Annotated in this window: 60 protein-coding genes, 2 tRNA genes, 1 other RNA gene and 1 pseudogene; 29 read left to right on the top strand and 35 right to left on the bottom strand. The window is 54.0% G+C overall.

Going from position 1 to position 55,411, the window contains the following annotated elements:
* The first annotated feature begins 218 nt into the window (after positions 1–218).
* Positions 219–1,220 (top strand): sensor histidine kinase, encoded by a 1,002-nt coding sequence (locus ACLL9E_RS09545; RefSeq protein ID WP_411291498.1) that lies wholly within the window; start codon positions 219–221, stop codon positions 1,218–1,220.
* 242 nt (positions 1,221–1,462) lie between these two features.
* Positions 1,463–1,966: a DUF892 family protein gene (locus tag ACLL9E_RS09540; RefSeq protein ID WP_411291497.1), complete on the top strand. Its 504-nt coding sequence runs from the start codon at positions 1,463–1,465 to the stop codon at positions 1,964–1,966.
* An 89-nt stretch (positions 1,967–2,055) separates the two neighbouring features.
* Here ACLL9E_RS09540 and ACLL9E_RS09535 read toward each other — a convergent pair whose 3' ends face one another.
* A complete protein-coding gene (locus ACLL9E_RS09535; RefSeq protein ID WP_411291496.1) occupies positions 2,056–2,838 on the bottom strand; it encodes a MauE/DoxX family redox-associated membrane protein in 783 nt (260 codons plus the stop codon).
* Between the two features lie 69 nt (positions 2,839–2,907).
* On the opposite strand from ACLL9E_RS09535, the gene ACLL9E_RS09530 reads away from it, so the two are divergent.
* Positions 2,908–3,300, top strand: a complete 393-nt coding sequence (locus ACLL9E_RS09530) for a MerR family transcriptional regulator (protein ID WP_411291495.1) — start codon at positions 2,908–2,910, stop codon at positions 3,298–3,300.
* A 13-nt stretch (positions 3,301–3,313) separates the two neighbouring features.
* On the opposite strand, the gene ACLL9E_RS09525 is transcribed toward ACLL9E_RS09530, so the two are convergent.
* From ACLL9E_RS09525 to ACLL9E_RS09505, 5 genes are all read right to left on the bottom strand, one after another.
* The gene (locus ACLL9E_RS09525; RefSeq protein ID WP_411291494.1) at positions 3,314–3,967 is read right to left on the bottom strand and encodes a DsbA family protein; all 654 of its coding nucleotides are present in this window, start codon (positions 3,965–3,967) and stop codon (positions 3,314–3,316) included.
* 306 nt (positions 3,968–4,273) lie between these two features.
* Positions 4,274–5,659, bottom strand: coding sequence for an efflux transporter outer membrane subunit (locus ACLL9E_RS09520; protein WP_411291493.1), 1,386 nt, complete (start codon positions 5,657–5,659; stop codon positions 4,274–4,276).
* Positions 5,656–6,618, bottom strand: a complete 963-nt coding sequence (locus ACLL9E_RS09515; protein ID WP_411291492.1) for an HlyD family secretion protein — start codon at positions 6,616–6,618, stop codon at positions 5,656–5,658. Before ACLL9E_RS09515 ends, ACLL9E_RS09520 begins: the two co-directional genes overlap by 4 nt.
* Positions 6,615–7,334 (bottom strand): ABC transporter ATP-binding protein, encoded by a 720-nt coding sequence (locus tag ACLL9E_RS09510; RefSeq protein WP_411291491.1) that lies wholly within the window; start codon positions 7,332–7,334, stop codon positions 6,615–6,617. The genes ACLL9E_RS09515 and ACLL9E_RS09510 overlap by 4 nt, the downstream gene beginning before the upstream one ends.
* On the bottom strand, positions 7,331–8,470 hold the full coding sequence (locus ACLL9E_RS09505) for an ABC transporter permease (protein ID WP_411291490.1): 1,140 nt from the start codon (positions 8,468–8,470) through the stop codon (positions 7,331–7,333). The genes ACLL9E_RS09510 and ACLL9E_RS09505 overlap by 4 nt, the downstream gene beginning before the upstream one ends.
* Positions 8,471–8,589: 119 nt before the next feature.
* On the opposite strand from ACLL9E_RS09505, the gene ACLL9E_RS09500 reads away from it, so the two are divergent.
* Positions 8,590–9,216 carry a TetR/AcrR family transcriptional regulator gene (locus ACLL9E_RS09500; RefSeq protein WP_411291489.1) on the top strand — a complete coding sequence of 209 codons (627 nt, stop codon included), beginning with the start codon at positions 8,590–8,592 and terminating at the stop codon, positions 9,214–9,216.
* Positions 9,217–9,295: 79 nt separating this feature from the next.
* Here the strand turns inward: ACLL9E_RS09500 and ACLL9E_RS09495 are convergent, their stop codons facing one another.
* On the bottom strand, positions 9,296–9,490 hold the full coding sequence (locus ACLL9E_RS09495) for a hypothetical protein (protein WP_411291488.1): 195 nt from the start codon (positions 9,488–9,490) through the stop codon (positions 9,296–9,298).
* Positions 9,491–9,760: 270 nt separating this feature from the next.
* Positions 9,761–9,823 (bottom strand) — tRNA-Ser (locus ACLL9E_RS09490).
* Positions 9,824–9,915: 92 nt separating this feature from the next.
* Between ACLL9E_RS09490 and ACLL9E_RS09485 the strand changes: the two genes are divergently transcribed.
* The gene (locus ACLL9E_RS09485; RefSeq protein WP_411291487.1) at positions 9,916–10,197 is read left to right on the top strand and encodes a hypothetical protein; all 282 of its coding nucleotides are present in this window, start codon (positions 9,916–9,918) and stop codon (positions 10,195–10,197) included.
* A gap of 333 nt (positions 10,198–10,530) precedes the next feature.
* On the opposite strand, the gene ACLL9E_RS09480 is transcribed toward ACLL9E_RS09485, so the two are convergent.
* Positions 10,531–10,821: a hypothetical protein gene (locus tag ACLL9E_RS09480; RefSeq protein WP_411291535.1), complete on the bottom strand. Its 291-nt coding sequence runs from the start codon at positions 10,819–10,821 to the stop codon at positions 10,531–10,533.
* A 5-nt stretch (positions 10,822–10,826) separates the two neighbouring features.
* On the opposite strand from ACLL9E_RS09480, the gene ACLL9E_RS09475 reads away from it, so the two are divergent.
* The gene (locus tag ACLL9E_RS09475) at positions 10,827–11,279 is read left to right on the top strand and encodes a hypothetical protein (protein ID WP_411291538.1); all 453 of its coding nucleotides are present in this window, start codon (positions 10,827–10,829) and stop codon (positions 11,277–11,279) included.
* 1,500 nt (positions 11,280–12,779) lie between these two features.
* Here the strand turns inward: ACLL9E_RS09475 and ACLL9E_RS09470 are convergent.
* From ACLL9E_RS09470 to ACLL9E_RS09455, 4 genes are all read right to left on the bottom strand, one after another.
* The gene (locus ACLL9E_RS09470; RefSeq protein WP_411291486.1) at positions 12,780–15,821 is read right to left on the bottom strand and encodes an efflux RND transporter permease subunit; all 3,042 of its coding nucleotides are present in this window, start codon (positions 15,819–15,821) and stop codon (positions 12,780–12,782) included.
* Positions 15,818–16,843 (bottom strand): efflux RND transporter periplasmic adaptor subunit, encoded by a 1,026-nt coding sequence (locus ACLL9E_RS09465; RefSeq protein WP_411291485.1) that lies wholly within the window; start codon positions 16,841–16,843, stop codon positions 15,818–15,820. Before ACLL9E_RS09465 ends, ACLL9E_RS09470 begins: the two co-directional genes overlap by 4 nt.
* Positions 16,840–18,225: a TolC family protein gene (locus ACLL9E_RS09460; RefSeq protein ID WP_411291484.1), complete on the bottom strand. Its 1,386-nt coding sequence runs from the start codon at positions 18,223–18,225 to the stop codon at positions 16,840–16,842. The genes ACLL9E_RS09465 and ACLL9E_RS09460 overlap by 4 nt, the downstream gene beginning before the upstream one ends.
* 89 nt (positions 18,226–18,314) lie before the next feature.
* Positions 18,315–19,328, bottom strand: coding sequence for an endonuclease/exonuclease/phosphatase family protein (locus ACLL9E_RS09455; RefSeq protein ID WP_411291483.1), 1,014 nt, complete (start codon positions 19,326–19,328; stop codon positions 18,315–18,317).
* A 149-nt stretch (positions 19,329–19,477) separates the two neighbouring features.
* Between ACLL9E_RS09455 and ACLL9E_RS09450 the strand changes: the two genes are divergently transcribed.
* The 10 genes from ACLL9E_RS09450 to ACLL9E_RS09405 all read left to right on the top strand — a co-directional run bounded on the left by ACLL9E_RS09450 (position 19,478) and on the right by ACLL9E_RS09405 (position 30,887).
* Positions 19,478–20,245 carry a hypothetical protein gene (locus ACLL9E_RS09450; RefSeq protein ID WP_411291482.1) on the top strand — a complete coding sequence of 256 codons (768 nt, stop codon included), beginning with the start codon at positions 19,478–19,480 and terminating at the stop codon, positions 20,243–20,245.
* A gap of 60 nt (positions 20,246–20,305) precedes the next feature.
* Positions 20,306–21,406 carry a glycosyltransferase gene (locus tag ACLL9E_RS09445; protein WP_411291534.1) on the top strand — a complete coding sequence of 367 codons (1,101 nt, stop codon included), beginning with the start codon at positions 20,306–20,308 and terminating at the stop codon, positions 21,404–21,406.
* A gap of 44 nt (positions 21,407–21,450) precedes the next feature.
* Positions 21,451–22,050, top strand: coding sequence for an RNA polymerase sigma factor (locus ACLL9E_RS09440; protein WP_411291533.1), 600 nt, complete (start codon positions 21,451–21,453; stop codon positions 22,048–22,050).
* A gap of 25 nt (positions 22,051–22,075) precedes the next feature.
* Positions 22,076–23,017: a FecR family protein gene (locus ACLL9E_RS09435; protein ID WP_411291481.1), complete on the top strand. Its 942-nt coding sequence runs from the start codon at positions 22,076–22,078 to the stop codon at positions 23,015–23,017.
* Positions 23,018–23,021: 4 nt separating this feature from the next.
* On the top strand, positions 23,022–25,394 hold the full coding sequence (locus ACLL9E_RS09430) for a TonB-dependent receptor (RefSeq protein WP_411291480.1): 2,373 nt from the start codon (positions 23,022–23,024) through the stop codon (positions 25,392–25,394).
* A 105-nt stretch (positions 25,395–25,499) separates the two neighbouring features.
* The gene (locus ACLL9E_RS09425) at positions 25,500–26,201 is read left to right on the top strand and encodes a hypothetical protein (RefSeq protein ID WP_411291479.1); all 702 of its coding nucleotides are present in this window, start codon (positions 25,500–25,502) and stop codon (positions 26,199–26,201) included.
* 2 nt (positions 26,202–26,203) lie between these two features.
* A complete protein-coding gene (locus ACLL9E_RS09420) occupies positions 26,204–27,793 on the top strand; it encodes an HAD-IB family phosphatase (protein ID WP_411291478.1) in 1,590 nt (529 codons plus the stop codon).
* Positions 27,790–28,992 carry a hypothetical protein gene (locus ACLL9E_RS09415; protein WP_411291477.1) on the top strand — a complete coding sequence of 401 codons (1,203 nt, stop codon included), beginning with the start codon at positions 27,790–27,792 and terminating at the stop codon, positions 28,990–28,992. Before ACLL9E_RS09420 ends, ACLL9E_RS09415 begins: the two co-directional genes overlap by 4 nt.
* Positions 28,934–30,313, top strand: a complete 1,380-nt coding sequence (locus ACLL9E_RS09410; protein ID WP_411291476.1) for a lipopolysaccharide biosynthesis protein — start codon at positions 28,934–28,936, stop codon at positions 30,311–30,313. Before ACLL9E_RS09415 ends, ACLL9E_RS09410 begins: the two co-directional genes overlap by 59 nt.
* Before the next feature lie 70 nt (positions 30,314–30,383).
* Positions 30,384–30,887 carry a DUF2141 domain-containing protein gene (locus ACLL9E_RS09405; RefSeq protein WP_411291475.1) on the top strand — a complete coding sequence of 168 codons (504 nt, stop codon included), beginning with the start codon at positions 30,384–30,386 and terminating at the stop codon, positions 30,885–30,887.
* 245 nt (positions 30,888–31,132) lie between these two features.
* On the opposite strand, the pseudogene ACLL9E_RS09400 reads toward ACLL9E_RS09405, so the two are convergent.
* A pseudogene (locus ACLL9E_RS09400) lies at positions 31,133–31,396 on the bottom strand (IS5/IS1182 family transposase); the annotation flags it as partial.
* Positions 31,397–31,852: 456 nt separating this feature from the next.
* Here ACLL9E_RS09400 and ACLL9E_RS09395 point away from each other — a divergent pair.
* From ACLL9E_RS09395 to ACLL9E_RS09375, 5 genes are all read left to right on the top strand, one after another.
* A complete protein-coding gene (locus ACLL9E_RS09395) occupies positions 31,853–32,005 on the top strand; it encodes a hypothetical protein (RefSeq protein WP_411291474.1) in 153 nt (50 codons plus the stop codon).
* 150 nt (positions 32,006–32,155) lie between these two features.
* The gene (locus ACLL9E_RS09390) at positions 32,156–32,458 is read left to right on the top strand and encodes a DUF2282 domain-containing protein (RefSeq protein WP_411291473.1); all 303 of its coding nucleotides are present in this window, start codon (positions 32,156–32,158) and stop codon (positions 32,456–32,458) included.
* A 211-nt stretch (positions 32,459–32,669) separates the two neighbouring features.
* A complete protein-coding gene (locus tag ACLL9E_RS09385; RefSeq protein ID WP_411291472.1) occupies positions 32,670–33,122 on the top strand; it encodes a DoxX family protein in 453 nt (150 codons plus the stop codon).
* A complete protein-coding gene (locus ACLL9E_RS09380; protein ID WP_411291471.1) occupies positions 33,119–33,643 on the top strand; it encodes a sigma-70 family RNA polymerase sigma factor in 525 nt (174 codons plus the stop codon). The genes ACLL9E_RS09385 and ACLL9E_RS09380 overlap by 4 nt, the downstream gene beginning before the upstream one ends.
* Position 33,644: 1 nt before the next feature.
* Positions 33,645–34,280 (top strand): NrsF family protein, encoded by a 636-nt coding sequence (locus tag ACLL9E_RS09375; protein ID WP_411291470.1) that lies wholly within the window; start codon positions 33,645–33,647, stop codon positions 34,278–34,280.
* 57 nt (positions 34,281–34,337) lie between these two features.
* Here ACLL9E_RS09375 and ACLL9E_RS09370 read toward each other — a convergent pair whose 3' ends face one another.
* From ACLL9E_RS09370 to ACLL9E_RS09360, 3 genes are all read right to left on the bottom strand, one after another.
* Positions 34,338–35,108: a putative DNA-binding domain-containing protein gene (locus ACLL9E_RS09370; RefSeq protein ID WP_411291469.1), complete on the bottom strand. Its 771-nt coding sequence runs from the start codon at positions 35,106–35,108 to the stop codon at positions 34,338–34,340.
* Positions 35,105–35,944 carry a DUF692 domain-containing protein gene (locus ACLL9E_RS09365; RefSeq protein ID WP_411291468.1) on the bottom strand — a complete coding sequence of 280 codons (840 nt, stop codon included), beginning with the start codon at positions 35,942–35,944 and terminating at the stop codon, positions 35,105–35,107. Before ACLL9E_RS09365 ends, ACLL9E_RS09370 begins: the two co-directional genes overlap by 4 nt.
* A gap of 78 nt (positions 35,945–36,022) precedes the next feature.
* On the bottom strand, positions 36,023–36,307 hold the full coding sequence (locus ACLL9E_RS09360) for a hypothetical protein (RefSeq protein ID WP_411291467.1): 285 nt from the start codon (positions 36,305–36,307) through the stop codon (positions 36,023–36,025).
* 349 nt (positions 36,308–36,656) lie between these two features.
* On the opposite strand from ACLL9E_RS09360, the gene msrA reads away from it, so the two are divergent.
* Entirely contained in the window at positions 36,657–37,274 is a 618-nt protein-coding gene (msrA, locus tag ACLL9E_RS09355) for a peptide-methionine (S)-S-oxide reductase MsrA (RefSeq protein ID WP_411291466.1), read from the top strand.
* 132 nt (positions 37,275–37,406) lie between these two features.
* Positions 37,407–38,048, top strand: coding sequence for a DUF1223 domain-containing protein (locus tag ACLL9E_RS09350; protein WP_411291465.1), 642 nt, complete (start codon positions 37,407–37,409; stop codon positions 38,046–38,048).
* Between the two features lie 148 nt (positions 38,049–38,196).
* Here ACLL9E_RS09350 and ACLL9E_RS09345 read toward each other — a convergent pair whose 3' ends face one another.
* The 11 genes from ACLL9E_RS09345 to rpsD all read right to left on the bottom strand — a co-directional run bounded on the left by ACLL9E_RS09345 (position 38,197) and on the right by rpsD (position 47,161).
* Positions 38,197–38,358: a hypothetical protein gene (locus ACLL9E_RS09345; protein WP_411291464.1), complete on the bottom strand. Its 162-nt coding sequence runs from the start codon at positions 38,356–38,358 to the stop codon at positions 38,197–38,199.
* A 464-nt stretch (positions 38,359–38,822) separates the two neighbouring features.
* Complete coding sequence (locus ACLL9E_RS09340) at positions 38,823–39,518, bottom strand: PEPxxWA-CTERM sorting domain-containing protein (protein ID WP_411291463.1); 696 nt, start codon at positions 39,516–39,518, stop codon at positions 38,823–38,825.
* A 390-nt stretch (positions 39,519–39,908) separates the two neighbouring features.
* Positions 39,909–40,802 (bottom strand): DUF6538 domain-containing protein, encoded by an 894-nt coding sequence (locus ACLL9E_RS09335; protein ID WP_411291462.1) that lies wholly within the window; start codon positions 40,800–40,802, stop codon positions 39,909–39,911.
* Positions 40,803–40,981: 179 nt separating this feature from the next.
* Positions 40,982–41,057 (bottom strand) — tRNA-Lys (locus ACLL9E_RS09330).
* A 40-nt stretch (positions 41,058–41,097) separates the two neighbouring features.
* Entirely contained in the window at positions 41,098–41,604 is a 507-nt protein-coding gene (gene folK / locus ACLL9E_RS09325; RefSeq protein WP_411291461.1) for a 2-amino-4-hydroxy-6-hydroxymethyldihydropteridine diphosphokinase, read from the bottom strand.
* A gap of 10 nt (positions 41,605–41,614) precedes the next feature.
* Positions 41,615–42,481, bottom strand: coding sequence for an N-carbamoylputrescine amidase (gene aguB / locus ACLL9E_RS09320; RefSeq protein ID WP_411291460.1), 867 nt, complete (start codon positions 42,479–42,481; stop codon positions 41,615–41,617).
* Between the two features lie 7 nt (positions 42,482–42,488).
* Positions 42,489–42,839, bottom strand: coding sequence for a DUF3147 family protein (locus tag ACLL9E_RS09315; protein WP_411291459.1), 351 nt, complete (start codon positions 42,837–42,839; stop codon positions 42,489–42,491).
* Positions 42,840–42,846: 7 nt separating this feature from the next.
* Positions 42,847–43,707 (bottom strand): class I SAM-dependent methyltransferase, encoded by an 861-nt coding sequence (locus tag ACLL9E_RS09310; RefSeq protein ID WP_411291458.1) that lies wholly within the window; start codon positions 43,705–43,707, stop codon positions 42,847–42,849.
* 62 nt (positions 43,708–43,769) lie between these two features.
* Complete coding sequence (locus ACLL9E_RS09305) at positions 43,770–44,750, bottom strand: agmatine deiminase family protein (protein WP_411291457.1); 981 nt, start codon at positions 44,748–44,750, stop codon at positions 43,770–43,772.
* Positions 44,751–44,752: 2 nt separating this feature from the next.
* Positions 44,753–46,432 carry a M28 family metallopeptidase gene (locus ACLL9E_RS09300; protein WP_411291456.1) on the bottom strand — a complete coding sequence of 560 codons (1,680 nt, stop codon included), beginning with the start codon at positions 46,430–46,432 and terminating at the stop codon, positions 44,753–44,755.
* 114 nt (positions 46,433–46,546) lie between these two features.
* A complete protein-coding gene (rpsD, locus tag ACLL9E_RS09295; protein ID WP_411291455.1) occupies positions 46,547–47,161 on the bottom strand; it encodes a 30S ribosomal protein S4 in 615 nt (204 codons plus the stop codon).
* Positions 47,162–47,340: 179 nt separating this feature from the next.
* Between rpsD and ACLL9E_RS09290 the strand changes: the two genes are divergently transcribed.
* Positions 47,341–47,658, top strand: coding sequence for a chorismate mutase (locus tag ACLL9E_RS09290; protein WP_411291454.1), 318 nt, complete (start codon positions 47,341–47,343; stop codon positions 47,656–47,658).
* Positions 47,659–47,660: 2 nt separating this feature from the next.
* Here the strand turns inward: ACLL9E_RS09290 and ACLL9E_RS09285 are convergent, their stop codons facing one another.
* From ACLL9E_RS09285 to rpiB, 6 genes are read right to left on the bottom strand one after another with little or no spacing between them, the layout of a single operon-like run.
* Positions 47,661–47,927, bottom strand: coding sequence for a hypothetical protein (locus ACLL9E_RS09285; protein WP_411291453.1), 267 nt, complete (start codon positions 47,925–47,927; stop codon positions 47,661–47,663).
* Between the two features lie 56 nt (positions 47,928–47,983).
* Positions 47,984–48,709 carry an RNA methyltransferase gene (locus ACLL9E_RS09280; RefSeq protein ID WP_411291452.1) on the bottom strand — a complete coding sequence of 242 codons (726 nt, stop codon included), beginning with the start codon at positions 48,707–48,709 and terminating at the stop codon, positions 47,984–47,986.
* Positions 48,706–49,167, bottom strand: a complete 462-nt coding sequence (gene nrdR / locus ACLL9E_RS09275; RefSeq protein ID WP_411291451.1) for a transcriptional regulator NrdR — start codon at positions 49,165–49,167, stop codon at positions 48,706–48,708. The genes ACLL9E_RS09280 and nrdR overlap by 4 nt, the downstream gene beginning before the upstream one ends.
* Positions 49,168–49,512 carry a zinc-ribbon domain-containing protein gene (locus ACLL9E_RS09270; protein ID WP_409645076.1) on the bottom strand — a complete coding sequence of 115 codons (345 nt, stop codon included), beginning with the start codon at positions 49,510–49,512 and terminating at the stop codon, positions 49,168–49,170. It lies immediately after the preceding gene.
* Between the two features lie 46 nt (positions 49,513–49,558).
* Entirely contained in the window at positions 49,559–50,872 is a 1,314-nt protein-coding gene (gene glyA / locus ACLL9E_RS09265; RefSeq protein ID WP_411291450.1) for a serine hydroxymethyltransferase, read from the bottom strand.
* Positions 50,869–51,333, bottom strand: a complete 465-nt coding sequence (gene rpiB / locus ACLL9E_RS09260) for a ribose 5-phosphate isomerase B (RefSeq protein WP_411291449.1) — start codon at positions 51,331–51,333, stop codon at positions 50,869–50,871. The genes glyA and rpiB overlap by 4 nt, the downstream gene beginning before the upstream one ends.
* Before the next feature lie 18 nt (positions 51,334–51,351).
* On the opposite strand from rpiB, the gene ACLL9E_RS09255 reads away from it, so the two are divergent.
* Entirely contained in the window at positions 51,352–51,657 is a 306-nt protein-coding gene (locus tag ACLL9E_RS09255) for a hypothetical protein (RefSeq protein WP_411291448.1), read from the top strand.
* A 165-nt stretch (positions 51,658–51,822) separates the two neighbouring features.
* Here ACLL9E_RS09255 and ACLL9E_RS09250 read toward each other — a convergent pair whose 3' ends face one another.
* A complete protein-coding gene (locus tag ACLL9E_RS09250) occupies positions 51,823–52,479 on the bottom strand; it encodes an alpha/beta hydrolase (RefSeq protein WP_409645081.1) in 657 nt (218 codons plus the stop codon).
* Positions 52,480–52,593: 114 nt separating this feature from the next.
* Between ACLL9E_RS09250 and ACLL9E_RS09245 the strand changes: the two genes are divergently transcribed.
* The 4 genes from ACLL9E_RS09245 to ssrA all read left to right on the top strand — a co-directional run.
* Positions 52,594–53,634, top strand: coding sequence for a cysteine desulfurase family protein (locus ACLL9E_RS09245; RefSeq protein WP_411291532.1), 1,041 nt, complete (start codon positions 52,594–52,596; stop codon positions 53,632–53,634).
* The gene (locus tag ACLL9E_RS09240; RefSeq protein ID WP_411291447.1) at positions 53,631–54,785 is read left to right on the top strand and encodes a cysteine desulfurase family protein; all 1,155 of its coding nucleotides are present in this window, start codon (positions 53,631–53,633) and stop codon (positions 54,783–54,785) included. The genes ACLL9E_RS09245 and ACLL9E_RS09240 overlap by 4 nt, the downstream gene beginning before the upstream one ends.
* The gene (locus tag ACLL9E_RS09235; RefSeq protein ID WP_411291446.1) at positions 54,782–55,114 is read left to right on the top strand and encodes a 2Fe-2S iron-sulfur cluster-binding protein; all 333 of its coding nucleotides are present in this window, start codon (positions 54,782–54,784) and stop codon (positions 55,112–55,114) included. Before ACLL9E_RS09240 ends, ACLL9E_RS09235 begins: the two co-directional genes overlap by 4 nt.
* Before the next feature lie 5 nt (positions 55,115–55,119).
* Positions 55,120–55,411, top strand: a transfer-messenger RNA (tmRNA) gene (gene ssrA, locus ACLL9E_RS09230); the annotation flags it as partial.

The following is a 55,411-nucleotide window of genomic DNA, read 5'->3' as shown; positions in this document are numbered from 1 at the left end:
GCAGTAGCGGTGGGTGACACCGCATTTTGCTTGGAATCCGGTTCCCTCAAACGCCGCAAAGATTGTTAAGTTTAGTACTTTGGATGGCCATCCTTGCGATCGGTTGGGCGCGGAACATTATATTTAAGCATGGGTTTGCAAAGCGACGAAGGCGAAAATCATTGGGGGTGAAGTCTCTCGAATGTTTGCCGCAAAATGGCTAGAAGGAGGGCCAGTGCTTGAGTGAAACTGTAACTTTGCAAGATATTTGGACGCAGCAGGAAATAAGCACGGCAATTGACGCAGCATCGGTAGCATTGTGGCGCTGGAATGTTGACAGTAACAACTTTAAAATGGACGCCCAAGGCTTTAGTCTTTGGGGTCTTCCATGGTCTAACAACCTTCAATTTGAACATCTTTCCGCGCAAATACACCCCGCTGACAGGGACAGGGTTAGGGCCGCATTTATAGCGACACGGTCGGTTTCCGGGGCCTATGAGCAGGACTTTCGCATTATCGTTAAAGATGACGTGAAATGGGTGTCTTCGCGTGGTCGGGGTGCGGACGAAGGTATCGTTGGCCGGGCAATGTATGGCATTTTCCTTGATGTGACGGGGCGCAAGCAAGCCGAGGAGGGCCATGAACTATTGGCTGGCGAAATGAGCCATCGCGTTCAAAATCTTTTGGCCATTGCCAGTGGCCTGACGGCGTTGACATCGCGATCAGCCGAGACCGTTGCAGAAATGACGCGAGATCTTACGCGTCGGCTGACGGCTTTGGGACGGGCGCACAATTTGGTCCGACCTCTCCCGGCATCGCAGGGGACCGCGGCATTGCTTGGCGATGTCATAACGGTACTGCTTGCACCCTATGATGACCTTGGCGCTTTTAGTGGTCGTATCCGGGTGGCGGTTCCGCGCATGGGTGTCGGCGAACATGGCGCGACCATCTTGGCGATGGTTATTCATGAGCTTGCGACAAATTCTGTAAAACATGGCGCTCTTTCCAGCGACTACGGAATGTTGGATATCACGGGCGTAATCAGACAGGACAAGCTTGAATTAACTTGGGCGGAGACGGGCGGCCCCGTTGTCTGCGAACCACCTGTGTTGAACGGTTTTGGCAGCAAAATGCTGGTCAACATTATCAAATCGGACCTTAGAGGCTCAATCACTTACAGTTGGTACCCCAGTGGCCTCGTGGCCCAAATAAATGCTGATCTTAACGCTCTTGCGACCTGATCTGATTTCGCGGGTTGAAACCTTAAAACCGGGCGGCGAACACAGCCGTGCAGACTCTAAGCAAACGCAAAGCTTTTAGATCGTGCCACGCAGCCGATTGATGATGGCCGCTGAAATGTTGGGCTGGACCAACAATCGACCGAATTTTCGCCCGCCTAATGTCGTTTGTCTGGAACAGGACCGCCGACGTTCCGTTCAATTCATGTGCAGCAACCATGCACCATTTTATCAGGAGAATAATTGTGTCTGCCCCCGAAAACCTTACTGATCTCTATACCGGCGAACTGCAGGACCTTTGGTCTGCCAATGACCAAATGGCAAAAGTTCTCAAGAAAATGTCGTCAAAAGTAAGCGACGAGAAATTGAAGGATATGCTGACAAAGTCACAGGCCGGGATCGCCGAACACACCGATGTTCTGAAAACCCTCCTCGAAAAGTCGGATGAGAACGTGAAAAAAGAACATTGCAAGGGCATGGAAGGTCTTGTTGCTGAAGCAATCAAGCATACGACGGAAGAAGCACCCGAAAAGGGCCCTGTCCTCGACGCTGTGATAATCGCACAATATCAGCGCATGACTCATTACGGTATCGCGGGCTTCGGCACGGCTGCCTCTTACGCAGGGACGTTAGGCCTAAAAGATGCAGTCAAGGCTTTGGATAAAGCCACCAAGGAAATCTACGGCGGCGATGAGTATATGACTAAACTTGCCGAAACGACCGTCAATATTGACGCAAAAGTAGAGTAACATCTAAATTTCAAACATTGAACCTACGGCCCGGATTTCCGTCCTTTGGGAATGGAAGCCCGGGCCAACGGCGATGAGCAGTCAAAGAATCAATGAACGGGCGCAAACAACATCCATAACGCCATTGATACCATCATCAGGTTTTCGGTAAGCGACACAAAGCCGAGCGGCACATTACTGTCTCCACCGACGCAGGCGCATTTGAGTTCGCGCTTATCAACATAGACAGCTTTAAAAACAGACACTGCCCCAATCGTTCCGATAAAAAGGGCGAGGGGGATTGAAAGCCAGTTCAGGGTGCCCGCGATCATCAGCACCCCCGCCAACCCTTCGGCAAAGGGATAGATGCGCCCATAAGGCACCCATTGGCGCGCAAGAAGGTCATAATTCAGGAACATTGTCGCAAACTTGTCAACGTTTTGAAGCTTAAGCATTGCAAGGATAGCCATGCTAAAGCCAATGAACCATTCGCCAGCGCGTAATGTGAAAATCGAGTCATAAACAGCATAGCTGGCCGCCGCAGCCATGAGCGCGGTGATGGCGAAAAGCGCAATGACCGGCTGATATGTGGTGGCTTTGGGATCTGTGACTTTTAACCCCAAGTGCCGCCGCAGGTCGTCATGCCCGCCAATACGCATGCCATCGATGAAGATTTGCGGTGTCGTCTGCACGGCATGTTTTGTTTTAAACGCATCCACCTCTTCGCGCGTTCTCAACAAGCGGTCTTCGACAGCATAACCCTTGCGCTTCAGCAAATCGCGCGCTTTTAAGCCATAAGGACATATGTGGTCCGGCAGCGCCATTCTATAAAGCACCGCTTTTTTTCCTGATGGTGCGCCTGCTAAAGCAACAAAACTGCTGGTGTCGGTCATGGGAATTGATCCTTGAAATTTATCGTACTCGAGCCATATAGCTCCTGTACCATAGTACGGAGTCAAGCAATGAATGTGATGTCTATCGGCAATCTCGCAAAGTCCGCGAATGTGGGCGTTGAAACAGTACGCTATTATCAACGCCGCGGCCTGTTGGGTGTTCCTTCGCGCGATGCTGGGATACGGCGGTATGACGAAGATGACCTGCGCCGATTGCGTTTTGTAAGACAGGCACAGTCAGCAGGATTTACTTTGGACGAAATCGGGGAGCTGCTTGCGCTGGATGCGACAGAGGATCGCGCACGGGCGCAAGCACTGGCAGTCGAAAGACTTGGACAGATTGACAAAAGAATAACCGAGTTGCAGGCCGCACGCTCCGCATTGGCCCTGCTTGCAGAGTCCTGCGCCGCCGGCAACTTTGGGCCTTGCCCAATTATCCAAGCCTTTGCTCAGAAACCTTAACAGATCGGTCTGCTTAACTTTGCATTGCCGCCCGGCCGGCCGCAAAAAGCTCTCTGAAGGCGGCTTGATCTTGTGCGCCAGACACTAATATCGAACTGGCAAGATAGGTCGGCGTACCTGATATATTTAGCTGGAACGCGTCTTGGCGATTGCGGTCCAGCTGACGCTCAATATCCACCGCATGAGTCTGCAAGTCGTTTTCAATCTGCGCCCAGGCTCCCCCAGAACTTTCGACAGCTTCACGCAATATATCCTCGTCCAATACCCTTCGTTCATTCATCAGTTGGCTGTGAAGCTTTGGATAAATGTCCTGACGGTCAGCCGCGATTGCTATTTGAGCTGCACGTTGCGAAAGGGCCCCGAAAATTGGCCAGTCTCGATACACCACCCGAACGTGCTCATCGTCGAGAAGGGCCGCTTCCATCGCAGCATTTGAAAGTCTGCAGGCAGGACATCGATAGTCCGAAAACAGGACGAGGGTAAGCGTTGGTCGCGGCACTTCATGGCTGGGTGATGTCTTATCTTGAAGAGCAGCCTGAGCGGTTTCGTTTGAACGAACGTCACGACCGATCGGCGATGTTTTACGCAATATTTGGCTAACCCCAACGCCAGCAATGCCAAGTAAGAGGAGCTGTGCCATCTGCCGACGCGAAATCTTTTGAAGCATGGTATTTTTCCGTCGTCAGCATGAATGTTTATCGCGCGATGATAACCCGGTGCGCGGTAACCACGAGAATGTATGTGTCGTTCCCCAGTTCAACGAACACAATCTGCGCAAGATACGTGAACAAGCAACATCTTGTTGGGAAAATTTACTGGCGCCATGCACATCGATTGAGCCTAAGGCCAGTCGGATCATCGGCTAAAGCGTTGGTCAGTCGAGTGCGGACCGAAGTGATCTCGCCGGCAAACTTGCCACCGCCAATAATATCGTCAGCTTGGCTGGCATCATGAGAACGTGCACAGTTATCAGCTATCCTCCAAAACTCCGATACACTTGAATTTGTGCGCGGGCTGCTGCTGCTTTGGCTTCAACCAGCGATTGCCGGGTGGCATTCAATTGCCTTTGCGCATCAATCACGCCAAGTAGATCGCTTAGCCCCATACGGTAGCGGGCGGTCGACAAACTGAGCGAATCGCGCTCAATGCCCAATTGTGTTTCAAGTATTGCAAGTCGGCTGCGGCGAGCTTGCAAATTGCCAAGAGCGCTTTCAGCTTCACCAATCCCTTCAAAAACTGTGAGTCTGTATAGCGCAAAAGCCTCTTTCGCGTCGGCCTGACGTGCATCGATTTGCGCCTCAACCCGCCCGAAGTCCAGCAATGGTGCCGCAATCGAACCACCCAATGATGCCGTCAGCGAATCTGCGCTAAACACATCACCCAACGCCAGTGCAGCAAGTCCGAGCGCGGCGTTGATGCTGATTTGGGGGAAACGCGCAGCGGCCGCCGCCGCGACATCCGCATTCGCTGCGCCGAGCCGATATTCCGCGGCGACGATATCTGGACGTTGACGAAGCAACACAGATGGCAGTGCAAACGGTGCTTCGCCTGCAAAGCCTGCTTCGGCGGGCGCAATGAAGGCGGCTGCCACCGACTTACCGTCACGCGCCGTCAGGGTAACCAACCGCCCAAGCGCGCTGGCAAGATCGGCCTCGGCGGGGCCACGCTGTGATCGCGCTGCCGCCTCAAGGCTTTGTGCACGCACCAGATCAAGTCCGGGTGTAATTCCCGCACGCGTGCGCTTACCTGTCAGCTCTGCCAGCGATGCTGCATCCGCGAGATCATCCTCAACGATCCGCAATTTGGCCTGCGCGGTGCGGTAGTCGATGACGCCGCGCGCAATATCGGTGACAACCGCAAGCCTTACCGCGCGGGCGTCAGCATCGGCAGCATCCAGCCGAAGGCCTGCCGCGCGTTGCGTCGCCCGTAGCCGGCCAAACAGATCGAGGTCCCATGACGCATTGATTCCGGCGGAAAAACTGCTGTTTGTAGGGTCGATGGCAAATCCGGGCGGCAGATTGGTTACCGCATTCTCGCTGCTACGCGCATAAGCGGCATTCCCCCGTGCCTCAATATTGGGCGCGCGCGCAGCCCCCGCTGCCCTTAACGCCGCCCTTGCCGCATCCACGCGCGCGAGCGCCACTTGCAGGTCAGGCGCTTCGGTGTCGATCGCCGTCAGCAATGTTTGGAACGCAGGGTCCTCATTCGGAAGCAACGCCGATAGAGGCGCGCGAGATTCCTGTGGCGGCGCATACACGAAGGAGGATGGCGTCTTGACCGACGATGCCGACGGACCCTCGGCTATGGACGCGCATCCCGTCAGCAGCGCGACAGTTAATATCGTAAACAGGCGCTTCACTGCTTGACCTTCGCTGGCACAAAGCCGTCAACCTGTTGCCCGACAAAAAACTGCGCGCCATCTTCCGGCAATGCGAAGATCAGCTGGAGAACGCGGACATCGACGCGCTCGGTTGCGCTGTTGGTGAGTGAACGTTTTGGAACGATCAGAGGTTCAGCGCGGACGAAGACAGCCTTCACCTGTCGCTTGGCATCACCGCGCGCGCTGATCACCGCTGGCTGGCCGATTGCGATTTTTTCTATCTGGTTTTCGTCGATATCAAGCCGGACGTGCAGCGGCTTGGTCGCACCCAATTTCATCAGCACCGATGCGGAGCCCTGCGTCCCTGCATATTCGCCTGCACGCGTATCGACCTGCAACACCTCCATCGCTGAAGGTGCGCGCACGACATGTCGGGCAAGTTCGACGCGCGCTTGCGTTACTTGCGCGTCGGCCTGTTGCGCTTGAGCCTGTGCCACAGACAATTGCGCGCGCGCATTGGCAACCGCATCGCGGCGGGTGATAACTTCTTGTTGCGACACCGCGCGACTATCATCGACGTTTTGATAAAGCGCATATTGGTTTTGCGCGACGCGTAAGCCGGTTTGGGCAGCCGCGATGCTTTGCCGAGCTGTTGCGGCGCGTGCGGCGGCTTCGCTGACGGCGGCCCGGGCGCTTCGGCTGTCGATTTCAAGCAAGGCCTGTCCTGCCGAAACCTGATCACCCGGAGCGACAAAAACTTTTGTAACGACCCCCGGAACATTCGTCGCAATATCTACCACTTCGCTTGACGGTTCGGTGACACCGGTGCCGACGATGCTGCCCGTCTGCCGCTGCGATTGCGGTGTCCGCGCAGGCGTTTCTTTGGGGTTGCTCAACGAGGTGTCGGGTTGCGCATTGAACAAATAGATGATTGATCCAATGATGCCAATAACGGCAATTATTGGCAGAATTACCCGTGAGAAGCTGGGGCGTTTCATGATGCGTCCTCTTGCATAAGTATGGCCTTGTCCCGGCCGTCATGGGTGATGCGTCCGTCCTCCATCGCAAGGATGCGGTCGGCGAGATCGAAAATCCGGTTGTCATGGGTGACGATAATCACGGCGCGGTCTTGCGCCAGCGCGACTTCGCGCAACAGGTCCATCACGCGCCGCCCCGATTTGGCATCAAGCGCAGCGGTCGGCTCGTCGCACACAATGAGCCGTGGTTCGTGCACCAGCGCGCGGGCAATCGCCACACGTTGCTGCTGGCCGCCCGACAATTGGCGCGGAAATTTGTCCGCCTGATTGGCGATGTTAAGTTTTTCCAGCAAAGCCCTTCCGCGTTCGACGGCTTCGGCCCGCTTCATGCCGTCGGCGATCAACGGGATCGCCGCGTTTTCCGCCGCGGTCAAAGTGGGTATGAGATTATACTGCTGGAAGATAAAACCGATCGTGGAGAGGCGAAAGCGGACAAGTGCATTGTCGGACAGGTCGTAAATCTCGGTATCAAAGACCCTGACGCTGCCTTCGGTAGGATACAAGATACCGGCTATGATCGAGATCAAGGTGGTTTTGCCCGATCCGGATTCTCCGACCAGATAGGTGAGTTCGCCCGCATTCACATCGACATTGATATCGTGCAATACGCGGATGTTGTCGTCGCCTACCGGAAAATCCTTGGCAACGTTGCGGACCGAGATGGCAAATTCACTCATCTGAACACCGACGCTGGGTCGGTTTTTAGAACCGAGCGAATTGCGATGAACCCAGTGAGGGCAATAATTGCCAACACGAGGGCCGCAGTGATCAGAGGGATTTGATATGGCATGTAAAAGCCTTTGAAATCATCACTACTCGCCGCGCCACCGCCGACAAAACCAACAGCCATGGCAAGGCCAAGACCGTAGCCGATCAACGCCACCAGCCCTGACTGCGCGGCGACCATCACCATGATTTTACGGTTCGTTACGCCGATGGCCTTTAACGCGCCGAATTGTTTGATATTGTCACGAATGAACAGGCTGAAGGTTAAGCCCACAATCGCAACACCGACAATTACGCCCAAGACAACGGTGATGCCAAAGTTGATCGGGATGCCAGTATTTTCAATTATGAAATTGATACCGTCGCGTGTGAATTCTGGTGTCGTACGTGCCTTCAATCCCGTTTGCGCGGTTATTCGGCGGGCGAGCGTTTCCGGTGACACATCATCGTCGCTTCGTACCAGCACAAATGACAATCGGTTCCGGGTGCCTGGCAAAAAGTTGAGGGCGTTCGAGTATCGTGTGTACAACGTCACTTGGGCTGTGAAGGTCGGCGTACTGTCGACGATCCCCTTGATGACCGCGCGTTGGTCATTCAACTCCAGTTGAGAACCAATCACCTGCTGCCCCGGCGCGAACAATTTGCGCGAACCAACGCCGTCAATGAACACCGCATCCGGATCCATCAACCTAGCAGGATCGCCTTCGCTCATGCGACGCGGGATGCCGACAAGCGAACTATCATCGACTCCGATTACGGTCACGCCTTCAAGGTCGCCGTCGGGCGTGCGAATAGAGGCATTGCTGCGCAGCAGCGGCGATGCGTAAGCAACGCCAGGTACGCTGCGGACGCGGTCGAGTGCTGTTATCGGCATTGGATAAATTACATCGGCCGTTCGCGTGGCTACGTCCATGACCCAGACATTGGCGGTGGACACTTCCTGCACCGCAACGCCGCCGCGCATGAGCAGATTGACAAAAATCGTTAGTTGCTGCGTGATCAAGAGGGTTGAAAAGGCGACACCGAAAACCAGACCAATAAATTTGACCCGATCGCCCGTCAGCATCCGTATGGCGACCCAGTTCATCGCGGATTTGCCCTTTTGATTTACCAGACAATCTGGCTTACGTTCATTGTCGATACGTTAGATAATGAATGCACATGTTTAATTGAACGTATGCGTTCAATAAGTAAACTGGAATAAATATGAATACGGGAAAAAGGCTGCCCCATAGACCGGTCGACCAGACGAAGCAGGACGCTATCCTTGCGTCTGCCCGCGCGGAATTTTTCGAATATGGATTTGCATCAGCGTCAATCGAACGCATTGCCGCTGCAGCAAACGTATCGAAAGTGACGATTTACAACCATTTCCAAACTAAAGAAAATTTGTTCTCGGCGATGGTTGGCAGCGAGTGCAGGGTGATGCGCGGCAGTTTGCCCGAAATATCCGACGACGAAGTTCCGTTGCGCGTTGAGCTTATGGGTTTTGCAGAATCGATGATGAAGTTTTTGAGTAGTCCGGATATTATTCGTTTTGACCGGCGTATGGCAGCGGAAGTTGAACGCCATCCTGAAATGGGTGAGTTGTTTCTAAACGCCGGTCCACGATTGATGCACAAAATGCTCACAGAGATGATTGCAACAGAAATGGACCGGGGTCGCCTGGCTAAGGCAGACCCACGAGAAGCCGCAGCCCACTTATATGGTATGATAAAAGGATTTGCGGACGTCGAATGGAGGTTTTCCAACCCGGAATCAGCACCGGAGTCAGTTACTTCTGCAACACTGGGGGCAGCCGTGGATCGTTTCCTGTTTGCATACCGGCCATAAAAATCAGCCAAATTATCGACAGCTAATTCATGCGTTGACATCAATTTGACCAAAAAATCGGGCCGGCTATGAACCGCGTTTATCCCATCGACACTGCCGGTGCCGGACCTTCGCTGACAATACTGTTGATCCCTGCGAGAATGAGCATTGCAATAATAAACAATGCCAGGATTGCAAAACAGCCTTTCAGGCTGTTCTTCTGCAGCGATGCAGGTTGATTATTCGCGAGGTCGTAGGAACAAAAACCACAAACCTTCGCGTCGGACTGCATCATTTTTCCACATTGCGGGCATTTAATGGATGAGGTCATGAAAATTCTCCTGATAAGTTGTCAGATTGGTCAGGCTCATTGAATTGCATGACACCGATGACGCGATAAATCAGGTTGTAGTTCCGGTTCATACCTAGGTTATCACCTAGGGCTAATGGTCACAGGGTGAAATGTTTGAGCCGTTTGGCTGGCATCTTGTCGACAGGGAGAACAATGCCGCAGCTTCCGGCTCACGTCGCTTAACACCACAAACAAGCTAAAGGGTTTGATCCATGGTGAACCCTGCTGGGTTCGAACCAGCGACCTTCTCATTAAAGGTGAGCGTTCATCACTTTCTGGGACTCACCACCGATTTCTATAAATATAGGCGATCATTCATGGATGCTTCACGTCGTTGATGTAACTTTCAGGCATCAAATGAGGAGCAAATGGCGTTTTCGGGTGCCAGTGCAAAAAACGACAGATTAAAGTCCGCAACAGCGATGGTCTTGATCCATGTTGTGGCTGGATATGCGATCCTGAAGGCATTCGATTATCGCCGAGACGATGTGTTGAAGTCGGCGCTGACCAGATTGAATGTGATCGACATTTCAATTCCTCCGGTCGTCATGGACGAAAAGCCCAAACACCCAACGCAGACTATCCCAAATCTACAACTGGGGCGCGGCAAGCCGCCGCCAGTCTACGTGCCGCCGCCTCGCGATAAATGAACGAGGTAAATGGTGCACGCGGAGCGATTATTGATTAACGAGAATTGGGTTAGGAACGGTCAGGCAACTTTCGGATCGACCAGCGCGCATAGAGGAAGTTCAGCAACAGACCCAATTGCGGACTTAAGTTCGAAATAGATCGAAGACGCTGCAAATATTTTCAGGCTTTCTCGATGGCACAATAACCCAGCTATAAAATGGCGTTGATGAGAAAAATTCGATATTTGTAGTTATCTTCTTTCGACGCTTGGCGTCTGGAAGTTTGAAAGCTGTGATGATTAAAAAAGTTGTAACTCGCACTAACAATACAACTATTAATCAGCTTTCCGTTCGTCAAATCTCAGGCTGGTAACTCTTCGAAGCAGATACCTTTATTCGGCTTTTGAGAGAACCGACGAGAATTTCGCACGTAAGAAGCTCAGAAAATTCGATGCCCAGCCTGCCGTTATCAGACCAAGCGACTAATCCGTTTACGTTCGTGTCGCCACATATGAGAGTTACTATCTCGAACGCCCGCAGAGGTTGCGTGACGTCAAGCAGCGCTCCATTCACAGAAACATCGCGTACGCATACGATCTGCGTTAAATTCTCACTTTGCAGTTTTGCCTTCAAAAAAGAAGGCATTCGTCTTGGGTTTCTCTTTTGCGATAGTATTGCGACCATTTTGTTATCCTTCAAGCTTTGCTGCTTTTTTATTTGACCAACCTTTTCAAGATGGAGTTTCAGAAAAGGTAATGACCGATATGTTTCTATTTGCGGGGCTTTACTGGAGGGCGCTTGATGGCAGACACGGGTCTGAACCGGTCAAAGACGTGAAATCCATCCGCGCCGTTGAATACCCCTTCAACTTCGACCTTATGGCTATTTTTGATTGTCAGCAAAGAAGGGTCAATATGCTCATCAAATTCCAAGCCTGCTTGGTGTTGTTTGGACCAAGCTACGGTGCATTGAAGCGGTTGAAGGTTTTTCATCGTGATCAAAACCTTTTCGCCTGCCTCCAACTTAGTTTGCAGTTCAATGCCCGCGCCCATATCGGTTGCGTTACGCAATATAGCATCAACTTCGCGAATACGGTCATTTGATATCTGGATTTTGATTAGCCGTTTAGGCCGATCACCGTTCGAACGTTTTGTAGCAATGTTGGGAGTGTCGGTCATGGCAATGATGAGCGCATAAACGGGTAGGCATGTGTTGCACTGCCAGCACACACTATTTCGTCATCACCGTTGTTTGCGCTTGGACCATTAAGGTTCCAGAAGGTAGGAGCTTGAGCGCTGGCTCCGAGAAGCGAGGCCGCAAAAATTGTTGATGAAAGAAGAAGTTTAATGCACATGATATTGCTTCGATATCCCACTACCTAAGCTGTTATCGTGGCCGTGAGTAATTCACACAATCGGGTTAACCAACATGTTTTAGGATAACAACGCGGTGTACCAAATTGGCACATCCCAACCGATCATCCTTACACACTGCAATTGTCATTTTGCTCTTGGGTAAGCACAAAAACCCTCACGTTGTTTCGATTAATTGATTTGGCTTCGCACAGCAGGAGGAAAAGTAATAACGATGTTAGTGCGTCTTAGATTGTCCGTTACGCTGACGATGGGGTCTGTTGCGCCAGATTCGGCCCAGCCGCCAAAACTACCCATTGCCCCCGGGTTTGGGTAAAAACCGACGCCCGGTGGAAGGTTGCCTTCATGGCGCATGTGTACATCGGAAATCGCTTCGGGACAGCTTATCTCTATGGCCCCAAACAAACGATGGGCCCCCGCCAACGAAACAGACAGTCTCCGCCATATTGGAAAAGGCAAGAACGGCTTTACCATCGTCAACGACGGGCCGATTGAAGTTGCCGCCGGGGCAATGGGAGAGGCGATTGTCCGCGCAGTGTTTCTTAGCGAAAGGTGCAGTGGACCGACACAGTTATGCTTTGTCCAGCGGAGTCTACTTCGGTCAAGTTTCAAGCTGGCTTCGTTCGTGAAGGCTTATCACCGGATTCGCTTAAAACTGACCGGACGCCGCGATCTTATACATAAAGGGTTATGCAAAAGTGAATTCGCGACACGCATCAAATGAGAGCGTCAAACGAAGTGGCGTGACAGAATTTCTCTTGCAATACTGGCCCAGCAAAATGCAGGGTTTAATTGAAGCTAGTGAGCGTCGATCATTAGCCGCAAAACAGACTGGCTTCTTCTGGAGCGCTTCTAGAATGTTCGGTTTTTGCCAAAAATTCTAAAAAGCTGCCGCTCCCGACACAACAACATTTTGCGTTTAGTTGCAGTCATTATAAGTGCCGGCTCACTCCCCATAAGCGGACATTGCATCAGACAGGCGGCTATGGCGGACTTGTCGGACGATTTGGACCGTCCGTTTTGGAAGTGCAATTACGATAGGCGGGTGAACATTCGTTCATTCACGTGCTGGTCAAACGGATGATCGTGCCGCATTTGCAAATCGTGCTTTAACCCCTTTCGCGATCATTAGTCCGGCAAACTCCAGCGCAAGGAAGTTTCCCCCAAGCCGAGCATATGCCGGTATCAGGGCGTTGATAAACGATGGTTCCGAAGCCATAAACCATTGGCTTACACGCCAACGGGTTCGCCCCGAAGCCGCGTCAATAATGCGGCAGGCAGGAATGTCAGCACAAGCGGCGCTCCGATCAGCAGTCCAAATATGATTGCTGTCGCCAGTGGGCGTTGAAGCCCGGCTCCGCGTCCGATACCGAGAGCCAAGGGCGCAAGCGTGAGTATCGCAATCAAAGCGGACATCAGGATGGGGCGCAGCCTCGCAAGACCCGCTTCCCTAACTGCCGCCAGATCGAGCGGCTTATCTAGATCAAGTTCCGCCAAGTAAAAAATCACTAGCTCGGTCACCATGCCGACTACCATTGTCAGTCCCATCAACGCAGAAATATCAAGCTCTGTTCCGGTCAGCCAAAGCCCAGCAATGACGGCGGCCGCAGACAGCAAGATCGTACCCAACGCCGCGATGGTTATCCGCCAACGACCGAACAAATAAGTCAAAAGCAACACTGTAAGTAGTATGGCTGCAAGGAACACCGTGGCAAGATCGGCGAAGCTCTTTTGCTGTTGGACGTAGATGCCGCCGTAAGCAACCCGAACAGATGCAGGTAAGCGAAGGTTTGCAACCGTATATTTCACATCGACCATTGCCGATCCGAGATCCCGTCCTTCCAGCCGCGCTGTGACGGGTACGAACGGAGCGAGATCTTCGCGCGTCAGCTGTGTCTGGCCGGCGATAATGGAAACCCGCGCAACTTGTCGAAGGGCAACCGCACGCCCATCGGCACTTCGGAGTGAAAGATTGCCAAGTGCGGCGACACGCTGGCGCAAATCGCCCGGGGTTTGGACGCGCACATCAATCAGCACTTCGCCCTGCTGGATCTGTGTGGCAATCGTGCCGCCCACCGCCGCTTGGGCTTGTAACGCAACGTCATCGGGACTCAACCCGGCCAACGCCGCAGCGGCCCGATCAACCTTGATGATGATCGCGTCGCCTGCAACGCGTTGTCCATCCTGCACTTCCACAACGCCTGAAATTTTTTCGAGGGCAGCCGCAACTTTCTTTGCCCACTCAGCCAACATAGCTGGATCATCTCCGAATAATTTAACTTCAATAGGTTGTGGAACTGCGGTGAGGTCGCCAATCAGGTCCTCCATGAGTTGCAAGGTTTCGATCGAAAGGCCCGGCACTTGGGTTTCGATCTTTTCCCGAATTTCGGTCATCACTTCCTCGATGTTGCGCCTGCTTCCACCTTTCAGACGAATGAAGAAGTCACCTTCATCGCTTTCGGTGAGGCCGCCGCCAAGCTGTACGCCTGTCCGTCTTGAGTAGCTGACAACCTCGGGCGTGGCACGAATGATCGCCTCGACCTGCTTCAATAAAGCGTCGGTATCACCCAAAGCAGCGCCGGATTTGGCTTTGTAATCGAGTATGAAGCCGCCTTCGTCCATTTTTGGCATGAACCCGCTTTCAACCCGGGAGTAGCCTGCGTATCCAGCAACGAGAAGGAGTACCGCAACCACAGCGACGAACAATCCAGGGCGTGCCCATGCTCGTGCGCTCACGCGGTCATATCGCCCCGCCAAACCGTCCATAATTCGTCCGGCACGGTCAGCGGCTTCGGCGTCGGATGGTTTGAGCCAGCGCGCCGCGACCAACGGAACAACGTAGCGTGCATACAATAATGAAACGGCCAAGGCGGCCGTCATGGTAATGGCAAGCGCCTTAAAAAATCCGCCCGTCACACCGCTAATAAAAGCGAGCGGCAAAAAGACGACGATGGTGGCGCCGGTTGAACCAAATAGAGGCTTTGCCATCTCAGCCGCCGCTTCGAGCAGCGCCGGAGCAGTTTTTGCAACCCCCTCTTGCATCCGGCGCATCATGTGCTCAAGCATGACCACCGCGTCATCGACCACCAAACCGACAGCCGCCGCCATTCCGCCCAGAGTCATCATGTTGAAACTCATGCCCAAAACATAGAGAGCCAAACAAGTTGCCGCCAACACCGCAGGCAACATTAAGCCGGTGATAACCATCAGCCGCGCGCTACGCAGGAAAAGAAACAATACCAACCCGGCAAGAACCGCGCCAAGCAATATGGCATCGCGGACTGCGTTGGCAGCGCCCGTGACAAGCTCCGATTGATCGTAAAAAGGGGTGACCGTGATACCGGGTGGCAGCTTCGCCTCGACCAATCGCGCCTCGATGTCCTTCACCAAGCTAACTGAATCTGCCGAAGGTGATTGCCGGATATTGACCAGCACAGCATCATGCCCATTTGCCGTCACGCGCGTGAAGTTGGGCGCTTCTGACGGCGTAATAGTCGCAATCTGGCCAAGCGTGACTATGCCTGCGGTGGCTTCGGCACCCGTCTTGACTGGCGTCGCGGCGATATCGGATATGCTTGTGATCCGGTCTTCTACCAGTGTGAGATATAGCCGATGGCGGTCCTCGATTTTACCGATTGCTTTGACTGTGTTAGCTGTCGTGAGCGACTGCGCCACGTCAGCCAGTGTCAGCGACATGGCTTGTAGCCGCGCAGGATCGACCTCGACCGCAATCTCGCGCGGGCTTCCGCCTAGAATGTCAACGCCAGCCACGCCTTTAACGGGAGTTAGGATTGGCCGCAGTTTTAGTTCGGCTAACTGACGGAGCGCTCTTGTGTCGCGCGTTGTGGATGTGAGCGAAAGTCCCAGCACCGGAAAAATCGTCGGGTCCGACCGGCGCACGTCAAAACGCGTGCCCGGCGGCAAATCGGGCAGGATCGACGCCAATGCACCTTGCGTCGCTTGCGTGGACGCCACCATATCGTCGCCCCATTCGAAACTGAGCGCAACTTCTGCGCTACCCCGGCTTGTCGTTGACCGTATGCCGGTTACGCCGGGGACGGCGCGCAGCGCTATTTCAATGGGCCGGGTTATAGCAGCTGCCATTTGTCCGGCGTCGCGGTCGCCTGCTTCGATTGCAACAACCACGCGCGGATAATCAATGTGCGGGAACAGACTGACCGGCAGCCGCAACCCCGCCATGACACCGCCCAGCGTGAGCAGGATTACCGCGAGCCAGATTGCCCGAGAGTTGCGAAACAGCACGTTTTTCATTCGCCGGAACGCACTTTCATTCCGTCTTCAAGCGCAGTGCCGCCCGAGATGACCACAACCGCCCCGACCGCGAGCCCGGAGCGAATTTCGACGATCCCGTTTTCTTCGGCACCAGGTTCCACAATTTGCCGCTTGGCCAAACCTTTGGTCACGACATACACAAAGGTTTCGCCGCCATCATCGAGCAGCGCAGCGTAAGGAATGGTAACGACTGCGGCAGTCCGATTGACGGTTACGATGCCGCGCAGCGCCTCGCCGCTGGCAATATCGGCCTGCGACGGTAGCGGCGCATACAGCGAAGCCAGCCGCGTTGCCGGATCGGCGACAGGATCAATGCTGGACACCAAAACACTAAAGCCTGCGCTATCTGCTGCGGGTGAGATACGGATGGGCGCTCCCCGGCTGATTCGGCGGGCAAGTGCGGGATCAATTCCGAATTTCGCACGCGCGCCGTCTTCCGATGCAATGCGGGCGACAGGAGCGCCTGCCGCCATTAAATCACCCGTGCTGCCGCCAATCATTTGAACGGTACCAGAAACCGGCGCGCGTAAGGTCATATTCCCTGCACGTCGCGCCAAACTCGCCTTTGTCGCAGCCGCGGTGCCAGCAAGAGCCCGCGCACTTTCAACGTCGGCATCACTCATCAATCCGTCCGCGCGCAGGCGTTTGGCACGCGCATAAGCTGCGCCTGCCTGTGCTGCATCATTTGCAGCGCGGTTCAGATCGAGCACGGCATTAGGGCTCGGTCGTAGCGTGACGATTGCGTCGCCCGCACGCACCTGCGTTCCGGGGGCTGCGTGGATTGTAAAAATGCTTGCTTCAACCGGCGCGGATAGGCCGCGTTCGCCAGCCGGTCCGGCGATGGCGGCGCCGTAAACGGTCAAAGTTTCAGCAGGCGCGCCAAGCGTTGCAGTTACGGTTTTGACCAAAGCGGCGGGTTCGGCCGGCGGCGCTTCCGAGTTGCCACCGGAACAGCCAGACAAGAAAATACCGGGTATCAGCAACGCCAAAATTCTGTTCATTCCCAATTTCCCATCGGCGATCCTGTTAAAAGTTCGAGTGCAATTAGCTGTTCGGCAACAGCCTGCGACACGGCCACCAATGCGGATTGCTTATCGCGTAACGCCTGTTCAGCTGTCTCAGCAGTCGCCAATGCCAGATCGCCACGATTCGCTGCGCGGCGGGTAGCAGCGGCAAAACGCTCAAGTCCTTCCATCTGCTTGACCAAGTCGGAGCGCTGGTTTTTGGCAATAGAGATCCCTGAAACCGCTGCAGCGATTTCAGCGCGGGTCTGAAATAGGCGAGCTTCATATTCGGCCTTCAGCGCTGCCCGCGTTGCTTGCGCCACCGCGATGCCGCCGCGATTGCGATTCCACAGCGGCAACGTGAAATTCACCGAAGGACCAAGCAACTTGTTCCCGGTGTTGTCGCGGGTTCCAGTGACCGTCAGCGACAGGCCTGGAAACTGGTCGAGTACCGCTTTCCTGACCGATGACTCTTGCGATGCATAACCTGCCTGTAACGCCTTCAAATCAAGCCGCTGCGCAGCTGCAATTGAAAACAGGCGCTGGCTATCAAGTACAGGGTCAGGCAATACTATATCGGCCAATCGCAGGAATGATTCCGGTGGGAGGCCTAAAATTCGGTTGAGTTCGAAACGAGCCGCTGCGCGATCAGTCGCCGACATATTTGCCAACATATTTGCGTCAACTGCCGCAATCCGCCGCGCCTCGACATCTTCGGCACGAACATCACCCCGCCCGGCCGCACGCAAACTGCGAGCCAACAGACTGGCGGCGCTGTGCTTGCTGAGGGCAGATAATTTCTCGGCTTCTCCAAGATACACCAGCCGCGTAGCCTGAAGCCGGGCTTGCCCTGCGATTTGCCATTCCGCCCAAGCAAGATCGAGCCGCACGGCTTCGGCATCTGCCTTTACGCCCGCCAGCATCGCATTTCGGTTACGAAAGGCAGCGATATCCAGTCCGATCTGGCCCATGATCGCGTCAAGCGGATCGGGGCCGGAAAGAATATGGTCCAAACCGAATCCAACAACTGGGTCGGGCAACAACCGGGCGGCGAACAATTGCGCTTCGGAAACCCCGGCGCGCGCGCGCTGCGCTTTCAGATCAGGATTGTTGAGCACCGCAATCACTGCGACGGCATTCAAATTCATCGGTGCTGAAAGATCGACCGGAACTGGCGTCAGATAAGGTCTGTCGATGGCCGAGGCCCGGGCGGTTAGTTCCGCCAAATCGGGTGCTGCGAGAACAGAGCCGGAGCTTGCCAAAGGGTCTGGGTTGTAATTTGCACAGCCGCTCAACACCAAAACCAGAGCAAGAAGGCTTGGCATCTGCCATTTTTGAAACGATGCGGCTGCTACCAATATATTTTCGCTCAACTTCAAGGAGGTGTCTCCGCGTGCATAGCGCAATGTGCCATTGAACAGCAATCTATTGCGCTTTTTAATGATGTCGCACAGCGGCTAGTTGAGGGTTATGCGGTATGCTGTAGCTGGTACATGATGCCATAGCCCACGTGATCGGAAAGCATCGTTCCATCGCGCTCCCTGCCGAATGGAATTTCAAACCTTGTCGCGGTTAAATGGCCTCGCGTGCCTGACGCATAAAATTGCCAGTCGCGGCCTCGTGCAACCACGTATTTTGCAAGATTATCCATTTTCTTCCCTTGCCGGACTGCAGCAGCCATACAGTGTTGCAGCGCGCTGCGAACGGGAGATACCGACCATTTTGCAGTGCCTTGATCGAGCAAAAAGCTGCGCCTCGCGGTGGAACTCGCGTTAAAGTCACCTGCAAAAATAATAGGTAATTTGGGATCGCGGTTGGCATAAAGAAATGCGTCAATCGCGCTCACTTGCAGTCGATACGCATAAAGCGACCGTGAATGCGAAACCCGGGAACCGCGCTTTGAATTCATATGCGTAGTGGCGATGGTAACCGGTGTGTCGCCGCCGGGTACCGCGACGGTGACCAACAATACGCCCTTGTTTGCAAGGCAATCATAACCAGCGCATGCAAACGCCGGAAATGCTACACGCTTGATCGACAGGATTGGATAATCCGATGCGATCTGCAGCCCACTATCCAGCGATTTTCCGCTCGTCTCGCCCTTGAAGAAACTTGCTGCATCGACAAAGCGCGAATCTTTCTTTTCAGGCCTTTTTGTATTGATCATGTTTTTGGAAGGGCCGTTCGCCAGATAGCGATAACCACTTCTACTGGCAATTTGCTTCGCGCGCTCGGTGAACGCCTCCTGCAAGACAATGATATGCGGCTGGGCGTTCTCTTTGCGAAGCGCCGAAAGCCGTGTTTCGATTTTTTCAAACGCGGTGTCGCGGTTTCTGGCAATTGGCCAAGGCAAGCCCTTAACATTGTATGTCATCACCGACAGCGACACATCATTCGCCGAGCTTGCAAATGCGGCGTTGCTGAGCGGAATGATAGAGATAGCGGCGAAAGCCAACTTTGAGACTTTTCCAAATAACGACACAAGCGTCCTTCCATGCGAACTTGCAAACATGACGGCGCGTCCATGGGAAATCCGCACTTTAAATTTTCTTGTGCGGATGTGCAGCGCCGTTGGCGTCTTCACTGCTGGGGACCATATGCAAACTGCAGCTTTCCGGTCTGGGGACAACCATGAAACGAAACATTATTGCGATGACGGCGCTCGCCATTGCGGCAGCTTTTGTACCGGCGGGCCTGCAAGCAAAAAATCACGGGCAAACGGTCCAAGCCGGGCGCCTGAGCCTTTTGCCGCCTATTGTACTTGCATCGAATAATACGGACAGGTCAGAACTGAGCGCTTCCCTGTTCAGCTTCCCTTTGGTTGATAATGCCGCGACCATCAAAAAGCGTTCGATGTCGCATGATTGGCAAGACAGTTCTCTGACCGTCAAAATCGTGCGCGCCAAATCGCAACGATGGTCAAACGACCTGACGTCGCCCAATTTCAACCGCTACTCGGTCATGGCAACCGACATAGGGATGGTTCAGGAAGTCAGTGGACGCGACAGCATTTCTGCCGGCTTGTCTTACGCGCTCGAAAATCGCCGCCCCAGTATAAACATTGCAGCGCATAATATTTATCGCACCGGCAACATCGCCGCGACTTTGGGTTGGACGCGTCATTCCGCATTTCGTCTCTCTACTAGCGTCTTTTCGACCGAGCCGATTACGCAGCGCAGCGATCCCGAAAGGCTCGTCGAAATTGCTGGAGGCGCGGCGGTTTCGGCCCAAGGCGTTTCGCTAACAGCAAGCTTTAGCCCGATCCGCGATTTCGCGAACTTTGGTTATGGGCTAGAATTGAGAAACCAGCTGATCTCGCAACGTGATGCTGCTCTGTTCGGCGGATCTTCTGGGCGAAGCGACGCCCGATTGGCGATATTCCTTCGAAAGTCATTTTAACCAGTGGTCGCCGAAAAGCGTTGTCCGCTTGTCCCCAAAAAAATCCTTTTGTTCACATATATGCTAAGTCAGGGCGGAACCGACCGGGTTACCGCAATACTGGCGCGCGGCTATGCCGAAGCGGGTTTCGATGTCGAGATTCTGGTTTTATGTCGTGGCGGCAAGGCAGAGCCGCTGCTGTCCAACATGATCGGACCGACTGTTTCCGTTCGTTATATCAGCGGCCTGCCGACATGGCGAACATTCGACCTGTTGAGATTGTTTCCGGCAATCGTCCGATATTTTCAGTTGGCAAACCCCGACGTGCTTGTTTCAACGGCAAATAACACCGCCTGGATTTGCGCCGCTGCGCGGATGCTAGGGAGATTGGGTAAAACACGGTTAGTCATCAAGACAACCAACCCAATAGTCGGCTCACGTCATCGTGGACCAATTCAAAAATTTCGGCATTGGGGTTACGCCCGCGCATTCTCGAGTGCCACGGCAGTTTGGACGTTAAGCGACGCGGAGACAAACATGCTGAGGACGGCCTATCCTTCCGCAGCTCAACGTATCAGGACCGTAGTCAATCCTTATGTAAACGCGACGATGTTGGCGACGAGAACCCCAGCCGCCAAAACGAACTCAAACCCTATTATTTTAGGTGTCGGACGTTTGACAGCCCAGAAACGCTTCGATCTCCTGATCAACGCGTTTGCCCTCATCGATCACACAGATGCGCAGCTTGTAATTTTGGGTGATGGAGCCGAGCGTTCGAGATTAATCAAGCTAATCTCTTTTCTGGGTCTGTCAGACCGCGTTACGCTGCTGGGTTTTGTAACCGATGTTGCTGAGCAATACCGGCAAGCTGACTTGTTCGTTCTTACGTCACGTTATGAAGGGTTGCCAGCGGTGGTATTGGAAGCGATGGCCGCGAATTGCCCCGTGCTAAGTACAGACTGTTTTGCTGCCGCCCGCTCCCTTTTGGAAAACGCCGAGGGTTGCGGTATCGTTGAGTTGGCCGACCCCGCTAAATTGGCAAAAATGATAGATTATCATCTTGACGGCAAACGCCCGACAAGTCTCCGCACGATCGCCATCGGTAACTCGGTCGAATCGGGGATCGCGGATCATGTTAGCGCGCTGCACGAAATATTTGAGAGTGGTGGTTTGTCACTTTAGAATATTCAAGGCTTAAGGTTCCGGCTGGAGAATTCGGTTGCGTGATGCAGGTGGCCGCCTATCAAAGGCCTTATGCATTTGCAAATACATCATTTTGTCTCCACATGAACGAAGTCGGTGGCCTGCCAGCGGTCTTCATGGCCAATCGCGACGTCCTTCACCGCTTCTTGCGCGCGCGGTTGCGCGGGGCCGGTGACGCGGAGGACGTTTTGCAAGACCTCTGGATTAAACTTGAATCGCTAGAAACCGGGCCGGTGGCAGAGCCGCTTGCATATATCTACCGGATGGCGGAAAATCTCGTACTCGACCGAAGGCGGTCAGCGATGCGCCGCACTAACCGCGAAAATGAATGGACCAAGGGCCAGATCGACGAGAGTTTCGGCTTGGCAGTTGACAGCGAGCCCGACGCGGAGCGCCATTTGCTGGCGCGCGACCATTTGCGGCGGGTGGACGGCGTGCTTGACGGCTTGCCCGAGCGCACGGCTTTTGCTTTTCGCTCGGTCAGGATACAGGGCGTTCCGCAGAAAGAAATTGCTGCTTCAATGGGCATCAGTTTGAGCGCAGTGGAAAAGCATCTGCAAAGAGCGTATCGTGCGGTGTTGGAAATCCAAATCAGGCTTGATGCGGAAGATACACCGCCATAACGTCTAGGTATGGAAGGACAGGACCATGCCAGTTGAAAGCAAGATTGAGGAGGCAATAAGCTGGCGTATCCGCCTGTCTGATCCTGCTGCATCTGCCGATCAATGGGCAGAGTTTTCAGATTGGCTCGAGGTCGATCCCGCCAATGCCGATGCTTATGATGCAATAGCACTGGCGGACGACGATTTGTCCGAAACGATAGCCATCGCCAAATCTGATCGACAATTACCGCAAAATGATAATGCGCCGGTGCCGGTGAAATTGTATCGGCGGCGTGGGATGCAGGCCATCGCCGCAAGTGTTGCGGTTGCGCTACTGGCATCGCCAATGCTGTTTCTTGGCCGTGATTTGCAGACTTACGAAACCCAGCTAGGTGAGACGCGCGAGATAACGCTTTCGGATGGTTCGCAAATTGCAATGAACGGCGGAACCGTGCTCCGCTTAGATAGCAAATCAAACCGGTTTGTAAGGCTAGAATCGGGTGAAGCCGTATTCGTCATCCGTCATGATGCATCGAATCCGTTTGTCGTCGAGACTGGTGATGCGACGCTTCAAGATGTTGGCACAGTCTTTAACGTGCGGCAGGATGGCAGCAGCCTTGAAGTGTCAGTAGCCGATGGCGCCGTGCGTTATAATCCCAAAGCCGAGGCGGTTACGGTGGCTGCCGGTAATAAATTGCAGGTGTCCAAAGCTCGCCCGGTTCCGGTGATATCGAAAGCCGATCCCAAAACCGTCGCTGGATGGCGGCAGGGACAATTGAGTTATGAGGAAGCGACATTGAGCGCAATTGCGGTCGATCTGTCCCGCGCGATTGGCGACAAAGTAGCGGTATCTGGCAATTTAGGCAGCCGCCGTTTCACCGGCGTTATCCGCCTCGAAAAGGACCGTAAGCTTTTGTTCCGCAGGCTAGAAGGCTTGCTAGGCGTTCGTGCACAGCATAGTGCATCAGGATGGCTACTGACCTCCTGAAATTATGAAAATTGCTTACCCGGCTGCGGTTGCAATACTATGCGCCGCTGCGTGCCCTGCATTCGCCAGAGATCAAAATGTCAATATCCCGGCGCAGCGGCTTGATTCGGCGCTTATTGCCTTGGGCCAGCAGGCACAAATCTCGCTTGGCGGCGTCGATGCAAGACTAAGCAGCGTCCGCAGCCAGTCCGTGCGGGGCAAAATGTCGATACCGCGCGCCCTGCAAAAAATGCTGCGCGGCACAGGATTCGATTTCATTGCGGTCGATGCAATCACATATCGCATCGTCCGTGCAGATCCAAAAAGGGCGGCCCGTCTTCCCAAGCCAACCAACCCGCCCACAGCAATGCCAGTCGCCGTACGACCCTCGCCACCCGAATTGCCGGTTCAGGAAATCATCGTGACGGGTGGCAAGCAAAACCAGCCGTTAGTAAGCTATCCCGGAACTGCCCATGTCGAAACGGTCGGCGGCACGGGCATGTCGGAGAATTTAGGGACAGCCGCTTTTGTCGCGCGGCTGCCGACATTGACCTCGACCAATCTGGGTCCCGGTAGAAACAAGATATTTATTCGCGGCATTGCCGACAGCAGCTTTTCAGGGCCTACACAATCAACAGTGGGATTATATCTTGGCGAGCTACGTCTTACCTACAATGCACCCGAGCCCGATTTGCGGTTGTATGACATCAACCGCGTCGAGGTAATCGAAGGACCGCAGGGCACATTATATGGCGCAGGCGCGTTGGGCGGCATTATCCGCATCATGCCTAAGACGCCGGACATGGGTAATTTTGATGCTGAAGCCAGCGGCGGGATTTCAAGCATTAAAAATGGTGCGAGCGGGTTCGATATTGCCGGGATGATAAATATTCCGCTGATTGATGATCATGTTGCGCTTCGCGTTACCGGTTATCGCCAAATCGAAGGCGGCTACATCGACGATATGACCAGAGGCAAGGCCGACGTGAACCGTGCAAGTGTCCAAGGGGGCCGAGCAATACTACGCATTCAGCCAGGCAGTAACTGGATCATTGATCTGGGTGGCGTCATCCAGAATATCGACACCCGCGACAACCAATATGCCGAGCTGGGTCTGGCCAAATTAACGCGCGCAGCTCTCATCGCACAACCGCACGACAATGACTTTAGGGCCGCTAATGTCACTGTGAGCAAGCGATGGACGGATCTTGATCTTTTATCGAGCACCAGTGTTGTCAAGCATGACTTATCCGAGCGATTTGATGCTACCGGCTATCAAGGTAATCCGGGTGTTCTCGCCTATGACGCAAGCAACAAGATTAGCCTGCTAACCCACGAAACTCGGCTCGCACGAAGCACTGTCAATGGCGGCAATTGGGTAGTTGGTTTGAGCCTGCTGCGCAGTGTTAACCGGATTGAGCGCTCCATCGGGGCCCAAGGCGCGCCCGTTCCCTTATCGACACTGCGCGACGAGCGAACGGAGTATGCGGTTTTTGGCGAAATAAGCCAGCCTATCGCGTCCGATTGGTCAGTGACGGCTGGCGCGCGGCTTGAGCGCAGCAAATCAATCGGCGAACTAATCGGCGGAGCTGGACCTGATTTTGAGCCTGCAGCCCAAAAAACAAGGGTGTTGCCTACCGCAGCGCTATCTTGGATACCCCGCAATGATTTCATCGCATTCTTGCGATATCAAAGCGGCTTTCGCAGCGGTGGCATAGCCATTAATGGCAGCCAGCTTAACAGCGCCACCCGTTTTGAATCCGACGAACTGGACACTGTTGAACTTGGGTTCCGGTTGGGAGGGACCGGCGGCGGCAGTCGTCTGTCGGGCGGAGTCACCGCATCATATTCAAACTGGCGGGCCATTCAGGCAGATCTGATTAGCGTCGATGGCTTGCCCTACACCGCAAATATAGGTCGTGGGCAGATATTGGGGCTGGAGGCCAATATGATCTGGCGAGCTACGGACAGCCTGACCTTAGACGGCGCGCTTTTCGTCAATAACAGCGCCCTCACCGACCCTTCACTTGGACTTGAGGATGCCGATTCCAATGCCTTACCCAATGTCGCAAAGACCGGCGGAAGAGCAAGCTTTGCATGGGTCCGCCCGTTATCCGAAGCTCTGGCTTTCAAGCTGGATGGAACCGTCCGCTATGTAGGCGCATCGAAATTGAGCACGATCCCTCCACTCAATCTTGAACATGGAGAGACTGTTCAAGTCGATATGTCTGCAGCGCTAGATGCCGGGTTATGGCAGATATCGCTAGATGCCACTAACCTGCTGGACCTGGCTGGCAATAGTTTCTCGTATGGCAACCCATTTTCCGTAGGGTTAGGCAAGCAAATCACCCCGCTTCGCCCGCGTACCGTCAGGCTTGGGGTGAAATTCGGCTTTTAACATATATTTTTCAACGCGCGATGCGGGTTTTCCAGTCCGGCGCCGTCAATGTGCTGAGCCTTGGATGACCATCTGAGGTTCGATTGACGAAGGATCGGCCCCGCGATGATCTCAAACACTAAATGTCTATTGGCATTAGCTGCCATGTCGCTGCTCGCGTCCTGCGGGGATCAAACAACAAATGATCTCGAATTGAAGGCAAAATCATCAAATGATTTGGCATCGGCGACCGGTGAGGTCTCAAACAACGCAGCATTGTTTGCCGCAGCCGAAGAGTTTGAAACGCTGACGGAATCATCATTTTCGGCTGACATTGCTTCGCGGGAGAAGACGATAGCAAAGGTCAGCAACGCCGCAGCTAGAGTAGCGAAGTTCGCTTCGCCGGAGTTGGCCGCACAACTTCAAACCCACCTTGGTAATATCCGTGCCGCCCAAAAGAACAATGCACCAGCTGATCTTGCGATCGCCTCCAACGAAGCTTTTCGCGTATTGGTGAGCGCGATTGCGGGTAATCAGAAAACGCCAGTTAATGTGAGCCTGCTCGATTACGCAGGATTTCGCTTTGATGCCGACGCTCAAGCCATTCCAGCGCGATTTGATGATATGGAAGAATCGGTCCTTTTTGCTCAAGCGCAATGGGCTGGCATCAAATCACGACCAGAAATTGCCAAATTGTCCGCACGGTTTTCCGCTTCACTCGACAACATGGATTTGGCTGCCCGGTCAGGCGATGTTGCAAAGGCCAGGGCTGCTGCAAAAGTCGAACTGGATATGGTCGATGAGCTGGAAACGGCTTTCGGCCAATAACAATGTCGTTCGAAAATGCTCCCCTATTGGATGAAACCGAACGATCCCCTTCGGCGCACGACCAGCTGCGGTCAGTTGTCGTCGCAAAGACTGGTCCTCTGTGTGAAAGTGGTAAGTGGTCCGTTATTGTTTTAGCGGGGCAACGACCGGGAATTGATCCACTGGCAAGCATTTTTTCCCAAGAAAGCAAAGCCTGCGTCCCGCTTTTAGGAAAACCGATGGCGTCTTGGGTCATTGAAACGTTGCTGGCGACTCCGCAAATCGGCAACATCGTCATATTGGCTCAGCACCGCGAGATGGTTGGTGCTCTGGGTTTAACCGAGTTAATTGACAATGACCGCGTAACATTTGCCAAGAGTATTGGCGGAATTTCACAAAGCATCGCGAATGTTGTTGGCAAGGCCCCGTTGGATTGGCCTGTCCTCATCACTACTGCAGACCATCCATTGCTGACGGTTGATATGGTGAGCACGTTTATAGACGGCGCGGGTATTTCAGACCTTGCGGTCGCGGCTGTGGAGCGCCGGACGTTGTTACAACGCTATCCTACGTCGAAGCGGACATGGCTTAAATTTCGAGGCGGTGCATATTCGGGAGCGAACTTGTTTGCATTGCGCAGCTGTGACACGCTGAGGGCGCTTGAGCTTTGGGCACAAGCCGAGCAGGACAGGAAAAAGGCGTTTAAGCTTTTCTGGCACTTTGGGCCGCGTCTAGCGCTTCGTGCAATAACGCGGACTATCAGCTTTCCATCTGCGCTCCACCGCGCGGGGCGAAAACTAGGACTCAATGCGTCGCTTGTGCTTTTACCGCAGGCCGAAGCCGCGATTGATGTCGATAAAATCAGCGATCATGAGCAAGCTGAATTGATACTGTCACAAGGGTTACAATCACGACCAATATCGGATGCTCCGGTGAAGGATACACTGCAAACGGTGTCCATATTCGATTTGGATCGAACGCTGACAAGGCGGCCCACATACACGGCTTTGCTGGCTTTTATGTCTTGGCACATTGCGCCCTGGCGATTGCTCGCTGCACCAATAATTATACTGGCCATGCTTGGGTATCTGTGCGGATTATATTCGCGGCGACGGGTCAAAGAAATCGAACATTGGTTGTTGTTAGGCGACGTGGTGGAGCGCGCAGATGTCGTGCGTGAAGCGAAGCTTTTTGCTGGCCGTCTCGACAACCATGGCTTTTTGACCGCAGGTAAAGCAGCGATTGCCAGAGATCAAGCGGCGGGTCGCCGTATCATTCTGGCAACGGCTGCAAATCAGTTTTACTCGGCCGCGCTTGCCGAGCAACTGGGCATAACAGAGGTTATCGCCACCAGGTCGGTTTGGCGTGACAATTACCTGACGTCAAAGATTGAAGGCGAAAACTGCTACGGCTTATCCAAAAAACAGATGGCCGCAAGCTATCTGGAGGAACAAGGCGTATTGCGCGTAGGTGCGCACGTGCGTTTCTATTCCGACCATATCTCCGATCTACCGACATTTGAATGGGCTGACGAGAAGATTGCGGTAAATCCGTCGCGTAAGCTATATGATCATGCGCTTGGTCTGAACTGGCAGATATTGTTTTGGGCATGAATGGTGCGAAAGGTTTAGCTCCCCGAATTGGACCTCCAAATATCGGCTTTCTATTCAACCACGACCAAATTCACCAGATTGCGCATAGCCTACCCGTCGCAGTCTCGCTGGCAAATGCGTCGCTTGGCCTACATGTTAGCGTCGCAACGACCAACACCCTTATTGATTCAGAGGTAAGCAGACTTTTGGGCGCCATTGTACCTGCAAACCTTGAACGGGTTAAACTTGGGGCTGGATCGCTTGCCTCGCGACTTGTGAAAAAGGCATTTGGCACGGTCCTGCCGGTTGGGAAGTTAATCATTTACCGTGATAATCTCGATTATTTTCGTTCACTAGATGTGCTTGTCGTAACTGAGCGAACGTCGTTGATTTTGAAAAGCCGTTACGGCCTGCAAAACCTGAAAATGATCTTGATTGACCATGGTGCAGGCGACCGCGCAATTGGCTTTGGTGAATCGGCAGCGATGTTTAACCATATCCTTGCGGCGGGACCAAAGATCAAAGACCGGCTAATTGCAGAAGCCAAAGTTGCCCCTAGTAAAATCAGAATTACCGGGTATCCGAAATTTGACGCCGTCGATCCGGCGCCGGCCAAGCTGCTGTTTCAAGGCAACGGCAATCCAACCGTTCTCTATAACCCGCATTTATCGCCGCACCTGTCATCTTGGTTCAAACATGGCCGTGATGTGCTCGACTGGTTTGTCGCGCATCCGCAGTATAATCTGATCTTCGCACCGCATATTATGCTGTTTCACCGCAGGGCTGTCTTTACCATCGATAAGCTTCGGCTGGCGTTACCGGGCTCGCTCAAAAAGAAATATTACAACGCGCGCAATATCCATATTGATTTGGGCAGCATCGCATCCGCAGACATGACTTATACCAACGCGGCAGACATCTATTTGGGCGACGTTAGCAGCCAGATATATGAATTTCTGCGGTTTCCAAGACCGGCAATTTTCATCAACAGCCACGGCCATGACTTTACGTCCGACCCCAATTATGCGCATTGGCGGGCAGGCGATGTGATTGCGTCCACAGACGAACTGGGGGCTGCTTTGGGCCGTGCAGAAGCAATGCATCAAACGAATTACAAAGCAGCCCAAAAGGCACTTTTCGATTATACTTTTGATTTGACGGATGAGCCTTCTTCGCGCCGGGCTGCTCGGGCGATTGCTGAAATTACAAACTGTGAATGACGCATCGTCTCAAGAACCGGGTATCGTCCGGCGCATCTATCAGAATCTTGGTTTGCTTTTGGGCGGCAAGGCGGCGGCTGGGCTGATCAGTTTGATCTATATCGCCATTGCGGCACGCGTACTCGGGCCGGCGGATTATGGCGTGCTCGTCCTGATCAATTATTACGCAATGCTGGTCGGGGGGCTAATCGCGTTTCCGGGATGGCATGCAATAGTTCGATACGGTGTGCAGTCACTGGCGGCGGGGGATCAGGCAAAGCTTGTCCGGCTGCTGCGTTTTGTTGGAGCCTTTGAGCTTGCCGGTGGCTTCACTGCCGTTATCATCGCGGCGATTTTGGCTCCGATATTGGGACCACGTCTCGGCTGGAATGCCGAAGCGCAGATGCTGGCTATACCCTATAGCCTTGCGGTGCTGGCAACGGTGCGCGCGACCCCGGGTGGCTATCTTCAAATCCTCCGTCGGTTTGACATATTGGGCGCACACAACATTGTCACGCCGGTCATGCGGCTCATCGGTACCTTGATCGTCGTTGCCTTCGGCTGGGGTTTGAGCGGCTTCATCATCGCGTGGCTGATCGCTGCGTTGGCCGAGGGACTCAGCCTGTGGCTCGCTGGCATCTATTTCGCGCGAAGGCATTTGGTCGATCACCCACTATTGGGTAATGTCGCGGATGTCCGGCATGAACATCCCGGGCTGATGCGTTTCATGGTGACCGCCAATGCCGATATCATGCTTGGCGACCTCGTCACCCGCGTTACACCGTTGGTCATGGGCTGGGTGCTGGGACCGGTCGCCGCGGGATTATACTCGATTGCCCACCGCACTACCGTGGTTATCGCACAACCTGCGCAGATACTGGGCCAAGCTGCATACGCCGAACTTGCAAGATTAGTGGCGGGAGGCGGGTCTGGCCATAACATCCGCCATGCGCTGATACGCTGCGTCGGAATATCGCTGCTCGCTGCTTTACCAATCGTGTTTGTCTTAGCTCTGTTCTCCAAACAGATAGCCATATTGATAGCAGGACCCGCTTACGCAGCGGCTGCAGGGGTGATGATCTTGCTTGCCGTGGCGCGGGTCATCGCGTTGACCGGACCGCCCACGAGCGCCGCACTGATTGCTTTGGGAAGGCCGGGCTTGTCCGTGATATCCAACTTCATAACCAATTTAGGGTTGCTGCCGCTGCTGCCTATTCTGACTGCATATTGGGGGCTCCAAGGGGCGGGAATGCACGCAATTTTGCAAGCTATGGTAGCAAGTACATCACTCGGTGTGTTTTTGTGGCACTATACCAATCAGCATGTACGGAAAGGTCGGTAATGCTGGGCAGTTTTCATATTTATGATGCCCCGCCAAATGGGCTATTTCAAGCCTCCAACAACTCTCCGGAATGGTGACGGTGGTGAGACGGCTTTCCATGGTTGGCTTGGTTGTAACGAGCCTTTTTATCGGTGAACCTATCAGGGCACAAAATGAACCTTGCTCGACAACGTCTGGGTCGTCGATTCTCGTAAAAATTATTGGTCTCAAACATCGAGCAGGAACCGTTAGAATTCGGCTTTTCGGTGGCGATCCAAACACATATTTTGACAAACGATATACCCTTAACCGTATCGAATTTGCAGTGCCTAAAAACGGCGATATCGAGCATTGCATTGCTGTTCCCCGCGCAGGAACGTATGCGGTCGATGTTCGGCACGATGCAAACCGTAATGGTAAGACAGATCGAGCCGACGGTGCTGGTGCCTCAGGTAACCCTGACGTCTCGTTACTAGACGTCATTTTCAAGAAAATGCCGCCTGTAAGCAAAGTTCAGATAACTGTCGGACGCGGGAGCACGGTAGCCACGATCATTATCAAGTATCTCTCTGGCGGAAAGCTTCGACCAGGCTAGTCACAAACTCTCAATGACTCATGATTTAAGATTTTAATGGTCGGTATTATGGCTTGTCAGGGGGCCGAGCGCTAGTTGTGTTAGCGGCAACAGCCAATCATTCTGACCGGCCTAAACAGCAGCAATTCATCGATCCACGCACATCAGCGGACAGTCCGCTCCTCGCCCTATTCTGTTGAAAACCCCGCTTGCGGTGACTCTCATAGGGCGATCTAGAATTCACGCGAGCGGGCTGACATTCCTGATCAGTTAGGTGCGGGGCCCGGCTTGGGGATCATCTTGACCATTTTGCGCTCGTTTTGGGCTGCGGCGGCGAGGTGGAACTTGTCATCTGCGCTGTTGGGACCGCACAGGCGCAAGCGGTCCAGCTAGCGAATGCGCTTGAGGCGGACGAACAGCATGGCGACGTTCTCTCGCTGGCGCGGTGAAACGAGATACAGGTTGGCAGTTGCAATATTACGCGCCAGGTCACGAGCGCCTTCGTGACTCAAGCGGATGACCTTGCGAGCAGCCATATCCTGCGTGCATCTCTGTCAGTCCTCGCAACCCTCGCAGTCCTGATTCGAATGATTTGAAACCGCGTATCATCTGGACCGCGTCTATGTTGTCGATATCTTGGTAGTCGTAAGCGTCTCATTGATCGGGGTGATTGTCGCAAGCTGCGGGAATCAATAGCGCGGATACCAGTTTAGGCCAGTCAGAACGCTCAGCACTCCCGCAAACAAAGGGATCGTTCGCAAGGTGCGAATACCCCGTTGAGAGCTGCCATCCGTTCAAAACGAGCGAAAGAAGGCAATATGTCCTACAACAATATGTAACCATAACCCTGTTGGATGCGAGCTCGCTTTGTGAACAATTGTCATGGCCGATATTGGCGTCACTTGGTTGGCATCTCGCGCCTTAAATTCTTCAGCCATGACCTAAATCGCTCACACATCAAACGAATATATTTTGGGAGATTTGTAATGAAAAAGTTTTTATTCGCGACAGTAGCGCTGGTTGTCTTGTCGCCTGCTGCTTTTGCATCGACCCCAGCCTCACTGATCCAAATGGTCGATGATTGCTGCGCGGGACTCGAACATTGCTGTGAAGAGGTCGCCGACTGCTGTGATGACTAAGTCCGTCAAAGACGGCGCCCTGTTATCATGTCGGGCATACGTCTATTTTCGTTCAGTCAATTGTAACGACATCATCCAAAGAGACGAATGACCATTTGACCACTGACGCAATGGCCATTTTAAGAATTTTCTAAGTAAATTGGAGAACTTATGAGCAACCTTATATCGAAACTCGCTGTCGCTGCAGCTGCACTATCAGCAGCCACTACACTTGCGGCGGCGCCAGCCTTTGCTGCCGGCGAAAAAGAGAAATGTTATGGCGTTTCTTTGAAGGGCAAGAATGACTGCGCTGCTGGCCCAGGTACAAGTTGTGCTGGTACGTCAACGGTCAATTATCAGGGCAACGCATGGAAACTCGTTGCCAAAGGGTCTTGTGTAAAAATGGGTGGTACACTGACTGCACATGCGGGCAATGCCAAGCCAGTGGCGCAACAGGACCGTCAAAAGTCCTGAAGCGGGCAAAAGATTTGCGGATGGGCATAATGGCTGATGTCCTGCGGCAACCTGTTCTTGACCGAAATTCCCCGCGCTCGGGATAGCTTAAGCTGCAGCCTTATGATGCTTAGCCCGATTTTCTAATCTCGGGTCGCACCGACAGGCATGAGGCCCATCCGCAATACCCAATAGCGGCGTGACAACTGTGCGTTTTCAAGGCGGAGCGATTATGAAATTTGTTACCACATCTTATAATCGTGCCGTTGCCTTGGTGTCCAACTCATGGATGGACCAAGTGACTCTTATCATGGTGCGCGTTTCGCTTGCAGGTATTTTCTGGCGATCCGGCCGAACGAAGGTCGCTGAAGGCAGCTGGCTGTTGGTCAGTGACACCGCGAAATTTCTGTTTCAGGAAGAATATAAGGCAGTTCCACTTCCTCCGGAATTTGCCGCATATATGGCAACCTACGCCGAACACCTGTTTCCGATCCTCATAATCCTTGGTTTGTTCACAAGACTGTCTGCGTTAGCCCTGCTGGGCATGACCATGGTGATCCAGATTTTTGTGTATCCCGAAGCTTGGTGGTCAGTGCACATCATCTGGGTGTCACTTGCGCTGGTTTTGATCGTGCGCGGTGCAGGTCGATTTTCGATCGATACACTGCTAGTCAAAAAGACATGATCGCACGCGAAGAAATCATGCGCGACCTCATGCGCCGGTCTCAGAATGGCGATAAGCAGGCTTACGCTGTTTTGCTCGAACAGACGGCAAGATGGCTGGCACGGTTTTTTGCGCGCAAAATTTCCGCTGATGCCGTCGATGACCTGGTTCAAGACACGCTGATTTCGTTGCACAATAAACGGGCAAGCTATGATCCTTCACGGCCGTTTTTGCCATGGCTTGCTGCCATCGCACGATACAGGTGGGTTGACCGTCTTCGTAAGACGTATCGCCATACCGCAGACGAACTAAAGGATCAGCACAGCGAAGGTAGCCATGAGGATGTGGTTGGAGCCAAAATCAGCATTGACCGTTTGCTAACTCAGTTACCCGAAGGTCAAGCCGTCGCCATTCGGTTGGTAAAAATAGACGGGCTCAGCATTTCGGAGGCGTGCATAAAATGCGGGCAGTCCGAGCCATTGGTTAAAGTGAATATCCATCGCGGCTTGAAGAAGCTTGCGGCGCTAATCGAGAGTGAATGAGATGAAGAAGAGTTATGACATTGCCGCATTGGTGGATGATTTGGAGCCAGTGACAGTTTTGAATCGGCGCGGACCCCTGGCTACGGCAGCGGCAATAACGGTTGCGATGATTGCCATTGTCGCGCTCGTGCGCGGTGTTCGATCCGATGTGTTGGCGGGCAATCCTGACGCAATGTTTTTGATCCGATCAGGCATCTTGCTTCTGCTTGGCGGCGGGACAGCGCATGCCGTGCTGGGAATGGCGAGCCCTTCCGTCGGTAAAGCATATATGAACTGGCAAATGGCGCTGGCAGTGGCTCTCCTGTTTCCAATCGTTGCACTGATCGTGGCATTGACCGGTGACATCGGCACAGCAATGAGCAAAATGTATACGGTGGGCCAGTGCCTCATGTTCAGTGCGATTGGTGCGGTCGCCACTGCAGCGCCCATGATCTTGCATTTGCGCCGCGGTGCGCCGACCTCACTTAGCCGTGCTGGATGGCTTGTGGGCATAGCATCGGGAGGACTGGGCGCTTTTGCTTACAACATCCACTGCCCGTTCAATAACGTCGTCTATATCGGGATATGGTATACGTTAGCCGTTGGAATATGTGCGGTGGCCGGTCGTCTCGCGGTACCACGCCTGATCAGATGGTGAAAACCGTGGTGGCTGACCCCACCGATAATTAGGCATATAGACCATATTGTGCCCAAGTTACCGCAAATCGCAGATCAATCCGTTGTGAAGCCACCGACCAAGCATGGCACCGGTTTCGGCGGCTGCGGACTCCAACGACGATTGGCCGGCGAGCATCTGGATGATGTCGCCAAAGCTTGCACCATCCATCATGGCTTTTATTGCTTCATGTTCGGACGCCGGAGCGATAAGAAACGTTGGGCGTTCACCTTCCCGATAGACGTGACAAGAGCCCGGGGCGCTCAGTGCAAATTCCGGTGGACAGAAAACCTCAGCATCCAGGGCGTGCCATATCGCGCCGATGTCATGCCATATGATGCGCGAAACAGTTCGCGGCACGAAACTAAGGCAGAGCGCGCTCCAATCTTCGTCATCAAATTCTGACGTTGCAGCGGCGAAGCCGGCCGCCGTTAACGGCTCGGCATCCAGCGCACCAAAGGCCTGGTGCATCGACCATTCCACCCAGGCCAGTTCGCTTACCTCCGGATCATTGGCAAAGAGCGCGGCAAGGGTCACATCGAAACCTTGGCCGACATCGTCCAAGGTCCAGCCAGCTGGCGGATGCGCTATGACATGGTGCGCTGCAGCCTGATGAAAGGCATCCTGTCCTACCCAGCGTGCCGTGCGTTCAAATGTATCCGATAATGCATCCACCAAAGTGACACGGTAATTGTTACGGTAAATGGCGAGGCCTTGGGCATAACGAGATGTCCAGCCATCGGTAATCGGTGCCTCTTCCTCACACAGCTGCGCCATAAATTCAGTTTGGCGTTGGGCAAGCGAACTCATATGGATGATCGCAGCAACGCATCGACGCCACCTGAACGGGCCAGATCCAATTCGCTGAGCAAATCCGACAGAGGTGGTATATTGCCATCGCGCTCGATCATACTGGCGACTGGGCCCAAAATATCGATCGCTTTTCTGTAGAGCGCCCAGACTCCGTCGGCGACCGCGCGGTCGTGGGTGTCTATGATTATCTCGCCCGGCGTATGCCCTGCAAGATGGATCTGGCGCACGCGCTCGAGCGGCACACCAGCAATATAGTCATCTGCAGCGAAATTGTGATTATGCGCACTGACGTAAATATTGTTTATGTCGAGCAGCAAATAACAACCCGTGCGCTGCGCCATCGCAGCTATAAATTCCCACTCCGTGAGCTCGTCTTCAGGAAAAGTAAGATAGCTTGAGGGGTTCTCCAGGAGAATTGCGCGACCAAGTGTCTCTTGTACATAATCTATGTTGTCACAAACGACGTCGAGCGCTTCGCGCGTCAGCGGAAGCGGCAACAGATCATGACTGTTATGTGCGCTGTTGCGCGTCCAGCATAGATGATCGGATATCCAAAGTGGATCAATCCGCTCAGCGAGATTTCGAAGACGTTGAAGATAGAACTGATCTACGCCGTGTGCGGATCCTATCGACATCGAAACACCGTGCAGGGCAACTGGATGTTTCTCGCGGACCTGTTCCAGAATCCGCAACGGGCGTCCCCCGTCGAGCATGAAATTTTCAGAAATTACCTCGACAAAATCAACAGATATATTTTGTTCAATAAAGTCAACGTAATGGTCATTGCGAAGACCAAGGCCATATCCGGCGAATGCTGGAATTTCGTACGTCATACATTTAGCTTTTTATAAGCATTGAAGGTCCGGTGCGCGCAGAAACAGGGAAGGGCAGCGAGCACCGGACCTTAGGGCTTAACCAATATCGCCGATCACGCCGCCTTTGGTAAGGCATTGTCCAGCTTTCATGGCTTTGAAGCCATGACCCTTGCAGGCATTTTGCCCTTTGCATTCATTTTCAGCGGTGGCGCAGTCCGAGTTGCCTTTGCAGCTGTGGATGCCATAACAATGAACAGTATCGGCGGCCCCAACGGCCAGACCCTTGCTGCCATTAGGTGCGTCGGCAGCGAAACCCGCGGCCGATACCAAGGCCATGGCACCAGCCAAAGCTGCGAATGTTGTTTTGCGTTTAGCGTTCATCTTGATCAATTCCTCGAAAGGGTTTGTCTACCCGACATGGGTATGTTGTCATTCGTGCTGCATACCGCGATGGTTACATGTGAACAAAATTCTAAGAAATTTTCCGCAGTGAAGTTTTGTTACCACCGCCGCACCCAACAATATTGATGGTTTGAATTTTCGTGGCGACGCCGCGCTCGGCTATCGTCGCCAAGTACCGAAATAATATTTTTCCACCTATCATGTAACTTCGAAGGCTAGACTGTCGAACCACATTTTTAGTCGTCAGTGAAATTTTGCCGTAGCCATTGAACCGCAACGAATTGGCAAACGTTGGTGAAGCAACAATATCTCAAAGGACTTTATGACAGTGAACAAGAAACTAAAGCTGGCCTGGGTCATTTTGATGGTCACCGCTGCGGCTGCAACTAGTTTCAGTGCGGCGACAAGCCAAGTGCGTAGCCAAGTGCCGACGGAACGCGCCCAGGCGGTGTTCGCGGGAGGTTGTTTTTGGTGCACCGAAGCTGATTTCGATAAGATTCCCGGCGTACTTTCGACCACATCGGGTTACACAGGCGGCAAGCTGCGCAATCCAACTTATGAGGCGGTCTCGGCTGGCGGTACAGGGCATATCGAGGCGGTACGCGTCACTTATGACCCGGCAAAAATCAGTTATGCGACGCTCGCCGCGCGGTTCATTCGCACAATCGACCCGTTGGATACCGGCGGCAGTTTCTGTGATCGCGGCTACCGTTATCGGTCGGCTTTTTTCGTCTCGACTGCCGCTCAGCGCCAGGTAGCAGAGAACATCAAAGTCAAGACGCAAGGATCGCTCAAAAAACCCGTCGTAACCCTCGTTTTACCCGCAACGACGTTTTATCCAGCGGAGGCTTACCATCAAGATTATTACAAGAAAAATCCGATCCGTTACCGATTCTACCGGCTTAATTGTGGCCGTGATGCGCGGTTAAAACAGATCTGGGGCTAACCGATTGTTATATTCACGGGATATAGGTTGATGAATGTACGTTACGTGAGAATTTTAGGCCCAACATGCCTGGTCGCCGCCGCTATGATAATAAACAACAGCAATGCGTTGGGAGCCACTCCGCAAACTTCAATGCCGAGCAAGGCATCGGGCGACTCTAATGGCCTTATCGTCGTAGAGCTCTACCAAAGTCAGGGCTGTTCCTCCTGCCCGCCAGCCAACGCGGCATTAAATGCCATAGCGGCGAGGAGCGATGTAATCGCACTCAGCTTTGCTGTCACCTATTGGGACCGTTTAGGTTGGAAGGACATTTTTGGTGATCCAGCATACACAAAGCGCCAATATGCATATGCCAGCGCCTTAGGGAATAACGGGGTCTATACGCCGCAAGTGGTACTTAATGGTAGACGCGCAATAGTGGGCAATCGCCCGGGTGAGCTGGAACGCGCCGTTGCGGCTACGCGAGATTTAAGCGGAGGTCCGTCAATCGATGTCAATTCAGGCTCGGTGGCCATCGGCGCGGGAAACGGCAACGGTGACGTATTGCTCATCCGGTACGATCCGCGAAATCATGACGTTGCCATCCGCACCGGCGAGAATGGCGGCCGCCAACTTCCACACCGCAATATTGTGCGCCAATTGGTGAAGCTGGGTAAATGGGACGGAAATAGCGTCATCTACAAGCTCCCGGTAAACCCCAATATTGCCTGGCAATCCGCGATCTTGGTGCAGTCAAAGCAAACGGGTCCAATTTTAGCGGCAAAGAAGCTCTAAGCAGGTTCAACTTTGGCTTTCTCGATCATCGATTTCACAAATGCGGTCTTTCGACACTACCGGCTGCATTGTATTGTCGCCTCCGTCGCCACCTGCGAAGTGTCAATTGATCAATGCGCCTAAGATCAAGTCGCGTGCCTTTGACGACTCAGCGCGTCGCAAGCGTATCGACGTTCGAGGTGGCTTCGGATGCAGCGGTATCAGCAAAATCCTCGGCAATCTTCTCGACCTCTGCTCGCTGTTTATCCGAAAGCGGTGGCCCGCCGCAGCCCGATAACAACAGCGCTCCGATTATTGCCCCTCTAAGCATAATTCCCCCTAAATAATTTAGTACCCATTTCTAATCGATATCCACATCGACCGCCGCAGTGGCGTAATCGAGCCTTGATCGCCTTCGCTAAAACAGAGCGGTCTATTGCCAAAGTTCTTCTTTCGTTCCAACGACCATCTATGGGACGTAAACGATTCGCCATCATCACATTTGACCGCGACCGCGTGGAAAAACTAAGCTGGCAAGGCCAAGGACATTCGCTTGCTTGGATCGTATAACGGGGCTTGTGCGGTTGGACTTATCCAAACGCACGCCGAATCATCAATATCACTCTGATGGATTAGTTGCCAGCTAAGCCGCTCCCGACGGAGGACCTGTTAGAGTAGTCCAACGGACCTACAGCGTGCCGATAGCAGCAAGCGGATAGGTTCACCTGCCAGAAATGAAAAAGCCCCGCCGTTTCGGGCAGGGCTTTGGAACACACTAGTTTCGGTTAGTGTGGATTAAGCGAAACGCACGCGCAATGTCGTATCTTTCTTGCGGCGCATTGAAAAACCGATGCCTGCCATGCCTAGCAACATCATCATCCACGTCGCTGGCTCCGGCACAGGGGCTGCAATCGCAAAAACCCGATCAATACCAAAGTCGGCAGCTGGATTGCCTAGACCTCGGAATTGAAAATCGAATTTTTGAGGACCGGTCGTTGTTGCTGTAAACGAAGTGGTGAAATTCTGCCAGGTTCTTGCTGTTGTATTTGCAGGACCAGCGATCAAAGGTGACCCAACAGCAACGCCGCCAACAAAGAACGCTAGTGACGCATCAAACCGGTTATCAATTCCATTTTGCGGGATATAATAATCAAATCCAATATTATAGGTGGTATTTGCCACCAAATTTACGATCTGCGAAAGGCTGTGCGGATTTGCGGTATCCGAAGATAAATAAGCCAACTTGTCCCCAGCAGCGTCAGGGCTCTGAGATGCTATCATATTAGGCAGCACAGCCTCACCGAAAGCACCAAACGGATACTGTGCCGTTGAGCCATAAGTGATAACTACCGGTGAGGTACCACCGCCATTTTCCATGAGCGTCCAATCCACGAAATTAGATTCGAAGCTACCGTTCTTTACAAGATTCGTGGCGGCCATGGATGGTGTTGCCAAAGCCATTGAGGCCAACAAAATTAGTGACTTATGCATTGCTAGTATCCCTGAAAACAGTGTAGAGCGACGCGACCCGCTTCAATTACAATAGAACTACTAGCATCATTAACGTTTTCTTAGGACTCGTATATTTGCAAATATGCGAAAGTTTCGAAGATGTGTCAAAATGAGACGGGCCAGCATCCCGATCGTGTGTCAGATCAATATTGAGAGAATATGCTGGTTGTAAACCGCACGCCCAGCTTCTGTGTCAGAGGACCTGTTTGAGTAATAGCGCGTCTGCAATCGGAAATGCTTCGCCAACCTTGGAGATGAGACGGCACCGCCGTTTCCGGCGGAGCTGTTAAGCATTGGATAAAACTGAGGAGGCTGAGGAAGCCCGCCTTACGCGCGCTGCGCTTGATCGTATCAGGCACTACAAAGCGCTCATTGCAAGCCCCTCAATCTGGTCACATCCTGTGCCACGATGGAGAATGGGTCTCCTGTCATATCCACGTGGTTACCAGGCCGGTATGATTTAATGATTGCGATTTTTCTTTCAACGGCGTCAAAATTCGGGGCGTTGGTGCGGACAAGTCGAATTGCTGCCAAAGTAGCGGGGTCTGCATACGCAACGCAATATTCACCTAACGCGAAGTTACTCGCCTTGATTTGCGACTGCAATTCGAGCTGCGCAGGCGGCGGCAGCTTGATCAGTTCCAAAGTGCCATATTTTTCTTTGAACAGGTGTTCATTCGAATTGTCCTCTTCGCAGTGCCGAGCATAGCCCGTCGCCTTGGCATGGATCGAAGCTTCTTTGGGACTAAGGGCAGGGAAGGCTCTTGATGCTCCTTTAGGTAAGAAGCGAAGTGTTTCCAAAAAATCTCGGCAGACTGCCCTCGAAAGCGCATTGATCGGGGTAGATGCACCAATAATTGAAACAACGAGTCTATGAGTTGTTTCATACGCAAGTAGCGTGCGCGGAGACCAATTTTGGGTTGGGTCTGCCAAAAACCTGTCAAAGACCTCGCCCACAGTGATGGTGTCAGCAAGCGTAGGGTCGTCCCTTCGTATGAGCGTTAAGCTTGCAGCACTGGGTAGCGATAACCCAGACCGTGCCTCCCACGGTTGGAGGAGCGTTAGATCGACAATACCACCATTTGTTAGCCGAGCCTGAGCAAAGCCAGCTTCGATCTGTGCGAGGACGGCATGCGAACGGCGGCGAGCCCCTATCTCGGAGTCAGTCCGCAGGGACATCCAGATTTCCCGCTTTCCAATCGTCTCGATCAGAACTGTCGGGACACGTTTTCTTATGTGGTAGATGCCACGCTTTCGAACCATGTGTGGAACGCATTTACGTGGACGGTTTGTGGAGACGCAAATTCGACCAACAAGTGAGGATACCCGAGGGTTAGGACTATCAGTTGCATCAAGACGGTGGGGACCAATTGTAGAGACAACGCTGGTTGAACACAGTTTGTTTGACGGTAACCTGAGGTTTTCAGCGTGTTCTGTGGATATGGTGAGCCCTGCTGGGTTCGAACCAGCGACCTACTGATTAAAAGTCAGTTGCTCTACCGACTGAGCTAAGGGCCCCCGACCTGAACCGATGCGGGTTCAAAGGAGAGCGCTCCCCCTAATGGGGGCGGGGGGTGCGGTCAAGCGCCTTTGGACGGTTAAATCGCGATTGTAAGTGACGGATGCTGAGGCCCGTGATGGGGTCACGCCAATCGGGTGCAACCATCGCGGCAGGGGTAAGAACAAATCCGCGTGAGCGAAGTCCCGGATGGGGTATACTGAGTGCCGGGTTGGCATCAGCCCACATCCCGCCTGACCACAACAGGATATCGAGGTCCAATACCCGGGCACGCCAACTTTGGCCGCGACGGATGCGCCCAAAATGGCTCTCAATTTCATGCAAGCGTGAAAGCAGGGCAGGCGGCTCAAGCGTGCTGGCAACAACAGCGGCGGCGTTTGCAAAGCGGCGCGATGACGGACCGACGGGGTTCGACTGGATGATCGCTGAATGCGCAAACACATCGATATCGTCCATCTCGAGCGCGGCAATCGCCTGCGGAATGATGCGGGTTGGCGAACCAATGACCGGGTGGGGTTGGTTCGATCCAATGCCAATCAGATACAAATAGGACAGGTTAAATGTCCTCGGAGAGTCGGCTGTAAAGATTTGGCCGCCGGTCGCGAAAGAAACCCATGCTCGCACGGTGGGCGCGCGCCTGATCGAGATCAAACGTCGACACCAACACGCCCGTTTCCGCATCATCAAGATCACACACGATATCGCCCCACTCATTTGCGACGAAACTGGTGCCGTAAAATTTCTGTGCGGTCATCCCGTGATCGTCTTCGCTACCAACCCTGTTCGCGGCTATGACCGGCATACAGTTGGAAACGGCGTGGCCGACCATCGCCCGCCGCCACATGTGCCTGGTGTCCAGGGTCGAGTCCTGGGGCTCTGCGCCAATGGCTGTCGGGTAAAACAAAAGTTCAGCGCCCATCAACGCCATCGCGCGCGCGGTTTCGGGGTACCATTGGTCCCAACAGATGCCAACGCCGATCACGGTGCCGAAAACCTCCCACACCTTGAACCCGGTGTTACCAGGCCGGAAATAGTATTTTTCCTGGTAGCCGGGGCCATCTGGGATGTGACTCTTGCGATAGACGCCCATGATCTCACCATCAGCATCGATCATGGCAATGCTGTTGTAAAAATGTGCGCCGTCGCGTTCAAAGAAGCTTGCCGGAATAGCTACTTCAAGACGCTTGGCGAGCTTGGCCATGGCCTTGACAGCGGGATGCTCCCGTGTCGGATGCGCGAGACCGAAATGCGCCTCCTCCTGCGTTTTGCAGAAATAGGGTCCTGAAAACAGTTCGGGAGGCAGGATAATCTGTGCGCCAAGTTCAGCAGCCTGCGACACGAGATCGCTCACGGCATCAATGTTTTCAGCTTCGCTTGCGGAAAGCGGCAACTGGAGCGCCGCAACGGTAATGTTTCTGGTCATGATGCGCTTATAGCCGGACCCCGAAACGTGCCGCAATCACGATTGTCGCCAGATACAACATTAATGTCAGGGCTATTCCCGACGCCAATGCGAACCAGAAGCTGTGACCGCTGCGTAACAGCCATGGCATAAGAAGAAACATCGGCAGGCTGGGCAAGACATACCAGAATGTAGCCTCGGAATGGCTGGCAAGTAAAAGCGGGTCAGTAGTGTCGCGCCATAGCCAGATCATCCCGAACACTGAAATCAGCGGCAGCGAGGCGATTAACGCGCCCGCTGCCGGTGCTTTGCGACCAATAACTGCAATCAACGCAATGATAATCCCCGAAAGGATGGCACGAATTGCAAAGGCAGTCACAACGGCATCAAGGCCGTTTTTTGAATAACAACGTCATTCGGTCGGATTCGCCAATCGCTTCATATTTCGCGCGATCCACGTCCTTCAGACGCAGAGCGGGAGGTAGCGTCCACACGCCGTCAGGCCAATTTGCGCTGTCCTTTGGGTTGGCGTTTACCTCGCTCTTTGCAGCGAGTTCAAAGCCATTCACTTCCATAAATTTAATCACGTCGGCTTCGCGTACATAACCCTTGGTGCCGTCGACATAGCTGAACGGGGCGTTGGCAGGTGCGCGATGCTGCTCAATGCCTAACAAACCGTCATCTTTTAGCAGGTCGCGCATGGCTTTGATTTCGGCATCTGCAATGTTCCAGTTCATGATGTTGTGCATCATGCGCATGACCAAGATGCGGTCGAATGATCCCTTGGCACCCTCCGGAACTTCACTGAGCGAAAATGCGTTGAAATCCGTTGCCGGACGTCCGGAGACGGCAGCGACGTCAGCAGGAAATTTTGCAATGCCCGCGGCAATGCCGGTTTTCTGTTGGTCACTGAAGAATGTTTTAGTCCCGAAATAGAGGCCGGTATATTTGCCCTTTTCGTTCACATAGCGACCGAGAATACGCGATACCCATTCGCCACCGGGAGCATATTCACCGATCACATGATCGGGGTGCAAGCGGAAGAATTCGAATGTTTCGGCAGGGTGGCGATATTGGTCGCGCTTTGCATCATTGGCGCGTGCGGGGTCGGCGAGGATTTTGGCCAAACGTTCCTGATGCGCTTTGTGCATTTTGTCGTGCTCGGCTTTGCTCATACCGTGGTGGTCGGCAAATGCTGGTGCAGCCAGCGCGGTGGCGGCGAGAGCAAGAAGAAAAGTCTTTTTCATTGGAGGTCCTCTCTGTTGAATATTATGGAACATGCCCTGAATAGCGCCAAATTCCAATACAGTTATATGGGCACTTGCTGGCTGGAACAGTGGAAGCTGCCGCCGCCCGTTAAAACTGCGTCGGCCATGATGCCAACGACATGTCGATCCGGGAACAATTCTGCCAAAGTTGCGACAGCGGCGTCATCATTAGCAGCGCCATAGATCGGCACAACCACTGCTTCATTGCCGATGTAGAAGTTCATATAGCTTGCTGGAACAGCCTCTCCGTCCTGAACGAACCGTCCAACGGACGGCATCAGGCTGACACGGCATCCAAAATCTTCTGCTCGTTTGCGCGCATCGGCAAACGCCGCGCTGTTGGGATCGTCGGGGTCGGCGCCTTGCGGAATGAGTATATGGTTTACGCCAACAAAGCGGGCTAGGTTATCGATATGGCCGTCGGTGTGGTCATTGGCCAAGCCATCGCCTAACCATAACAGCCGTTCGACACCAAGATCTTCGCGGAGCCGTGCCTCAATCGCTGCCCTGTCGAGCGCTGGGTTGCGGTTTGGATTCAAAAGACAGTCAATTGTCGTCGCGCCAAGGCCTTCACCGTCGACCTCGATAGATCCGCCTTCCAATATCCAGTCCGATTTGTGTATCTTAAACCCGGCGGCTTCCGCGAGTTCTTGGCCAATGCTTTGATCGCCCGGATAGTCGAAACGGCCACCCCATCCATTAAAACCAAAATCGCGCGCAAGACGGCGGTCGCCATCCTTGACGATAATGCAGCCGGTATCGCGCAGCCAAATGTCACCGATAAGCCGGCTTTCCACCTGAACGCCACTTTCAACGAGATCAGCAGCAATTTTGGCAGCTTCGGGGCTTCCTGCAATCAGGTGTACCCGCTCGCCACGCCCCGATGCGTGCACCGCATTCGCAAAAGCCGCGATTTGCTGCTGCGCGCGGTGCAGCGGCGCACCCCATGCGTTGGACGAGCTTGGAAATCCAATCCAGACCATTTCATGGGGCGCCCACTCCGCGGGCATGATTAAGCCCATGATTATTTCCCGGCTCGGCTCTTGTCGCGCACAGCCCGGAATTCGTCGCCTTCGTTCCAGTTTGGCCAAGCATCGCTCATCGCGAGCATGCGACCGACGCGATAATAAAGTTTCAGGTCGGACATGACGCCTGACCAATCCCATTTTTCGTCAAATTCGTCGCCGGGTGCGTGGTAGCGGTTTTTCTCATAATCATCGGCAGCTTCCTTAGCCGCAGATTTGCCACCATTGACGAGGTCATCTCCGCCTTCGAAATAGACCATTGGCACGCCAAGCTTGGCAAAGCTGAAATGGTCGGACCGATAATAGAACCCTTTCTCGGGCGTGGGCTCCATCTCAGGCGTACGGCCTTCCAATTGTGCCGCAGCGGCAAGATAGTCATCCAGCTGCGATTTGCCCTTGCCGATCACGGTCAGGTTTTTTGCAGGACCAGACATGGAAAATGCGTCCATGTTCACGCCGCCAACTGTTTGCGACAGCGGGAAAACGGGGTTTTCCGCGTAGAACTTTGATCCAAGAAGACCGCTCTCTTCCGCGGTAACCGCAAGGAACACTACTGACCGGTCCGGCGCGCCAGCTTTCGCAAAGCCTTCCGCCAGCGCGACCAAAGCTGCGCTTCCGGTTGCGTTATCGACCGCGCCGTTGCAGATATCGTCTCCATCGGGGGCCGCGGTGCAACGCCCGAGATGGTCCCAATGGGCGGTATACAGCACATATTCTTCAGCTCGCTTGGTGCCTTTCATGACGCCAACGACATTCTTGCTCGCTTTGCGGGCAATGTCATTTTCAAAGCTGAGCGAAGCCGTCAGGTTCAAAGGCACGGCCTTGAACCCCTTCTGCTTTGCTGCGGCCATTTGCTGTTCGAGATCCTGTCCTGCTGCTGCAAAGATTTCTTTTGCTACCGCTTTCTGGATCCAGCCATTCGCCTGCGTCTGACTCTTGCCCCCATCTTTTGACTGAGCGAGAAACTGCGTGCCAGTCCAGCTGGAATTGACGACGTTCCATCCATAAGCCGCAGGTGCAGGGTCATGAATGATCAATACGGCCGCTGCACCCTGACGTGCGGCTTCCTCATATTTGTAGGTCCAGCGTCCATAATAGGTCATCGCCTTTCCGCCGAAAGGACCTTCCAGACCGGCATTCTCAAAGTCCGGGTCGTTGACCATAACGACGACCGTCTTGCCTTTGACGTCGACGCCTGCATAATCATTCCAGCCCTTCTCAGGGGCGACAATGCCATGGCCTACAAAGACCATGTCGCTTTGTTTGATCTCGGTCTTAGGTGTCTCGCGATAGCTGCCGATGACATATTCGCTGCCATATACAAAGGACATCGCCTTTCCGCTCCGGTCGGCAATGTTTAGGGCCGAAACGTTTTTGGCCGTAATTTCGATTAACGGGACGTCCTGGGTCCAACTGCCGTTGTTACCGGGCTCAAGCCCGGCCGCTTTGAATTTCAAAATAAGATAAGCAACTGTCTTCACTTCTCCAGCCGACCCCGGCGCGCGGCCCTCGTAGCTCTCGAGCGACAGCTCGCGCGTCACGTCCTTCATTGTCTGCTCGGACAAAGCGGGAACTTGTACCTGAGGCAGCGCCGAAGTTTTTACGCCGGACGAATTTGCGTTTTGACAGGCTGACGTCAATGCCAGTGCGGAAACAAGGGCTAAGGACATGAGGCGCATGAAATTCTCCTAAGGGGAAATATTATTGCGTGCCTTCTGCCAGACGCATCGTTCAGGCTCAAACAAAAAAGGCGGCCAAAACGACCGCCTTTCTTGTTTCTGTTTGAGGCCGAATTAACGCGAATAAAATTCGACGACCAGATTTGGTTCCATCTTTACGGGATAAGGCACTTCATCAAGCGTCGGAACGCGCGCGAAGGTTACCTTGTCGTTACCGTCAACGGCAACATATTCCGGAATATCACGCTCTGCGAGGCCTTGGGCTTCGATAACCAAAGCCATTTCCTTGGCCTTCGGACCGAGGCTGATAACGTCGCCAACGGCAACCTGACGACTTGCGATGTTGCACTTGCCGCCATTGACGCGAACGTGGCCATGGCTGACAAGCTGGCGTGCAGCAAAGATTGTTGGTGCGAACTTGGCGCGGTACACAACCATGTCCAAACGACGCTCCAGCAGACCGATAAGGTTCTGCGAGGTATCGCCCTTCATGTTGCTGGCTTCTTGATATGCGCGCTTGAACTGCTTTTCAGTTACGTCGCCATAATAACCCTTGAGCTTTTGCTTGGCGCGCAGCTGAATGCCGTAATCAGACAGCTTGCCTTTACGGCGCTGACCGTGCTGACCCGGGCCATATTCGCGCTTGTTTACAGGTGATTTTGGACGTCCCCAGATGTTTTCACCCATCCGGCGGTCAAGTTTATACTTCGAGCTTTTGCGCATCGACATATTCAGTCTCCAATTGCTTACAACGTTGTTTCCGGTACCGCGCGACGCATCATGAATGCGCCGGACACCTGCTTCACCGGAATGCAGGGTCGATTGCGAAGCGGCGCCTATGGCCTTTGACGTGGGTTATGTCAACATCTGGCTCGACTTTGCGGGTCGTGAACCGTAAAGGCGCTGCCATGAGCAGCACCGAACGTTCCATAGCACCTGAAAACTGTAATAATATGACCGACGTCCGTGCGGGCGTCGATGCAGTCGATGCGCAGTTGGTTGAACTGCTCTCGCGCCGTTTTGCCTACATGGACGCTGCTGCACGGATTAAAACCGACCGCGCGGTTGTCCGCGACGAGGCCCGCAAGCAGCAGGTGTTATCCCATGTGCAAACGCTGGCGCGTCAGGTCGGCGTCCCCGTTGAGGTCGTTGGCGACCTGTGGGAACGCCTGGTTGAAGCGTCTATCGCGTATGAATTGGAAAAATGGGACGCAATGCGGGACTGAATTTAAATGCCAGTGTCCATCTGCGGCGGCATGGTAGTCCCGGCCTTGCCTTTTACTGACAACTCAGCAGCATATTCGGCCTGATCCCATTGTTCCTGGGTCTTGCATTGCTTTTTGGCAATACGGCTGCCGGTTAAGCCGACGGTGCGACAAATTTTCTTGGGCTTAGTTTTTTGTACATTGGCAGATGCAGCGTCTGCGGTGCGCGGTGCGGGTTCGGATGTTGCAGATGCCGCTAACACAACGCCCAGAATAATACTGCTAATCATAAAAATGCTCCTTCTAATTGGTTTGTGTAGCCATTGCGCCTGGTGACACCAAGAGACTATTGTTCGGTCCGTCGCATTCTTTTCAATGTCGTGAGAACCCCGCGTAACGTTCTGACCTCAAGCGCGTTCCATGCCGGCTTCGTCAGTAAATTTCGCAATGTACGCCTTGTAACCGGCGCACGATCAATTGGCGTGAAATAACCCAATGGCTCAAGCATGTCATCGAGTTGCGCTATAAGACCATCGAGTTCAAATTGAGATGCGGGTGGCTCCAGATCGGTTTTGGGCGGGCTTGCCAAGGATTGCGTCTTTGACCATTCATACGCGCAAAGTATGACCGCTTGTGCCAAATTAAGCGAACCAAAATCCGGATTGATAGGCACGGTTATAATCGCGCGCGCGACGTTGACCTCGTCGCTTTCGAGCCCCGATCGCTCGGCTCCGAACAGAATCGCGCTCCGGCCAGAACCATGAGCTAATATTTCCTGTGCGGCCGCTTCGGGCGTAATGACCGGTTTAGTTACGCCGCGTTTCCGTACCGTGGTTGCATATACATAGTTTATGTCCGCCGTTGCTTCGGCCAACGTTGGAAAGACCTGCGCATTGGCGAGCACAATGTCCGCGCCGGATGCAGCGGGACCCGCGGTCGGGTTGGGCCACCCGTCGCGCGGCGCAACGAGGCGCATTTCGATAAGTCCGAAATTCAACATCGCGCGCGCTGCTTTGCCGATGTTTTCGCCCAGTTGCGGGCGGACAAGAATGATGATTGGCGGCGCACTCATTTCTGTGCGGCTTCAACCACGCTCCCGGCGAAATCCTCAAAATCCTTCGCTTCGCTAAAATCCTTATAAACCGAGGCAAACCGAATATAGGCGACGCTGTCGAGCGCCTTCAGGCCGTCCATCACAAATTCGCCGATCCTTTTGGACTCAATTTCGCTTTCACCCAGGGTTTCAAGCTGCCGCTGGATCGCGGAAGCAAGCTTTTCTATTTGCGCATGATCAACCGGCCGCTTGCGACATGCAACGGAAAGCGAACGCTCTACCTTTTCACGGTCAAACGGTTCGCGCTTACCTTCGGCCTTAATTACCAAAAGCTCACGCAATTGAATGCGTTCAAAAGTCGTGAAACGCCCGCCGCAACCCTCGCACTGACGCCGACGTCGGATAGCGCCATTGTCTTCCGTGGGACGGCTGTCCTTCACTTGGCTATCGTCATGTCCGCAAAATGGGCAGCGCAATTATTTTTCCTGGTTCTTTTTCTTGTTCACATGCCGGTAGGCGACAATACCGGCACCAATCAGCGCACCCGTTGCTAAACCGATGGGGGCGATGATCCCCGCCGCTGCACCGATAGCTGCGCCGCCGGCGACTTTTTTAACCGTGTCCTGATCGGCCAGATGCTTGCCGGTATGAAACGCGTCTTTCGTTGCGCCCCATAATTCGTCGGCGGCTTCACCGACATAATGTCGCGCCTGATTGGGGATGCTCTCGGCAGCCAGTTGCTCGGGTGTCTTTGCGCCGCAATTCGGGCAAAACTTCGCGCCCTCGCCATATGCCGCGTTACATTCGTTACAAAATCCCATGGTCATTTCCCTTCTGTGTATTAGATGGGTAAGTCACCTCTATAAATCAAGATGGGTAAATTGGAAAGCGGCTGCACAATTCGCGGACGCGTAATCTTACTTCAGCCTCGATCGCCGCGTCGCCATGTTCACCCTTTTGACGCAAGCCTTCGAGTACATCCGAAATCATATGGCCAATCTCGCGGAATTCGGCCGGGCCAAAGCCACGTGTTGTTCCGGCGGGCGAACCCACGCGAATGCCGCTCGTCTTGACGGGAGGCAGCGGGTCATTTGGAATGCCATTTTTGTTACACGTAATCGCCGCGCGCTCCAGCGCCTCATCGGCGTCGCGTCCGGTAATCCCAAGCGGGGTCAAATCGACAAGCGCCAGATGGGTGTCGGTGCCACCCGACACGAGGTTTGCGCCACGTTCATGCAACGTCGCGGCCAATACCTTGGCATTGGCAATAGTAGCTGCAGCATAACTCTTGAACTCTGGACGAAGCGCTTCACCAAACGCCACGGCCTTGGCAGCGATGACATGCATCAATGGACCGCCCTGAAGCCCCGGGAAGACAGCAGAGTTGATCTTCTTGGCGATTGCCTCGTCATTGGTCATGATCATGCCGCCACGAGGCCCACGGAGCGTTTTATGGGTGGTGTTCGTGACCACATGGGCATGTTCAAGCGGGTTGGGATGTACGCCGCCGGCAACGAGGCCCGCAAAATGTGCCATGTCTACATGAAATATTGCACCAACTTCATCGGCAATCGCGCGAAAACGCGCAAAATCGATGATGCGCGGGTAAGCCGAACCCCCGGCAATAATGATTTTGGGGCGATGTTCTTTCGCAAGGCGTTCGACCTCGTCGAAGTCAATGAGGTGCGTATCAGGATGGACGCCAAATTGTACCGCGTTGAACCATTTGCCTGACATCGACGCTTTTGCGCCATGCGTAAGGTGGCCGCCGGCATCAAGGCTCATCCCGAGAATGGTTTCGCCTGGCTTCACCAGAGCCAACATGACGGCGCCATTGGCCTGGGCACCCGAATGCGGCTGCACATTGGCAAAACCGGCGTTGAACAGCTTCTTTGCGCGCTCGATCGCCAGCGTTTCGACTTCGTCCGAAGGCGCGCAACCCTGATAATAGCGCTTTCCCGGATAGCCTTCGGCATATTTGTTTGTGAACACTGAACCTTGGGCCTCAAGCACTGCCTTGGAAACAATGTTTTCCGAAGCAATCAACTCGATCTGATTCTGCTCGCGGTCAAGTTCATGGGCAAGGCCGGCAAACACCTCGGCATCGGTTTCCGCAAGGCCGCGCGTGAAGAACCCATCGGGCTGAACATCGGAGAGATCGTGTGCGGGGCGCGTGCTCATGCTGGTTCCTTGGTCGGTTTAGGGATCGTGGTTGGGTTGGATAATTTGTCAACACGACGTTGATGGCGGTCTCCACCAAAGTCGGTTGAAAGAAATGCGTCAATACAGGCTTTCGCCATTTCGATCCCGATCAGGCGCGCGCCCATCGCGATGACGTTTGCGTCATTATGTTCGCGGGCCAGCCGGGCCGACAATGGTTCCGAGACCAAAGCAGCGCGGGCGGCGGGATGACGGTTGACTGCTATGGATATGCCAATGCCTGATCCGCAAAGCGCAACGCCGCGGTCAGCAGAGCCGTCGGATATGGCCGCAGCGAGCCTGTAGCCATAATCAGGATAATCGACGGAACCTTCGTCATGCGGGCCAAGGTCGGCGACGTCATGTCCCGACGCGCGCAGATATTCGACCAACGCTGATTTCAGCGCGAGGGCAGCATGGTCTGAGGCGATGGCGATACGCATGGCACATCCTGTAGCAACATGAGTCGAACTACGTCTCCCCTATGGGACGAAGCGACAAAACGCTATGCCGAATTTGCCCGATTGCGTGCCTTATCCACCATCTTTATGGGGAGCTTCATGCTTAATTTTGTTTTGTCCGTCGCCATGCTTTCAGGTTTCCTATTGCTATTCGGCGCATGGAAACGCTGGCGACAGGTCGGAACCAGTCAGCAAATGTGGCTTATGGTCGCAGCAGCTCTAGTCATTTTTGCCAACATTGCGATCTGGGTCGTGCCCGATGACAAGGGGCAATCGCTAGTGACCGGCTCGGCCAGGCAACCATAAGGAGCGTACGCAGAAGCGCGCAGGGTGTGCACGAAAGCTAGGCGTCACCCTGAACCTGTTTCAGGGTCTTACTCTCAGAGCAGCGTCAAATTAAGATTCTGAAACAGGTTCAGAATGCCTAAGGGCGCGTTAGCCGCGGTCTTATTTCGATTGCGTCTGCAAAACTCACTTAATTGGCGAATTAGGATCCAACCGGAAATCAAGATAACCGTTCACCGACGCCATCAACATATCCATTTCATTTTCAAAGAAATGGTTCGCCCGTGGAATCTCGTCATGGTGGATCGTGATGTGGCGCTGCGTGCGCAATTTATCGACGAGCTTTTGCACTGCGTTGGGATTGACCACTTCGTCATTCACGCCCTGAATGATAATGCCCGATGACGGGCAGGGAGCCAAAAAGCTGAAATCATACATGTTTGCAGGCGGCGCGACCGAGATGAAACCTCGAATTTCCGGGCGGCGCATCAACAGCTGCATACCGATCCAGGCGCCAAAACTAAAACCTGCGATCCACGTCGTCGAGGCTTCCGGGTGAAAACTCTGGACCCAATCCAGCGCGGACGCTGCATCGGACAATTCGCCGATACCATTGTCAAATTCGCCTTCGCTGCGGCCAACACCACGGAAATTGAAGCGTAATACGCCAAATCCGCGAGCGACAAAGGTTTTGTAAAGCTGCTGCGTAATGCGGTCATTCATCGTGCCACCGGCTTGCGGGTGGGGATGAAGAATCATCGCAATCGGGGCGCGTGGGCGCGGTGGCGGCGAAAAGCGGGCTTCGAGGCGGCCTTCTGGACCGGGAATAGCAATGGCAGGCATGTTGTTTGTTCGATTCTGAGATATGGTGCCGAGCGTGCCCGAAGGTTCGGGCTTTGCATGAATTGGAAGCGCTATATAGAAGCAGTGACGATTTTCGCAACTGTCATGGAACTTATGCCAAGCCACGAACGCATTTATCTCGATCATGCCGCCTCGACGCCGATTATCCCGGCGGCACGCGAAGCCATGGCGGAAGCGATGTTGCGATGGGCAAACCCATCGTCCCCGCATCATGAAGGACGTGCGGCACGCGCTACACTCGAGGACGCGCGCGCGCGGATAGCTGCTGCGCTGGATTGGGATGGCGAGGTTATTTTTACAAGCGGCGCGAGCGAGGCCATAATGCTTGGATTGCGCGGCACTGGAGCAATGGCAAGTTCGGTTGAACATGACGCTGTCCTTGCAGTTGCTGGTCCGAAACGCTTGCCGGTAACAAGCGATGGCCATGTCGACTTAAGCTCCGTTAGCGGCAACGGGCGGTTTGCGGTCCAATCGGTAAACAGTGAAACTGGCGTCATTCAACCCATTCAAGATATCGCAGCAGCGGTGCACAGCGCGGGCGGCATTTTATTCGCCGATTGTTCGCAGAGCGCAGGCAAGCTGGCGCTGCCCGAAGCAGACATGATCTCGGTATCTGGCCATAAACTGGGCGGGCCACCGGGAATGGGGGCATTGCTTGTTCGTAATCTCGGGCTGCTGTCGCCCACTGGCGGACAGGAGCAGGGCTATCGGCGCGGTACAGAGAATCTGCCCGCTGCTGTCGGATTTGCGACAGCGCTTGAGGCAGGTTTTGGTTGGATGGAAAATGCAGCGCGGCTGCGTAAAATACTTGATGAGGCGATCGTCTCGACGGGCGGACTCGTTGTGGCGTCGGCAAGCAACCGGCTGGCGACAATTGGTAGTTACCGCATGCCGGGCGTTGCCGCATCGAGCCAGCTTATCAACTTTGATATGGCAGGCCTCGCCGTCTCGGCTGGCAGCGCCTGCTCGTCGGGTACACTCAAGACGAGCCACGTGCTAACCGCCATGGGATGGGATGATAGATCGGCGTCAGAAGTCATTCGTGTCAGCTTCGGCCCTAAAACAAATGACAGCGATATCGCCCGCTTTATCGATGTGTGGCGCAGCATAAATGCGCGTGCAAAGGCCGCATGATCTACCTTGATTATCAGGCAACAACGCCGCTTGCGCCCGAGGCTTTTGCAGCGATGGAGCCATGGCTAAAGGACGGCTTTGCCAACCCGCACAGCACCCATGCAGCGGGCAGGGCAGCAGCGGCAGCGGTTGAGGTTGCGCGCGACCAGATAGCGGCGCTGCTGCCAACGGGCGGGCGGGTGATCTTCACCTCGGGCGCAACGGAAGCGATCAATCTGGCCATCATGGGTTGCGGCTTGCCGGTTTCAGCCGCAGCTACCGAGCATGCTGCGGTTTTGGATTGTGTGCATGCGCGGCAGGGGTGCGTTTTGCCGGTGGGGGAAGGGGGCATCCTCAAAATCCTCCCCGAGACGGGGAGGTGGCACGCCGCAGGCGTGACGGAGGGGGAGGGAGTTCAGACTCTTGGTAGTACTACCAACCCCCTCCATCAAGCTCTGCGTGGTCCCCCTCCCCGTACTGGAATGGGTCTAGTTGCCGTCATGCTCGTGAACAACGAGATCGGTACCATTCAGCCAGTCGCTGAACTTGCCGCCGCCGCCCACGCCCAAGGCGGGTTGTTCTTATGCGACGCTGTGCACGCCTTTGGCCGGATGCCAATCCCCGATGGTCCGGACATGATCGCCGTATCTGCCCACAAAATCCACGGTCCGAAGGGGATAGGTGCCTTGTGGGTGCGTGATGGCGTCGACCTCAAACCGCAAATGCTTGGCGGCGGGCAAGAGCAAGGCATGCGATCAGGTACTTTGTCACCTGCCTTGTGCGCCGGATTTGGCGCAGCGGCCAAGCTGGCTGCGGAACGAATGGAGGCGGATGCCGCGCATGTTGGCGCCTTATGGGATCGGGCAGTGGCCGCGTTTTCCGATTGGACCATCAATGGTTCGACGACCAAACGCTATAAAGGCAATCTCAACATTCGCCGTGACGGAGTGGATGCGGCGCGATTAATCTCCGAATGCCGACGCATCGCGTTCTCGGCTGGATCTGCCTGCGCAAGCGGATCAGGCCGCCCAAGTCACGTACTTTGCGCCATTGGCCTAAGTGATGCACAGGCAAAATCTTCTATCCGGCTTGGCTTTGGCCGCTATACGACAGCCGAAGATATTGATATTGCAGCAGGGGCAATAAACCGCGCAGCAGAGGCGATGTTATGATCAAAGTCACATTCATCAATGCCGATGGCGCTGTGCAGCAAGTCGATGCCGAAGAAGGGCGCAACCTTCTGGAAATAGCCCAAGCCGCTGGGCAGCCACTTGAAGGTACGTGCGAGGGTCAGATGGCGTGTTCAACCTGCCATGTGATTGTTGATAAAGATTGGTTTGATAAACTCCCCCGCTCTGTTGAGGACGAGGAGGACATGCTTGACCTCGCCAGCGGTGCGCGGCGCACAAGCCGCCTGTCATGCCAGATAATTATGACGACACAACTCGATGGTTTGGTCGTGCACATTCCGGCGGAGAGCCGAAATATGCAAGGGCTATAGCACCTTCACTTTCCATTCAGGAAAAATGGCCTATATAGGTCGATGCCGGGTTCGCCCGGCTATGGCGATAAATTGCGATGTGCAATAGATGCAGCGGACCCGGGGGCGGTACCCGGCAGCTCCACCAAAATTCCTGGTTTTCAGGGGTATTGGAGGGGCTGAACTAGGATCGACGTGCGTTGAAAAGCATTGTTTTTGCCCGGCATGAATAAGCCGTGAAATGGTTCATAACCAATAGGTGCAAACGATAACTCAGCACTTGCTCTCGCAGCGTAATTTTGGGCCTCACGGTCTGAA

The organism is Sphingorhabdus sp. (genome assembly GCF_046596595.1).
In the GTDB taxonomy this organism is placed as follows: Bacteria; Pseudomonadota; Alphaproteobacteria; order Sphingomonadales; family Sphingomonadaceae; genus Sphingorhabdus_B.
Note: the sequence above shows the minus strand (reverse complement) of the source record. Positions and strands in the feature narration are given on the sequence as shown.

Bases quoted from the DNA above. Each gene is read 5' to 3' on its own strand.
- ACLL9E_RS09535 (WP_411291496.1), bottom strand. From the start codon at position 2,838: ATGACCGACACCAGCAGTTTTGTTGCTTTAGCAGGCGCACCATCAGGA.
- ACLL9E_RS09530 (WP_411291495.1), top strand. From the start codon at position 2,908: ATGAATGTGATGTCTATCGGCAATCTCGCAAAGTCCGCGAATGTGGGC.
- ACLL9E_RS09525 (WP_411291494.1), bottom strand. From the start codon at position 3,967: ATGCTTCAAAAGATTTCGCGTCGGCAGATGGCACAGCTCCTCTTACTT.
- ACLL9E_RS09515 (WP_411291492.1), bottom strand. From the start codon at position 6,618: ATGAAACGCCCCAGCTTCTCACGGGTAATTCTGCCAATAATTGCCGTT.
- ACLL9E_RS09510 (WP_411291491.1), bottom strand. From the start codon at position 7,334: ATGAGTGAATTTGCCATCTCGGTCCGCAACGTTGCCAAGGATTTTCCG.
- ACLL9E_RS09505 (WP_411291490.1), bottom strand. From the start codon at position 8,470: ATGAACTGGGTCGCCATACGGATGCTGACGGGCGATCGGGTCAAATTT.
- ACLL9E_RS09500 (WP_411291489.1), top strand. From the start codon at position 8,590: ATGAATACGGGAAAAAGGCTGCCCCATAGACCGGTCGACCAGACGAAG.
- ACLL9E_RS09495 (WP_411291488.1), bottom strand. From the start codon at position 9,490: ATGATGCAGTCCGACGCGAAGGTTTGTGGTTTTTGTTCCTACGACCTC.
- ACLL9E_RS09485 (WP_411291487.1), top strand. From the start codon at position 9,916: ATGGCGTTTTCGGGTGCCAGTGCAAAAAACGACAGATTAAAGTCCGCA.
- ACLL9E_RS09480 (WP_411291535.1), bottom strand. From the start codon at position 10,821: ATGCCTTCTTTTTTGAAGGCAAAACTGCAAAGTGAGAATTTAACGCAG.
- ACLL9E_RS09470 (WP_411291486.1), bottom strand. From the start codon at position 15,821: ATGAAAAACGTGCTGTTTCGCAACTCTCGGGCAATCTGGCTCGCGGTA.
- ACLL9E_RS09465 (WP_411291485.1), bottom strand. From the start codon at position 16,843: ATGAACAGAATTTTGGCGTTGCTGATACCCGGTATTTTCTTGTCTGGC.
- ACLL9E_RS09450 (WP_411291482.1), top strand. From the start codon at position 19,478: ATGAAACGAAACATTATTGCGATGACGGCGCTCGCCATTGCGGCAGCT.
- ACLL9E_RS09445 (WP_411291534.1), top strand. From the start codon at position 20,306: ATGCTAAGTCAGGGCGGAACCGACCGGGTTACCGCAATACTGGCGCGC.
- ACLL9E_RS09440 (WP_411291533.1), top strand. From the start codon at position 21,451: ATGCAGGTGGCCGCCTATCAAAGGCCTTATGCATTTGCAAATACATCA.
- ACLL9E_RS09435 (WP_411291481.1), top strand. From the start codon at position 22,076: ATGCCAGTTGAAAGCAAGATTGAGGAGGCAATAAGCTGGCGTATCCGC.
- ACLL9E_RS09430 (WP_411291480.1), top strand. From the start codon at position 23,022: ATGAAAATTGCTTACCCGGCTGCGGTTGCAATACTATGCGCCGCTGCG.
- ACLL9E_RS09425 (WP_411291479.1), top strand. From the start codon at position 25,500: ATGATCTCAAACACTAAATGTCTATTGGCATTAGCTGCCATGTCGCTG.
- ACLL9E_RS09420 (WP_411291478.1), top strand. From the start codon at position 26,204: ATGTCGTTCGAAAATGCTCCCCTATTGGATGAAACCGAACGATCCCCT.
- ACLL9E_RS09415 (WP_411291477.1), top strand. From the start codon at position 27,790: ATGAATGGTGCGAAAGGTTTAGCTCCCCGAATTGGACCTCCAAATATC.
- ACLL9E_RS09410 (WP_411291476.1), top strand. From the start codon at position 28,934: ATGAGCCTTCTTCGCGCCGGGCTGCTCGGGCGATTGCTGAAATTACAA.
- ACLL9E_RS09405 (WP_411291475.1), top strand. From the start codon at position 30,384: ATGGTGACGGTGGTGAGACGGCTTTCCATGGTTGGCTTGGTTGTAACG.
- ACLL9E_RS09395 (WP_411291474.1), top strand. From the start codon at position 31,853: ATGAAAAAGTTTTTATTCGCGACAGTAGCGCTGGTTGTCTTGTCGCCT.
- ACLL9E_RS09390 (WP_411291473.1), top strand. From the start codon at position 32,156: ATGAGCAACCTTATATCGAAACTCGCTGTCGCTGCAGCTGCACTATCA.
- ACLL9E_RS09385 (WP_411291472.1), top strand. From the start codon at position 32,670: ATGAAATTTGTTACCACATCTTATAATCGTGCCGTTGCCTTGGTGTCC.
- ACLL9E_RS09380 (WP_411291471.1), top strand. From the start codon at position 33,119: ATGATCGCACGCGAAGAAATCATGCGCGACCTCATGCGCCGGTCTCAG.
- ACLL9E_RS09375 (WP_411291470.1), top strand. From the start codon at position 33,645: ATGAAGAAGAGTTATGACATTGCCGCATTGGTGGATGATTTGGAGCCA.
- ACLL9E_RS09370 (WP_411291469.1), bottom strand. From the start codon at position 35,108: ATGAGTTCGCTTGCCCAACGCCAAACTGAATTTATGGCGCAGCTGTGT.
- ACLL9E_RS09365 (WP_411291468.1), bottom strand. From the start codon at position 35,944: ATGACGTACGAAATTCCAGCATTCGCCGGATATGGCCTTGGTCTTCGC.
- ACLL9E_RS09360 (WP_411291467.1), bottom strand. From the start codon at position 36,307: ATGAACGCTAAACGCAAAACAACATTCGCAGCTTTGGCTGGTGCCATG.
- ACLL9E_RS09350 (WP_411291465.1), top strand. From the start codon at position 37,407: ATGCCGAGCAAGGCATCGGGCGACTCTAATGGCCTTATCGTCGTAGAG.
- ACLL9E_RS09345 (WP_411291464.1), bottom strand. From the start codon at position 38,358: ATGCTTAGAGGGGCAATAATCGGAGCGCTGTTGTTATCGGGCTGCGGC.
- ACLL9E_RS09340 (WP_411291463.1), bottom strand. From the start codon at position 39,518: ATGCATAAGTCACTAATTTTGTTGGCCTCAATGGCTTTGGCAACACCA.
- ACLL9E_RS09335 (WP_411291462.1), bottom strand. From the start codon at position 40,802: ATGGTTCGAAAGCGTGGCATCTACCACATAAGAAAACGTGTCCCGACA.
- aguB (WP_411291460.1), bottom strand. From the start codon at position 42,481: ATGACCAGAAACATTACCGTTGCGGCGCTCCAGTTGCCGCTTTCCGCA.
- ACLL9E_RS09310 (WP_411291458.1), bottom strand. From the start codon at position 43,707: ATGAAAAAGACTTTTCTTCTTGCTCTCGCCGCCACCGCGCTGGCTGCA.
- ACLL9E_RS09305 (WP_411291457.1), bottom strand. From the start codon at position 44,750: ATGGGCTTAATCATGCCCGCGGAGTGGGCGCCCCATGAAATGGTCTGG.
- ACLL9E_RS09300 (WP_411291456.1), bottom strand. From the start codon at position 46,432: ATGCGCCTCATGTCCTTAGCCCTTGTTTCCGCACTGGCATTGACGTCA.
- rpsD (WP_411291455.1), bottom strand. From the start codon at position 47,161: ATGTCGATGCGCAAAAGCTCGAAGTATAAACTTGACCGCCGGATGGGT.
- ACLL9E_RS09290 (WP_411291454.1), top strand. From the start codon at position 47,341: ATGAGCAGCACCGAACGTTCCATAGCACCTGAAAACTGTAATAATATG.
- ACLL9E_RS09285 (WP_411291453.1), bottom strand. From the start codon at position 47,927: ATGATTAGCAGTATTATTCTGGGCGTTGTGTTAGCGGCATCTGCAACA.
- ACLL9E_RS09280 (WP_411291452.1), bottom strand. From the start codon at position 48,709: ATGAGTGCGCCGCCAATCATCATTCTTGTCCGCCCGCAACTGGGCGAA.
- ACLL9E_RS09270 (WP_409645076.1), bottom strand. From the start codon at position 49,512: ATGGGATTTTGTAACGAATGTAACGCGGCATATGGCGAGGGCGCGAAG.
- glyA (WP_411291450.1), bottom strand. From the start codon at position 50,872: ATGAGCACGCGCCCCGCACACGATCTCTCCGATGTTCAGCCCGATGGG.
- rpiB (WP_411291449.1), bottom strand. From the start codon at position 51,333: ATGCGTATCGCCATCGCCTCAGACCATGCTGCCCTCGCGCTGAAATCA.
- ACLL9E_RS09255 (WP_411291448.1), top strand. From the start codon at position 51,352: ATGAGTCGAACTACGTCTCCCCTATGGGACGAAGCGACAAAACGCTAT.
- ACLL9E_RS09250 (WP_409645081.1), bottom strand. From the start codon at position 52,479: ATGCCTGCCATTGCTATTCCCGGTCCAGAAGGCCGCCTCGAAGCCCGC.
- ACLL9E_RS09245 (WP_411291532.1), top strand. From the start codon at position 52,594: ATGCCAAGCCACGAACGCATTTATCTCGATCATGCCGCCTCGACGCCG.
- ACLL9E_RS09240 (WP_411291447.1), top strand. From the start codon at position 53,631: ATGATCTACCTTGATTATCAGGCAACAACGCCGCTTGCGCCCGAGGCT.
- ACLL9E_RS09235 (WP_411291446.1), top strand. From the start codon at position 54,782: ATGATCAAAGTCACATTCATCAATGCCGATGGCGCTGTGCAGCAAGTC.